Annotated in this window: 57 protein-coding genes and 1 pseudogene (2 of these 58 only partly in view); 25 read left to right on the top strand and 33 right to left on the bottom strand. The window is 62.8% G+C overall.

The genetic code is table 11. The features are described from left to right. The 5 genes from AACY31_RS17425 to AACY31_RS17405 all read left to right on the top strand — a co-directional run. A protein-coding gene (locus AACY31_RS17425; protein ID WP_339480944.1) for an ATP-NAD kinase family protein crosses the window boundary here: on the top strand, nt 1–714 show its 3' portion. It extends 360 nt beyond the left edge of the window; only the last 714 of its 1074 coding nucleotides appear in the window; its start codon lies beyond the left edge, outside the window; the stop codon is at nt 712–714. A 2-nt stretch (nt 715–716) separates the two neighbouring features. Further along, complete coding sequence (locus AACY31_RS17420) at nt 717–1694, top strand: thiamine pyrophosphate-dependent dehydrogenase E1 component subunit alpha (RefSeq protein ID WP_339480942.1); 978 nt, start codon at nt 717–719, stop codon at nt 1692–1694. 36 nt (nt 1695–1730) lie between these two features. Next, nucleotides 1731–2747 (top strand): alpha-ketoacid dehydrogenase subunit beta, encoded by a 1017-nt coding sequence (locus AACY31_RS17415; protein WP_339480940.1) that lies wholly within the window; start codon nt 1731–1733, stop codon nt 2745–2747. Further along, nucleotides 2747–3859 carry an acetoin dehydrogenase dihydrolipoyllysine-residue acetyltransferase subunit gene (locus AACY31_RS17410; protein ID WP_339480938.1) on the top strand — a complete coding sequence of 371 codons (1113 nt, stop codon included), beginning with the start codon at nt 2747–2749 and terminating at the stop codon, nt 3857–3859. The genes AACY31_RS17415 and AACY31_RS17410 overlap by 1 nt, the downstream gene beginning before the upstream one ends. An 84-nt stretch (nt 3860–3943) precedes the next feature. Further along, nucleotides 3944–5008, top strand: a complete 1065-nt coding sequence (locus tag AACY31_RS17405) for a 2,3-butanediol dehydrogenase (RefSeq protein ID WP_339480993.1) — start codon at nt 3944–3946, stop codon at nt 5006–5008. 69 nt (nt 5009–5077) lie between these two features. Here the strand turns inward: AACY31_RS17405 and AACY31_RS17400 are convergent, their stop codons facing one another. The 14 genes from AACY31_RS17400 to AACY31_RS17335 all read right to left on the bottom strand — a co-directional run bounded on the left by AACY31_RS17400 (nt 5078) and on the right by AACY31_RS17335 (nt 18892). Next, on the bottom strand, nt 5078–5632 hold the full coding sequence (locus AACY31_RS17400; protein WP_339480936.1) for a DinB family protein: 555 nt from the start codon (nt 5630–5632) through the stop codon (nt 5078–5080). 193 nt (nt 5633–5825) lie between these two features. Then, entirely contained in the window at nt 5826–6743 is a 918-nt protein-coding gene (locus tag AACY31_RS17395) for a dihydrodipicolinate synthase family protein (protein WP_339480934.1), read from the bottom strand. A gap of 292 nt (nt 6744–7035) precedes the next feature. Further along, nucleotides 7036–7758 (bottom strand): amino acid ABC transporter ATP-binding protein, encoded by a 723-nt coding sequence (locus AACY31_RS17390; protein WP_339504874.1) that lies wholly within the window; start codon nt 7756–7758, stop codon nt 7036–7038. Then, nucleotides 7751–8401 carry an amino acid ABC transporter permease gene (locus AACY31_RS17385; RefSeq protein ID WP_339480931.1) on the bottom strand — a complete coding sequence of 217 codons (651 nt, stop codon included), beginning with the start codon at nt 8399–8401 and terminating at the stop codon, nt 7751–7753. The genes AACY31_RS17390 and AACY31_RS17385 overlap by 8 nt, the downstream gene beginning before the upstream one ends. Before the next feature lie 12 nt (nt 8402–8413). Then, nucleotides 8414–9079: an amino acid ABC transporter permease gene (locus AACY31_RS17380; RefSeq protein WP_339480929.1), complete on the bottom strand. Its 666-nt coding sequence runs from the start codon at nt 9077–9079 to the stop codon at nt 8414–8416. After that, on the bottom strand, nt 9072–10850 hold the full coding sequence (gene lhpI / locus AACY31_RS17375; RefSeq protein ID WP_339504872.1) for a cis-3-hydroxy-L-proline dehydratase: 1779 nt from the start codon (nt 10848–10850) through the stop codon (nt 9072–9074). The genes AACY31_RS17380 and lhpI overlap by 8 nt, the downstream gene beginning before the upstream one ends. Nucleotides 10851–10860: 10 nt before the next feature. Then, nucleotides 10861–11691, bottom strand: a complete 831-nt coding sequence (locus AACY31_RS17370; RefSeq protein ID WP_339504870.1) for an ABC transporter substrate-binding protein — start codon at nt 11689–11691, stop codon at nt 10861–10863. A 234-nt stretch (nt 11692–11925) separates the two neighbouring features. Then, entirely contained in the window at nt 11926–12675 is a 750-nt protein-coding gene (locus AACY31_RS17365) for an AraC family transcriptional regulator (protein WP_339491959.1), read from the bottom strand. Between the two features lie 275 nt (nt 12676–12950). Then, nucleotides 12951–14207, bottom strand: coding sequence for an FAD/NAD(P)-binding oxidoreductase (locus tag AACY31_RS17360; protein ID WP_339504867.1), 1257 nt, complete (start codon nt 14205–14207; stop codon nt 12951–12953). Further along, complete coding sequence (locus AACY31_RS17355) at nt 14204–14440, bottom strand: 2Fe-2S iron-sulfur cluster-binding protein (protein WP_003202550.1); 237 nt, start codon at nt 14438–14440, stop codon at nt 14204–14206. The genes AACY31_RS17360 and AACY31_RS17355 overlap by 4 nt, the downstream gene beginning before the upstream one ends. A gap of 227 nt (nt 14441–14667) precedes the next feature. Beyond that, nucleotides 14668–15783, bottom strand: coding sequence for an NAD(P)/FAD-dependent oxidoreductase (locus AACY31_RS17350; protein ID WP_339504865.1), 1116 nt, complete (start codon nt 15781–15783; stop codon nt 14668–14670). Then, complete coding sequence (locus AACY31_RS17345) at nt 15780–16712, bottom strand: 4-hydroxyproline epimerase (protein WP_339491955.1); 933 nt, start codon at nt 16710–16712, stop codon at nt 15780–15782. Before AACY31_RS17345 ends, AACY31_RS17350 begins: the two co-directional genes overlap by 4 nt. A 112-nt stretch (nt 16713–16824) precedes the next feature. Beyond that, a complete protein-coding gene (locus AACY31_RS17340; protein WP_339480917.1) occupies nt 16825–17496 on the bottom strand; it encodes a GntR family transcriptional regulator in 672 nt (223 codons plus the stop codon). A 229-nt stretch (nt 17497–17725) separates the two neighbouring features. Next, nucleotides 17726–18892 carry an MFS transporter gene (locus AACY31_RS17335; protein WP_339480915.1) on the bottom strand — a complete coding sequence of 389 codons (1167 nt, stop codon included), beginning with the start codon at nt 18890–18892 and terminating at the stop codon, nt 17726–17728. 135 nt (nt 18893–19027) lie between these two features. On the opposite strand from AACY31_RS17335, the gene AACY31_RS17330 reads away from it, so the two are divergent. Then, on the top strand, nt 19028–20416 hold the full coding sequence (locus tag AACY31_RS17330; protein WP_339504862.1) for an aminotransferase-like domain-containing protein: 1389 nt from the start codon (nt 19028–19030) through the stop codon (nt 20414–20416). 533 nt (nt 20417–20949) lie between these two features. Beyond that, the gene (locus AACY31_RS17325) at nt 20950–23079 is read left to right on the top strand and encodes a TonB-dependent siderophore receptor (protein ID WP_339480911.1); all 2130 of its coding nucleotides are present in this window, start codon (nt 20950–20952) and stop codon (nt 23077–23079) included. Nucleotides 23080–23130: 51 nt separating this feature from the next. Here AACY31_RS17325 and AACY31_RS17320 read toward each other — a convergent pair whose 3' ends face one another. Further along, the gene (locus AACY31_RS17320; RefSeq protein ID WP_339480909.1) at nt 23131–23865 is read right to left on the bottom strand and encodes an SDR family NAD(P)-dependent oxidoreductase; all 735 of its coding nucleotides are present in this window, start codon (nt 23863–23865) and stop codon (nt 23131–23133) included. Between the two features lie 305 nt (nt 23866–24170). Continuing rightward, nucleotides 24171–24377, bottom strand: a complete 207-nt coding sequence (locus tag AACY31_RS17315) for a tautomerase family protein (RefSeq protein WP_003202537.1) — start codon at nt 24375–24377, stop codon at nt 24171–24173. A 128-nt stretch (nt 24378–24505) separates the two neighbouring features. On the opposite strand from AACY31_RS17315, the gene AACY31_RS17310 reads away from it, so the two are divergent. From AACY31_RS17310 to AACY31_RS17295, 4 genes are all read left to right on the top strand, one after another. After that, nucleotides 24506–25435 carry a LysR family transcriptional regulator gene (locus AACY31_RS17310; RefSeq protein ID WP_339480904.1) on the top strand — a complete coding sequence of 310 codons (930 nt, stop codon included), beginning with the start codon at nt 24506–24508 and terminating at the stop codon, nt 25433–25435. A gap of 128 nt (nt 25436–25563) precedes the next feature. After that, nucleotides 25564–26262: an AzlC family ABC transporter permease gene (locus tag AACY31_RS17305; RefSeq protein WP_339480992.1), complete on the top strand. Its 699-nt coding sequence runs from the start codon at nt 25564–25566 to the stop codon at nt 26260–26262. Further along, a complete protein-coding gene (locus tag AACY31_RS17300) occupies nt 26259–26570 on the top strand; it encodes an AzlD domain-containing protein (protein ID WP_339480902.1) in 312 nt (103 codons plus the stop codon). The genes AACY31_RS17305 and AACY31_RS17300 overlap by 4 nt, the downstream gene beginning before the upstream one ends. Continuing rightward, on the top strand, nt 26567–27406 hold the full coding sequence (locus AACY31_RS17295) for a helix-turn-helix transcriptional regulator (protein WP_339480900.1): 840 nt from the start codon (nt 26567–26569) through the stop codon (nt 27404–27406). Before AACY31_RS17300 ends, AACY31_RS17295 begins: the two co-directional genes overlap by 4 nt. Before the next feature lie 80 nt (nt 27407–27486). On the opposite strand, the gene AACY31_RS17290 is transcribed toward AACY31_RS17295, so the two are convergent. Next, nucleotides 27487–27921: a nuclear transport factor 2 family protein gene (locus AACY31_RS17290; RefSeq protein ID WP_339480991.1), complete on the bottom strand. Its 435-nt coding sequence runs from the start codon at nt 27919–27921 to the stop codon at nt 27487–27489. A gap of 332 nt (nt 27922–28253) precedes the next feature. Further along, nucleotides 28254–29150 carry a LysR substrate-binding domain-containing protein gene (locus AACY31_RS17285; protein ID WP_339480898.1) on the bottom strand — a complete coding sequence of 299 codons (897 nt, stop codon included), beginning with the start codon at nt 29148–29150 and terminating at the stop codon, nt 28254–28256. Nucleotides 29151–29328: 178 nt separating this feature from the next. Between AACY31_RS17285 and AACY31_RS17280 the strand changes: the two genes are divergently transcribed. Further along, nucleotides 29329–30603, top strand: coding sequence for a glucarate dehydratase family protein (locus tag AACY31_RS17280; RefSeq protein WP_339491949.1), 1275 nt, complete (start codon nt 29329–29331; stop codon nt 30601–30603). Between the two features lie 279 nt (nt 30604–30882). Continuing rightward, nucleotides 30883–32067 carry a porin gene (locus AACY31_RS17275; RefSeq protein ID WP_339480894.1) on the top strand — a complete coding sequence of 395 codons (1185 nt, stop codon included), beginning with the start codon at nt 30883–30885 and terminating at the stop codon, nt 32065–32067. Nucleotides 32068–32265: 198 nt separating this feature from the next. Here AACY31_RS17275 and AACY31_RS17270 read toward each other — a convergent pair whose 3' ends face one another. The 12 genes and pseudogenes from AACY31_RS17270 to AACY31_RS17215 form a co-directional block, all read right to left on the bottom strand. Further along, nucleotides 32266–33762, bottom strand: coding sequence for a cytochrome D1 domain-containing protein (locus AACY31_RS17270; RefSeq protein ID WP_339480892.1), 1497 nt, complete (start codon nt 33760–33762; stop codon nt 32266–32268). Then, a complete protein-coding gene (cobA, locus tag AACY31_RS17265) occupies nt 33759–34601 on the bottom strand; it encodes a uroporphyrinogen-III C-methyltransferase (RefSeq protein ID WP_339480889.1) in 843 nt (280 codons plus the stop codon). Before cobA ends, AACY31_RS17270 begins: the two co-directional genes overlap by 4 nt. 40 nt (nt 34602–34641) lie before the next feature. After that, nucleotides 34642–35820: a heme d1 biosynthesis radical SAM protein NirJ gene (gene nirJ / locus AACY31_RS17260; RefSeq protein WP_339480887.1), complete on the bottom strand. Its 1179-nt coding sequence runs from the start codon at nt 35818–35820 to the stop codon at nt 34642–34644. 152 nt (nt 35821–35972) lie between these two features. Continuing rightward, a pseudogene (ahbB, locus tag AACY31_RS17255) lies at nt 35973–36497 on the bottom strand (siroheme decarboxylase subunit beta); the annotation flags it as partial. Continuing rightward, nucleotides 36472–36915 (bottom strand): Lrp/AsnC family transcriptional regulator, encoded by a 444-nt coding sequence (locus tag AACY31_RS17250; protein WP_058546342.1) that lies wholly within the window; start codon nt 36913–36915, stop codon nt 36472–36474. The gene AACY31_RS17250 and the pseudogene ahbB (AACY31_RS17255), both read right to left, overlap by 26 nt. Then, nucleotides 36908–37420, bottom strand: coding sequence for a siroheme decarboxylase subunit beta (gene ahbB, locus AACY31_RS17245; protein WP_339480879.1), 513 nt, complete (start codon nt 37418–37420; stop codon nt 36908–36910). The genes AACY31_RS17250 and ahbB (AACY31_RS17245) overlap by 8 nt, the downstream gene beginning before the upstream one ends. Beyond that, nucleotides 37417–37875, bottom strand: a complete 459-nt coding sequence (locus tag AACY31_RS17240; RefSeq protein WP_339480878.1) for an Lrp/AsnC family transcriptional regulator — start codon at nt 37873–37875, stop codon at nt 37417–37419. Before AACY31_RS17240 ends, ahbB (AACY31_RS17245) begins: the two co-directional genes overlap by 4 nt. A gap of 2 nt (nt 37876–37877) precedes the next feature. Continuing rightward, nucleotides 37878–39056, bottom strand: coding sequence for a cytochrome D1 domain-containing protein (locus AACY31_RS17235; protein WP_339480876.1), 1179 nt, complete (start codon nt 39054–39056; stop codon nt 37878–37880). After that, nucleotides 39053–39382 (bottom strand): c-type cytochrome, encoded by a 330-nt coding sequence (locus AACY31_RS17230; RefSeq protein WP_339504860.1) that lies wholly within the window; start codon nt 39380–39382, stop codon nt 39053–39055. The genes AACY31_RS17235 and AACY31_RS17230 overlap by 4 nt, the downstream gene beginning before the upstream one ends. 213 nt (nt 39383–39595) lie before the next feature. After that, nucleotides 39596–39904: a c-type cytochrome gene (locus AACY31_RS17225; RefSeq protein WP_339480872.1), complete on the bottom strand. Its 309-nt coding sequence runs from the start codon at nt 39902–39904 to the stop codon at nt 39596–39598. 24 nt (nt 39905–39928) lie between these two features. Then, entirely contained in the window at nt 39929–41608 is a 1680-nt protein-coding gene (locus AACY31_RS17220) for a cytochrome D1 domain-containing protein (RefSeq protein WP_339480870.1), read from the bottom strand. Nucleotides 41609–41619: 11 nt separating this feature from the next. Then, complete coding sequence (locus AACY31_RS17215) at nt 41620–41808, bottom strand: hypothetical protein (protein ID WP_339480868.1); 189 nt, start codon at nt 41806–41808, stop codon at nt 41620–41622. A 67-nt stretch (nt 41809–41875) separates the two neighbouring features. On the opposite strand from AACY31_RS17215, the gene AACY31_RS17210 reads away from it, so the two are divergent. From AACY31_RS17210 to AACY31_RS17185, 6 genes are all read left to right on the top strand, one after another. Beyond that, complete coding sequence (locus AACY31_RS17210; protein WP_445261558.1) at nt 41876–42610, top strand: CbbQ/NirQ/NorQ/GpvN family protein; 735 nt, start codon at nt 41876–41878, stop codon at nt 42608–42610. Further along, nucleotides 42594–43178 carry a cytochrome c oxidase subunit 3 family protein gene (locus tag AACY31_RS17205; protein WP_339480864.1) on the top strand — a complete coding sequence of 195 codons (585 nt, stop codon included), beginning with the start codon at nt 42594–42596 and terminating at the stop codon, nt 43176–43178. The genes AACY31_RS17210 and AACY31_RS17205 overlap by 17 nt, the downstream gene beginning before the upstream one ends. Before the next feature lie 12 nt (nt 43179–43190). Beyond that, nucleotides 43191–43448, top strand: a complete 258-nt coding sequence (locus AACY31_RS17200) for a cytochrome C oxidase subunit IV family protein (RefSeq protein ID WP_339480862.1) — start codon at nt 43191–43193, stop codon at nt 43446–43448. Between the two features lie 228 nt (nt 43449–43676). Then, the gene (locus AACY31_RS17195) at nt 43677–44117 is read left to right on the top strand and encodes a c-type cytochrome (protein WP_339480860.1); all 441 of its coding nucleotides are present in this window, start codon (nt 43677–43679) and stop codon (nt 44115–44117) included. Between the two features lie 3 nt (nt 44118–44120). After that, on the top strand, nt 44121–45548 hold the full coding sequence (locus AACY31_RS17190) for a cbb3-type cytochrome c oxidase subunit I (protein ID WP_339480858.1): 1428 nt from the start codon (nt 44121–44123) through the stop codon (nt 45546–45548). A 153-nt stretch (nt 45549–45701) separates the two neighbouring features. Then, complete coding sequence (locus AACY31_RS17185) at nt 45702–47540, top strand: nitric oxide reductase activation protein NorD (RefSeq protein ID WP_339480855.1); 1839 nt, start codon at nt 45702–45704, stop codon at nt 47538–47540. A 4-nt stretch (nt 47541–47544) separates the two neighbouring features. Here the strand turns inward: AACY31_RS17185 and AACY31_RS17180 are convergent, their stop codons facing one another. After that, entirely contained in the window at nt 47545–47745 is a 201-nt protein-coding gene (locus AACY31_RS17180) for a protein DnrP (protein WP_339480854.1), read from the bottom strand. Next, a complete protein-coding gene (locus tag AACY31_RS17175) occupies nt 47742–48425 on the bottom strand; it encodes a Crp/Fnr family transcriptional regulator (RefSeq protein WP_339480852.1) in 684 nt (227 codons plus the stop codon). The genes AACY31_RS17180 and AACY31_RS17175 overlap by 4 nt, the downstream gene beginning before the upstream one ends. A 554-nt stretch (nt 48426–48979) precedes the next feature. On the opposite strand from AACY31_RS17175, the gene AACY31_RS17170 reads away from it, so the two are divergent. Together AACY31_RS17170 and AACY31_RS17165 are read left to right on the top strand one after the other, a co-directional pair. After that, nucleotides 48980–50170, top strand: coding sequence for an NnrS family protein (locus AACY31_RS17170; protein WP_339480850.1), 1191 nt, complete (start codon nt 48980–48982; stop codon nt 50168–50170). A 25-nt stretch (nt 50171–50195) separates the two neighbouring features. Continuing rightward, nucleotides 50196–50633 (top strand): hypothetical protein, encoded by a 438-nt coding sequence (locus tag AACY31_RS17165; RefSeq protein ID WP_339480848.1) that lies wholly within the window; start codon nt 50196–50198, stop codon nt 50631–50633. 76 nt (nt 50634–50709) lie between these two features. On the opposite strand, the gene ytfE is transcribed toward AACY31_RS17165, so the two are convergent. Beyond that, the gene (gene ytfE, locus AACY31_RS17160; protein ID WP_339480845.1) at nt 50710–51384 is read right to left on the bottom strand and encodes an iron-sulfur cluster repair protein YtfE; all 675 of its coding nucleotides are present in this window, start codon (nt 51382–51384) and stop codon (nt 50710–50712) included. 166 nt (nt 51385–51550) lie between these two features. Here ytfE and norR point away from each other — a divergent pair, with 166 nt between their 5' ends. The 4 genes from norR to AACY31_RS17140 form a co-directional block, all read left to right on the top strand. Further along, on the top strand, nt 51551–53083 hold the full coding sequence (norR, locus tag AACY31_RS17155; protein WP_339504858.1) for a nitric oxide reductase transcriptional regulator NorR: 1533 nt from the start codon (nt 51551–51553) through the stop codon (nt 53081–53083). Nucleotides 53084–53300: 217 nt separating this feature from the next. Next, a complete protein-coding gene (gene pdxH, locus AACY31_RS17150; RefSeq protein WP_339504856.1) occupies nt 53301–53948 on the top strand; it encodes a pyridoxamine 5'-phosphate oxidase in 648 nt (215 codons plus the stop codon). 88 nt (nt 53949–54036) lie between these two features. Next, entirely contained in the window at nt 54037–54591 is a 555-nt protein-coding gene (moaB, locus tag AACY31_RS17145; protein ID WP_122566488.1) for a molybdenum cofactor biosynthesis protein B, read from the top strand. Further along, a protein-coding gene (locus tag AACY31_RS17140; protein ID WP_339480989.1) for a molybdopterin molybdotransferase MoeA crosses the window boundary here: on the top strand, nt 54588–54868 show its start. The gene runs 955 nt beyond the window's last position; only the first 281 of its 1236 coding nucleotides appear in the window; it begins with the start codon at nt 54588–54590; the stop codon falls past the right edge of the window. The genes moaB and AACY31_RS17140 overlap by 4 nt, the downstream gene beginning before the upstream one ends.

Below are 54868 nucleotides of genomic sequence, written 5' to 3'. Positions count from 1 at the left end.
ACTCACAAGGCGGTGGCCGCCGAAGTGGGGGACATCCCGTTGCTGACGCTGTCCACCGGCACCAACAACGCCTTTCCCGAACTGCGCGAGGCCACCAGTGCCGGTTTGGCCGGAGGCTTGTACGCCAGTGGCCGGGTACCGGCCCAGATCGGCTTGCGCCGCAACAAACGCTTGTTGGTCTGCGATGCCGGACGTGGCTTGCGCGAAGTCGCCCTGGTGGACGTCGCCGTGTCGCCGCTGCGGTTTGTCGGCGCCCGGGCGATCAGTCGCGCACAGGACCTGGCCGAAGTCTTCGTGACCTTCGCCGAACCGCAATCCATTGGCCTGTCGGCGCTGTGCGGCTTGTGGTTTGCGGTGTCACGCCAGGCACCGGGTGGCGCCTGGATGCGCCTGGACCCGCAATCACCCGAAGCGCTGCTGGTGCCGCTTGCGCCAGGGCTGCTGCAAGGCTGTGGCGTGCTCGCCGCCGGGCCCCTGGAACCTGGCATCGCCCACGGCCTGTCCCTTTCCTGCGGCACCCTGGCCCTGGATGGCGAACGGGAAATCGAATTCAACGCGCAGGACCGGCCCACGGTCACCCTTGATGCCGGGGGGCCGCTGAGCATCGACGTCAACGCGGTGCTGGCCTACGCCGCGCAACACCGTTTGCTGGCCATCGGCCGCGAACACCCGCAACACCCTCTGAATCTTCAAGAAGACACCCCAGGAGAATAAAAATGTCGACACCGCTCACCCACGATCAACTGCTGCACGCCTACCAGGTGATGCGCACCATCCGCGCCTTTGAAGAGCGCCTGCACGTGGAATTCGCCACCGGCGAAATTCCCGGTTTCGTCCACCTGTATGCCGGCGAAGAAGCCTCGGCCGCCGGCGTCATGGCCCACCTGGGCGATGACGATTGCATCGCGTCCAACCACCGTGGTCACGGCCATTGCATCGCCAAGGGCGTGGATGTCTACGGGATGATGGCCGAGATCTACGGCAAGAAAACCGGTGTCTGCCAAGGCAAGGGCGGTTCGATGCACATCGCCGACTTCGAGAAGGGCATGCTCGGCGCCAATGGCATTGTCGGTGCCGGCGCGCCGCTGGTGGTGGGCGCCGCGCTGGCGGCCCGGCTCAAGGGCACCGACAGCGTCGCCGTGGTGTTTTTCGGCGACGGCGGCTCCAACGAGGGCGCGGTGTTCGAGGCCATGAACATGGCGTCGGTGTGGAACCTGCCGTGCCTGTTCATCGCCGAAAACAATGGCTACGCCGAAGCCACCGCCTCCAATTGGTCGGTGGCCTGCGATCACATCGCCGACCGCGCGGCCGGGTTCGGCATGCCCGGGGTGACGGTGGATGGCTTTGACTTCTTTGCTGTGCATGAGGCCGCCGGAGCCGCCGTCGAACGCGCCCGTGCCGGGGAAGGGCCGTCGCTGATCGAGGTCAAGCTGACCCGCTACTACGGCCACTTCGAGGGCGACGCCCAAACCTATCGGGCGCCCGACGAGGTCAAGCATTTTCGCGAGAACCAGGATTGCCTGATGCAGTTCCGTGAGCGCACCACCCGGGCCGGTTTACTCACCGCCGAGCAGTTGGACCAGATCGACAAGGACGTGGACATGCTGATTGAAAACGCCGTGTACAAGGCCAAATCCGATCCCAAGCCCTCCGCGGCGGACCTGCTGACCGACGTCTACGTCAGCTATCCCTGAACGCCCCCCTGAATAACAACAATAGAGACTTCCATCATGGCGAGAAAAATCAGCTATCAGCAGGCAATCAACGAGGCCCTGGCCCAGGAAATGCGCCGCGACACCAGCGTCTTCATCATGGGTGAGGACGTGGCCGGTGGTGCCGGCGCGCCCGGTGAAAACGACGCCTGGGGCGGCGTGCTCGGCGTTACCAAGGGGCTTTACGACCAGTTCCCCGGACGCGTGCTGGACACGCCGCTGTCGGAAATCGGTTATGTCGGCGCGGCGGTCGGAGCCGCCACCTGCGGCGTGCGTCCGGTGTGCGAACTGATGTTCGTCGACTTTGCCGGGTGTTGCCTGGACCAGATCCTCAACCAGGCGGCGAAATTTCGCTACATGTTCGGCGGCAAGGCCTCCACGCCCCTGGTGATCCGCACCATGGTCGGCGCCGGCCTGCGCGCCGCCGCCCAGCATTCGCAGATGCTCACGTCCTTGTGGACGCACATTCCGGGGCTCAAAGTGGTGTGCCCGTCATCGCCTTACGACGCCAAGGGCCTGCTGATCCAGGCGATCCGCGACAACGACCCGGTGATCTTCTGCGAGCACAAGTTGCTTTACAGCATGCAGGGCGAGGTGCCGGAAGAGCTCTATACCATTCCCTTTGGCGAGGCCAACTTCCTGCGCGACGGCAAGGACGTGACCCTGGTCTCGTACGGGCGCATGGTCAACACCGCGATGGACGCGGCGCGCAACCTGGCTGGGCGGGGCATCGACTGCGAGGTCATCGACCTGCGCACCACCAGCCCGCTGGACGAGGACAGCATCCTGGAAAGTGTCGAGAAGACCGGACGCCTGGTGGTGATCGACGAGGCCAACCCACGCTGTTCCATGGCCACCGATATTTCCGCGCTGGTGGCGCAGAAAGCCTTTGGCGCACTCAAGGCGCCGATTGAAATGGTCACCGCGCCGCACACCCCGGTGCCGTTTTCCGATGCCCTGGAAGACCTGTACATCCCTGACGCGGCGAAGATCGAACAAGCCGTGCTCAACGTGATCGAGTGGAGCAAGCGCTGATGAGCCAGATTCATACCCTGACCATGCCCAAGTGGGGCTTGTCGATGACCGAGGGCCGGGTCGATGCCTGGCTCAAGGAGGAGGGCCAGGCCATCACCAAGGGCGATGAAGTGATGGATGTAGAGACCGACAAAATCTCCAGCAGCGTCGAAGCGCCGTTTTCCGGAATCCTGCGCCGCCAGATTGCCCGCCAGGACGAAACCCTGGCGGTCGGCGCCTTGCTCGGGATTGTCGTCGACGGTGAAGCCAGCGATGCCGAGATCGATGCGGTCATTGAGCAGTTTCAGTCGACGTTCGTGCCCGGCGATGCGGCCGATGAAGACAGCGGGCCGAAACCGCAGAAAGTCGAGTTGGACGGCCGGGTGATCCGCTATTTCGAGCGGGGTGAGGGCGGCACACCACTGTTGCTGGTGCATGGTTTCGGCGGCGACCTGAACAACTGGCTCTTCAACCATGAGGCGTTGGCCGCCGGGCGTCGGGTGATTGCGCTGGATCTGCCGGGCCACGGCGAATCTTCGAAAAGCCTGCAACGCGGCGACCTGGAAGAACTGAGCGGCGTGGTGTTGGCCTTGCTCGATCATCTGGACATCAACGCTGTGCATCTGGTGGGGCATTCCATGGGGGGGGCGGTATCGCTGAATGTCGCACGCCTGATGCCGCAGCGGGTCCGGTCGCTGACCTTGATCGGCAGCGCTGGGCTGGGCGCGCAGATCAACGGCAGCTACCTGCAAGGTTTTGTCGAAGCGGCCAACCGCAACGCCCTCAAGCCGCAACTGGTGCAACTGTTTTCCAATGCCGAATTGGTCAACCGCCAGATGCTCGACGACATGCTCAAGTACAAGCGCCTGGAGGGCGTGGACGTGGCGCTGCTGCAACTGTCAGCGACGCTGTTCGCCGACGGCCGCCAACAGGTGGATTTGCGCGAGGTGGTGCAGACCGGCCACGTACCGACTCTGGTGATCTGGGGCAGCGATGACGCGATCATCCCGGCGGTCCACAGCGACGGGCTGAGTGCCCAGGTCGAGGTGCTGTCCGGCCAGGGCCACATGGTGCAGATGGAAGCGGCCGAGCAGGTCAACCGGCTGATCCTCGGGTTCATTGAGCAGCACTGATCAAGCGGACGGCGACATGCGTCGTCGTCCCTACAAACTTCTGGAGACAACGTTATGAACGTTTCAATCACGCCGACCCGCAGTATGCGCGCCGCCGTCTGGCATGGCCGCAACGATATCCGCGTCGAAGACGTGCCACTGCCGGTTTCGCCGCCCGCCGGTTGGGTGCAGATCCGCGTGCAATGGTGCGGCATCTGCGGCTCCGACCTGCATGAATACGTGGCCGGGCCGGTGTTCATCCCGGTGGACGCGCCACACCCGCTGACCGGGATCAAGGGCCAGTGCATCCTCGGCCATGAGTTCTGCGGCGAGATCGTCGAACTGGGCGCCGGCGTCGAAGGCTTCACTGTCGGTGAGCCAGTGGCGGCGGACGCCTGCCAGCACTGCGGCACCTGCTATTACTGCACCCACGGGCTCTACAACATTTGCGAGAACCTGGCCTTCACCGGGCTGATGAACAACGGTGCGTTCGCCGAACTGGTCAACGTCCCCGCCAACCTGCTTTACAAACTGCCCGCCGATTTCCCGGCCGAGGCCGGTGCGTTGATCGAGCCCTTGGCGGTGGGCATGCATGCGGTGAAAAAGGCCGGGAGCCTGCTGGGCCAGAACGTGGTGGTGGTCGGCGCCGGCACCATCGGCCTGTGCACCATCATGTGCGCCAAGGCCGCCGGAGCGGCCCAGGTGATTGCCTTGGAAATGTCCGGTGCGCGCAAGGCCAAGGCCCTGGAAGTCGGGGCCAGCCATGTGATCGACCCGAACGAATGCGACGCCCTGGCCGAAGTTCGGCGCCTGACCGCTGGCCTGGGGGCCGATGTCAGTTTCGAATGCATCGGTAACAAGCACACCGCGAAACTGGCCATCGACCTGATCCGCAAGGCGGGCAAGTGTGTGTTGGTGGGCATTTTCGAGGAACCGAGTGAGTTCAACTTCTTTGAGCTGGTCTCCACGGAGAAGCAAGTGCTGGGCGCGCTGGCCTACAACGGTGAGTTCGCCGATGTGATTGCCTTCATCGCCGACGGACGCCTGGACATCTCCCCACTGGTGACCGGACGCATCCAGCTGGAGCAGATTGTCGGCCAGGGCTTCGAGGAGTTGGTCAATAACAAGGAGCACAACGTGAAAATCATTGTGTCTCCCGCACGGATCTGAGAGCGCCTGATGTGGGCGATTGGCGATGGCCGGCAGCGGCCATCGCATTTTTTCGGCCAGGGGAGACGTTCAGTCCGGCCGATAGTCTTGCCAGACGGTCCTTTCGTTGAGTTGCAGTTGCTGCTCTTCTTCCTGCCGAAACGTACGGTCGCAGTCGAGGAAGAACTCATCGAGCTGCGGTGGCTTGATGCTGGCGCCACTGAGCATCGAGTGCACCTGGCCGCGGTGATGGACCTGATGTTCGAACAGGTGCAACAGCAGCCGGTCGATTCGTTCGCGCACCACACCGTCGACACGCACCAGCTCCACGGAGCGGGCGAGGTTTTTCTCCCGCAGGGCTTGGCAGAACGCCACCAGCCGTTGATCGGTTTGGGTTTGGCTTTGCTTCAGTTGGGCAAAGGCCAGGGTTTCAGAAAAGTCCTTTATCTGCCCGTCGCGGTCGCCTTCCAGGGCGCAGAGGTAATAGCGGTCCACTTCCAGGATGTGGCAAAGCGTGGCTTGTATGGACGGGAAGAACCCCGTACGCGGCGCGTCGTATTCGGCCTTGCTCAATTGCGCGCAGGCGCTGAGCAGCCTGTGGTTGGCCCATTGATTGTTCAGGGCCTGGGCCAGGAAATAGTTCATGGGAAGCCTCGTCAATACTCTGTGGGAGCGAGCCTGCTCGCGATTGAGTCGGCACATCCAGCATAGCCGGCTCAGGCAGACCGCTATCGCGAGCAGGCTCGCCACAGGTTGAGTCGCATGGGTTCACTCTTGTGTATTCACCACAAAACCCTTTGGGAGCGGACTTCATCTGCCTTGCGGGTTAGGTCGGACCTTAAAGCCCTACCTCCGGCAACACCGGCCGATTGGCCATGGCCTTGGCCATGATCTGCTCCACATACACCCGGTCCGCTTCCGGCAGCGCCAGACGGGGTGGGCGGGTGAGGGCGCTGCCACGGCCGGCGATGGCTTCGCACAGCTTGATGCATTGCACCAGGTCGGCGCGGGCGTCCAGGTGCAGGATCGGCATCAGCCATTCATAGATCGGCAGCGCTTCGGCGAAGCGTCCGGCGCGGGCCAGACGGAAAATGGTCTCACCTTCCTGCGGGAACACATTGGACATGCCCGAGACCCAACCTTCGGCCCCCACGGCGAGGCTTTCCAGCACTACGTCATCGAGGCCTGCGAACAACACAAAACGGTCGCCGACTTCGTTGCGCACGTCGATGAAGCGCCGGGTGTCACCGGAGGAATCCTTGAAACACACCACGTTGTCGCAATCGGCCAGGGAAATCAGGATGTCTGGTGTCACGTCATTCTTGTAGATCGGCGGGTTGTTGTAGACCATCAACGGCACGTCGGCATGCCGGGCCACGTAGCGGAAATGCTCGGCGGTCTCGAATGGCTTGGAGCCATAGACCAGCGCCGGCATCAACATCACCCCGTCGACGCCGACCTTGCGCACCGCGTTGGCCACCTTGGCGGCTTGCACGCTGGTGAATTCGGCCACGCCGCAGATCACCGGCACGCGGCCACGGGAAGCGTCTACCGCGACTTCGGTCACGGCGATCTTTTCCTCGGCGCTTAAGGAAGTGTTTTCCCCCACCGAGCCGCAGACCACCAGGCCGGAAACACCGTCACGAATGACGTTGGAAATCACTTGGTGGGTTTTTTCCAGGTTGATGGAAAAGTCATCGTTGAATTGGGTGGTGACGGCAGGGAAGACGCCGCTCCAGTTGATGCGTTTGCTCATGGGTTATCTCCGGTTTTGATAGTGCTTTTGTGGCGAGGAAGCCTGCTCCCGCTTTGCCTGTAGGAGCTGTGTAGGAGCTGTGTAGAAGCTGTCGAGTGCAACGAGGCTGCGACCACTTGAGTCTCAAGCGAAAGATCAAAAGATCGTCCGAACGCGGCCCGAGCCTTCGCCAGCGCCTACAGAGCCCAGCGCGAGCAAGCTCGCTCCCACAGGGTTTTGTGGTGGACACATGGATTGGGCTGTGTACACAAAACCAATGTGGGAGTGAGCTTGCTCGCGATGAGGCCATCGGCTATTTCACCGACTTGAGGAACGCCGCCGTCTGCGGCTGCACCGGATTGCCAATCACCTGGTCCGGCGGCCCGATCTCATGGACTTGGCCATTGCAAAAAAACGCCACGCGGTCGGACACGTCTCGGGCGAAGCGGATTTCGTGGGTCACCAGCACCATGGTCATGCCGTCTTCGGCGAGCATGCGCATGGTGTCCAGCACTTCGCCCACCAGTTGCGGGTCGAGGGCCGAGGTGGCTTCGTCGAAGAGCATGTAGTCCGGCGACATCGCCAGCGCCCGGGCGATGGCCATGCGTTGCTGTTGGCCGCCGGAACGTTTGCCGGGGACGGCCTTGAGTTTGTCTCCCAGGCCCACATGCTCAAGCTGTTGCACCGCCAGCGCCTCGGCGTCCTGTTGGCTCTTGCCCAGCACCTTGCGCGGCGCCAGCATCACGTTTTCCAGCACGCTCAGGTGGGGGAAGGCGTTCCACTGCTGGAACACGATGCCGATCTTCTGCCGCAGGTGATTGAGGTCGGTGGCGCGGTCATGGACCTCGATGCCGTCCACGCGAATGCTGCCTTTCTGGATCGGTTCCAGGCCGTTGATGCACATCAGCAGGGTCGACTTGCCGGAGCCGGAACCGCCGATGATCGACACCACTTCGCCCTTGTCCACGGTCAGGCTCACACCCTTGACCACTTCCAGGTCACCGAAGGATTTGTGCACGTTTTCGATCTCAATCATTTTCCTGCCACCTTCTCTCCAGACGTGCGCCAAGGCGGGCGACCACCAGGCTCATGACGTAGTAAATGAGGCCCGCGATGCACAGCACCAGCAGGGGTTCCTGAATGCGCGTGACGATGGTTTGCGATGCCCGCAACAATTCGACGATGCCGATCCACATCACCAGCGCGGTGTCTTTCATCACGCCCAGCACCAGGTTCAGCCAGCCGGGAAAGGCCACCCGTGTGGCAACTGGCAGGACGATGAACCGCAGGTCCTGCACATAGCTCAGGCCCAGCGACCGACTGGCCCGGCGGGTGCTCAACGGCACCGCGAGCACACCACTGCGGACGATTTCGGTGAAGTAAGCGGCGGCATAGACGCCAAGGACGATGCAGCCGACGGCGAAGGCGCTGAGGTTCAGCCCGACGATGCTCTTGAGGGCGTTGAACAGCACGAACTGGATCAGCAGTGGCACGCTGCGAAAGGCATCTAATACCCAGGCCAGGGGCAGGCTGGCCCGCGGTAACAACGCCCGCAACAGGCCGAACAGCAGACCGGCCAGGGTGCCCAGCAGGATCGACCATACGGTCAGTTGCAGCGTGACCCAGGCCCCCTCGAGCAAATACAGCAGGTCGTTAACGCTGAGGCTTGTTGAAAACATGACGCACCCTCCTCAATAACGAAACAAGCGCCAGGAAAACAGCCGGGCCAACCCGACGATCAGCTTGGCGATCAGGTAATACAGCACCGCCGCGAGGGCGAAGTATTCGAAGGTGCGGAAGGTCTTGACGTTGTATTCCTGGGTGACACCGGTGAGGTCGTTGTTCAGACCGACGACCACCCCCAGGGACGTCATCAGCACCGCCCAGACCATCTGGTTGGTCAACGGGTAGAACACGATGCGCAACAGTTGCGGGACGATGATCATCCGGTACGCCTGGAAGGCGCTCATTCCCAAGGAGCGGGCGGCGCGCATTTGCGTACCGGGCACGGCCTTGAGGCCGCCACGAAAGTTTTCCGCCAGGTAGCCGGCGTTGTTGAAGGTGATTCCGGCCAGCAAGGCCAGCCAGGAACTGACGTGCAGCCCGAGGGAGCCGAGGCCGAAGTAGAGGATGTAGATCTGGAACAGCGAGGGCGTGTTGCGGGCGATGGACACCCAGCCATCGCCTACGCCCCGCAGCACGCGATTCGGGGTCTGGCGCATGACCGTCAGCACCAGGGCGATCAGCACACCGAAAATCATCGACAGCGCGGCGGTCTCGAACGTCACCCAGGCCCCGGCGAGCATGTCAGGCAGGGCGCGCAAGGCCGGGCGCCATTGGAAGCTGTAGTCAAACATAAGTCGGGCTCCCGGTGCGGGCGGTGGGTTGCAGCCATGTCGGCGGCCGGCCGCGAGTCGTGGCGGTGCACGCGGCCTCGACGCAATCGGCGAGGGCAGCAAAGTGCACCCCACGCCCGACCAGACCCGGTGCGTAGTGGGCGTATTTACCGGAGTTGGTCATCAGCGTGGTGGCGTGGGGCGGGATCACCGGTTCGCCCAACATGCACCAGCAAGTGTCGGTCACCAGCACCGCCCCGAAAGTCTCGATGGTAGCCAGATACCCGGCTTTACGGGCCTGCTCCAGCACTGTCCGGCCGCAGGTGATCGTCAGCACCACATACGGATGCTTGACCCGGCCCACGCACAAGGCCGCGAGGGCGGCGAATTCGCTGAGGGAGAAATGCGGGTTACCCAGGGACACCACGTCCACCCAGTTGTCCCGTGCACTGTTGAGCTCACGCCAACTGGCAAGCAGGCCGGCGGTATCGACGCTTTCCTGCGGCAAGGTGACGTCCTTCTCCAGGACATCGGCCGGGTCGAGGGCTTCCGGCGTTACCCCGGCGATGTGGAACAACGGCGCGGCGCTGGTGGTGGCGAACGCGGCACCAAAGGCTTTGAGGTCGTCCAGGGTGGGCGCGGCGTGTTCCAGCCCACGTATCAGCGGGATGCGCCGGCCCGCCAGGCTACCGATGTGATAGCCCAGCAGTGGATAGAAACTGTCATCCACCTGACCCAGCGCCGGCACGTCGACGATCAGCCGGGCCTTGCGCGGGTCGTCGAGATGGCAGCCGGTCAACGGTGCCCGTCCGCACAGGGCGATGCAGATGTCGAGGAAGTCCGGGTACTTCTGCGTGCGCGCGCCCAGCACGCTGTTGGCGTAGACCACCGCGTTGGACTCGGCCCAGACGATCTGTTCGCCGGCCTTGGGCGCGGTGTCCAGCAGGTAGGGGGCGCAGGTGAAGCTCAGTTGAGCGCCCATCGCCATGTAGGCATCGCCCAGGGCACTGGCCGGCTCGCCCAGGGCCGGATCGACGCCCAGTTCCCGCCAGCGACGCTGGTCCACGGAGATGGAATTGAGGGTGGTGGGCACACGTACCTTCGCCCCCCACTGCACCAGTTGTTCGGCAAAGCGCAGGCTGGCCGGGCCGGTGTAGATACAGCCGTCGATGTGGGCCTGGGTCACGTCCAGCAGTTGCGTGGCGCCCTGGATATCGGCCATGCGCAGCACGATTTGCATTGCCACTTGGGCGGCCTTGCCGTGGCTGCCGTCGAGCAACGCCCGGTCCTGTTCGCTCAGTTCCAGGGTCGAGGATGTGGGCGGCTGAAGCGTCGTGTCAGCACCTTGCCAACCGTCGTTTGGGGGGTGGCCAAACAGTGTCAGGACGTCGCCTTCCAGGCGCACGAAACCCTGGCCGCGCAGCCCATTGAAGGCCTCGTGCCCCACGCACACCACCGGCAGCGAGCGCTGGAAAATCACCTGCGCCACCAGCACGCCGAGGGTCAGGATTTCATCGGCTTCGGCGAGCACCAGGGCCGCGGGTGCATGGCCGTTGCTGATCAGTTCCATCAAGACGCTGCTGCCGGTGCAGGAGCCGCGCCCGCTGGGAATGGCCAACACACGCCCGGCCAGGCGCTGGCCACTCAAGGGATGGTGGCGGTCGATGACCTCGCCGCTGGCCGGATCGACCCCGCCCCAGAAACTCAGCCCCACCTCGGCGAACAGCAGGGCGCCCTGGGCGGCACCTTCCACCAGGCTGCGGCCTTTCACACGGACAGGCGTGTTTGGCATGCGCCGATCCTCAGTAATAGACCTGGGGAACGGTCAGGTTGGCCGGCGCAATGTCGGTGCCGACCCATTTGACGAACAGTTCGTTGTAGCGGCCGGTGCGCACCTGCTGGTTGACGAACAGGTTGAGGTAGTTGAGCAGACCGTATTCGCTACGCTTGGCACCGAGGGACACGTAGTCGATGACGTAGGGCGCGTCACCGGCGATCTTCAGGCCCTTGTACTTGCCCGACTTGAGGGTCGCGGCGGCCACGGTGTTGGTCGCCACGGTGGCATCGATGTGCCCTTGGGCGACCGCCAGCAAGGTGTCGTTCTGCGATTGGTAGGCGCGGAAGCTGCCGCTACCCCAACGCTTCTGGTCCTTCTCCAGGGCGATGGCTTCGTAGGTGCTGCTGGTGTTGCCCAGGGCTTTGCCCTTGAGGTCGGCGTAGCTGTTGATGCCGGTGTTGTCGCGGGTCAGCACGACCATCTGGAAGGCGAAGTAGGGCACGGTCAAGCCCACGGTCTTGGCCCGCTCCAAGGTGTCAGACGTGGAGGCGACGATGACATCGGCGCGGCCGGACAGCAGCGCGGGGATTCGGTCGGAGAACGGGGTTTCCACCACTTGGGCATCTACACCGAGGACCTTCGCCAGATCGTTGCAATAGTCCACGTCGAAGCCCGCCGGTTTGTTGCTTTCGTCGCGAAAACCCATCGGGGGGAAGTCCAGCGTCACGGCGCAACGCAGCTTGCCCGAGCCGATGATCTCATCGAGCTTGTCGGCGTGGGCGTGGGCGTGGGCGTGGGCGATGAAAAGCGGGCTGAGGACAATGCTGAGGGCGACCGCCAATGCAGGTTTTTTCATAAATGCCTCGCTGTCGAATAAATGCGGTGAAATATCGCATTAAGGATTTCGTATACGATATTAGATAAGCAATCGGCGTGCCTGTTTCTGGCAGAGCCGCAGCAATGCCACCGCAGGGCTGGCCTAGAGGCTTTCATGCCGGGCGCTAACAAGCAGGGCAAGGAGATGGTGCTGGGGCGGCGTGTTACAGATGGGAGCAACCACGGGGCCCGACGCCCCATCAGGGAACAAGGATCAGCGTCGTTTTACGCGATATTGGCTGGGAGACAGGCTGGTCAGGGCCCGGAACTGGCGGCTGAAGGCGCTGTGGTCGGTGTAACCGCAGCGCAGGGCGATCTCGGTGATTGGCAGGTCGTTGTCGAGTAACAGTCGCGAGGCTTCCTCCAGTCGTGCCTTGTGAATCATCTGCCGCGGCGTGAGTTGGAAGATGCGTTTGCAGTGCCGCTCCAATTGCGCCACCGACAATTCGGCAATGGCGGTCAGCTCGGCAAGGCTGATGGGGCGGGCGAAGTGGTGCTTGATGTGGGCGTCCACCGCCGCCAGTTTTTGGAACGCCGGATGGCTTGATTGCGGCAGTTGCAGGTCGCGGGAAATGCCGGCCAGGCCGACGATCTGGCCATTTGGATCGTGCAGGGCGAGCTTGTGAGTCAGGCACCATACGGGCTGGTTACCGTAATACAAATGCAGTTCGAGCTGGTCGGCCAACTCCCGCCCGCTGGCCAGCACCCGACGATCCTGTTCGGTGTACAGCGGGCCGAAGCGCTCGGGGAACACCTGGTCGGCGCTGAGGCCGAGCAGGTCGGCGCTGTGTTTGAAACCGCAGCGCCGGGCCAGGGTCTGGTTGACGAAGGCGTAGCGGGCCTGCTTGTCCTTGATGAAAAACACCACGTCCGCGAGGGTGTCCAGCAGCGGGGCGATGGGCTGCAGGCTGCGCAGCAGGGTGTCGAGGTCGCAGGGGGCTAAGGACGTGAGTGAGGGGTACATGGCCGGCGTTGTCTTTTTTGTGGGAGCGATGGCGCAGTGTCAGTCGAAAATGTAGTGCCTGTCACGCCGCCATCGCGAGCAGGCTCGCTCCCACAGGGTTCCGGCGTGTTCACAGATCTGGGGGTTATGGCAATCCCCTGTGGGAGCCGAGCTTGCTCGCGATGACGGCGGCACAGGCAGCATCTCTACCAACTGACCCACCGCTATCGCGAGCAAGCTCAGCTCCCACAGGGGATTTGTGGTGAGTACAGGTCAGAGTGGGATGTGTGTCGGGTTCAGGTGGGAGGGGTTTCTTCCAGGTTCAGCAAGGTTTCGATCCGCGCCGGGCTGAAGGGTGGGCGAGGTGTGGGCGGTGTCCAGCCGAACAGGTGTTCCAGGGCGGCGCCGCACACTCGGCCCTGGCAGGCGCCCATGCCGCAGCGGCTTGCCAGTTTTGCTTCGCGCCAGTTTTCGTGGCCGACCAGTTCGCCATACGGCACGTCTTCGCAGCGGCAGACCAAGGTGTCAGCCGTGGCCAGGGTCTTGAGCCGTGGATCGAGGGCAAAGGCCTTGTTCAATGCCCGGGCGAAACCCTGCCAGCGTGCCCGGCGCGGCCACAGTCGCTGGGCGGCTGCGCTATTGCCGACGGCGGCATGGCCGGCGATGGCGCCTTCCACCAGCGCCAGTTCGCTGCCACCAAAACCGGTGCATTCGCCTGCCGCGTAATGTTCATGGCGAGTGGTTGCTTGCCAGGCGTCAATCGCCAGCGCCTGGTCTTTAACCGCGCAGCCCAGGGCCTGGCCTAATTGGGTATTGGGAATGAGCCCAAAGCCGCAGGCGAGCCGGTCGCAGGCCAATTCAATCGTCTTGCCTTGCTGATGCAAGCGCACGCCCTCCAGCCGTTCCCGACCGAGCGCTTCCACCACATGGGTGTCGGTGCGGTACTGCCGGTCGAACAGACTGAACGATTGGAAAAGCTTCCCCGGCCAGCGCGGCAGTTGTGCGGCGAAGCCGGCGACAGCGGTGCGACTGGCCTGCTCGGCGATGCGCAACACCTGTGCGCCTTGATGCTTCGCGGTGGCGGCGCTGGCCAACAGCAAGGGGCCGCTGCCGGCGATGACCAGCCGTTCGCCGCGCACCGGCACGCCGCCCTTGATCAGCGCCTGCAAGCCGCCAGCACCGGTCACGCCGGGGAGTGTCCAGCCGGGAAACGGCAGCAGCCGTTCGCGGGCACCGGTGCAGAGAATCAAGCGCTCGTAGCTGATCTGCCAGCCGCGCTCGGCATCTTCGACCAGCAAGGTTTTATCCGCCGCGCAGGCGATCACGCGGGTGCCGGCATGGCAACGTACGTTGGCGCAGGTTTGCAGTTGCGCGCGCAGGTGTCGGGCGGCGCTCGGCAGGTTGGCCTGGGGGCCGTCGCGCCAGATCTGCCCGCCGGGCAGTGGGTTATCGTCCAGCAGCACGATGCGCGCGCCGCTGCCGGCTGCGGCGAGGGCGGCGGCCATGCCAGCGGGGCCGGCGCCAATGATCAGCAGGTCGGTGGTTTCGTTCATGGTCGGGTCTGCACCTGCATGCCGTCATGGCACAGGGTCTGGCAGGCCAGGCGTCGACGGCCGTCGATCAGCACCCGGCATTCCTGGCAGATGCCCATGCCGCATAAGGGCGCACGGCGCTGGCCGCTGACCGAGGTGCGACTGCACCCATCCGCGCCCAACGCCAATGCTGCCGCGACGCTGGTGCCGTTGGCAACCGAGAGTGGGCGGCCGTCCAAAAACAAGTCAGGCATGGGGACAATCCTCCTTGGCTAAGCGGATGCCTTGAGCACACCCAGAACCTGTGGCGAGGGAGCAAGCTCGCGCCGGGCCTGTAGGCGCTGCCGAGCGGAGCGAGGCTGCGATCTTTTCCCTGATAGCTCGAATCTCAAGCGAAAGATCAAAAGAACGCAGCCTTCGGCAGCTCCTACGGTGCCCAGCGCGAGCTTGCTCCCTCGCCACAGGGGAAGTGTATCGGGCTTCAGGCATGGGCCGGTTCTCCCAAAAAACGCTGCGGCAGATAAGGCAGCGCGGCCAGAGGTGAGGTTTCGTCGAACAGCTGCGCGACCAGCAGGTCGGCCGTTGCCGGCGCTGTTGTCACGCCCAGGCCTTCGTGACCCACCGCCAGCCACAGTCCCTGGCGCTGTGGGTGTTGGCCCACCAGCGGCAAGCCGTCGGGGCTTGCTGCACGAAAACCGGTCCAGGCCCTGATGCCGTTCAGAGGCGCCAACCCTGGCACGTATTCGACGGCGCGCTTGAGCATCTTCGCCAGCATCCAGCCTTCCACCTGCGGATCGACGGTGCCGAACTGCCGCGAGGCGCCGATGAACAATTGCCCTGTCGGGCGCGGCTGGATATTGCACGCCACCGACGGTCCGCTGGCGTTATGGGCGCTGGTGACGTAGCCCAGTTCCACCAGGGTGTGGGTGACAGTGGCGGGGTAGCGATCGGTGATCAGCAGGTGGCCCTTCTTCGGCACGATCGGCAGTTCGGGGCACAATTCAGTGGCCTGGATGCCATTGGCGAGGACCACCGCTTCAGCGCTCAACCAGCGACCGTCGTCAAGGCGCACGCGATGACCGTCGACTTCGCTGACCTGCGCCCGTTGCTGGCGAATGTTGGGCGCGTCCAGCATCCAGCGAGCGGCCGCCGGGGCGTAGAGGATGCCATCGCCCTTGATCAGCAGCCCACCTTCCAGCCCCGGGCGCAGCTCGGGTTCTCGCTGACGCAGGGTGGCATGGCCGATCAATTCACAGGCTTCGCCATGGGCCAGCAGGTTCAGGTATTTGCTATGGGCCACCGCCATTTCTTCGGCATTGGCCGCCAACCACAAGGTGCCGTTGTTGCGCCAGGCGCAGCCGTCGGGCAGGGCTGGGGCCAGCTCGCGCCAGCGCTGCAGGGAATATTGACTCAGGGCCAGCTCCGCGGGGTTGTCATCGAGCACCAGCAGGTGCCCCATGCCGGCCGCCGTGGCGCCGTGCCAACCGGCGTCCAGCACCAACACGTTGACGTTGCGTCGGGCCAGCGCCTGGGCACAGGCCGCACCGATGATGCCCGCGCCAATGATGATCACATCGGCGACATGGCCCTCGCTCACGGACGAATGCCCCAGGCGAACGGGTCATCGGCTTCAATGATCAGTGTGGTTTCGGCACTGATGTAGGCTCGGCCACGGATGGTCGGCACGATGCGCTCGCCCGAACGCTCGTAGGAACCCTCGAACTCGCTGCCAATGACACTGGCCTGGCGCCAGATCTGCCCGGGTTGCAGTTTTCCATCGGCCGCCAGGCACGCCAGTTTGGCGCTGGTGCCGGTGCCACACGGGGAGCGGTCATAGGCCTTGCCCGGGCAGAGCACGAAGCTGCGGCTGTCGGCTTGCGGGGCGTCGGCAAACAGTTCGATGTGGTCGATCAGGCCGCCGTCCTCGCCGCGAAAACCTTGCTGCTCCAAGGCTTGCTGCACGGCGTAGGTGTAGGCGGTCAACGCGTCGAGGTTATCGCCGGCCACGCGTTGGCCATGTTCGGCGACCAGGAAAAACCAATTGCCGCCCCAGGCCACGTCGCCCACCACCGGGCCGATGCCGGGCACCTCCAGGGCCAGGGCCTTGCGGTAACGGTAGGCCGGCACGTTGCGCACGCTGACCGAGCGGTCTTCGTGCAAGGTTGCTTGTACCGTGCCCACCGGGGTTTCGATGCTGTGCACGCCGGGGCCGATCCGGCCCAGGTGGGCCAGTGACGCCACCAGGCCGATGGTGCCGTGGCCGCACATGCCCAGGTAGCCGCTGTTATTGAAAAAGATCACGCCGGCACAGGCGCTGGGGTCCACCGGCTCACAGAGCAGCGCCCCCACCAGCACATCGCTGCCCCGGGGTTCGAGCACGCAGGCGCTGCGCCACGCGTCGTGTTCCGTGGCCAGGCGTTGCTTGCGCTCGGCCATGCTACCCGGGCCCAGGTCAGGAAAACCGTCGGTGACCAGTCGGGTCGGTTCGCCGCCGGTATGGGAATCGATCACGGTGATGCGTTTCATGGGAGGGCCACGTCCGTTCAGATGAGTGACGGCAAGCGTGGCCCGCGCCGGGGGGCGACGGCTTGATGGATTTATCTGTCGTCGATGACGAAATCAGCACAGTGCCAACCGATCAATGGCTTGAAGGCAGGAACTTGAACAAGGTTTCGCAGACGCCGGCGATGTGTTCGTCCAGCAGCTTCACCGCACGCTCGACGTCGCCGGTGCGACAGGCCTTGATGATTTCCCGGTGCTCGTGATCGGCGCGTTCCTTGCCCGCCGACAAGCTCATCTGCATGCGCAAGTAGCGCTCCAGCTTGTCGTGGACCGAGCGGATCAGACTCACCATGAAGGGCCGTTGCGCCGGTTCGTAGAGGCAGGCATGCAACTGCCAGTTCAGTTCGGCCCAGCGCCCTACGTCATCTTCACCGACGAACTCCTGGCAGATGCCTTCGGCGCGGGCGAAGGTGTCCTCGGTCATGTTGGGGATCGCCAAGCGCAGCACTTTGTCTTCCAGGAGCATGCGCACCTCGAACATCTGCGCCAGCTCCGCCTCGGAAATGCGCGTCACCATCGCCCCGCGATTGCGCTGGAACATCACCAGGCCCTCGGCCTCCAGGCGTTTGAGGGCTTCGCGCACGGGGATCTTGCTGACGTTGAACTGCCGGGCGATGTCATCCTGGCGAATGGGCTCGTCCTCGGCAAAGTGGCCGGCCACGATGGCGTCGCGCAGGTGGCGGGTGATGATTTCCGAGGTGGAAGGGGTGTTGCCCAGGTCAGGCAGGTTGAACTTGGATAAAGTCACGGCGGCGGGTCGTTCGGCTTAGGTGGGGATATGGTATACGACTTTACCGGGCGCGGTGTTCCGGGAAGGCGCTGCGTAGGAGCTGGCGAAGCCTGCGATCTTTTGATCTTTCGATCTTTCGCTTGAGATTCAAGTGTATTGGGAAAGATCGCAGCCTCGTTGCACTCGGCAGCTCCTACACAGCTCCTACACGCAGCTCTTACACAGCTTCTTGGCAAAGGGGTTGTGTTCAGCCGTGGGACAGGTGGCTCACATAAGCCTCGGTCCGGACGATGCGCCATCCGGTAACAGACGCCCCCGCCAGCAGCGCCAGGCCGAAGACGATCAATGCCACGTCAGCGCCGAAATGATCGGCCAATAACCCGGTCACCACCACCGGGATGCTGAACCCGACATAGGCGAACAGGAAGAACCCGGCGCTGACCCGGGCCTTTTCCGTGTCGGCCATGGCCGTGACGGCTGACAACCCGCCCAGGTACAGGAAACCGTAGCAAGCGCTGCTGGCGCCCAGTGCTCCGAGCAACACGGCGAGCAGGGAGCCGGCGCTCGCGCCCCAGGCCAGCAGCGCGTAGCTCGCGGGCAGGATCAACAACCCCAAGCCCGTCGCCCTGGCCGGTTGCATGCGCCGACCCCAGGGCTGGAAGAGCAAGCCGCAACTGATGACCGTGAAGGTCGACAGGCCAGACCAACGCTGCAAGTCGTGGGTCGCCAGCACCGACGGCAATATGGCGATGACCAGGCCCGAGGTCGCCCAGGCCAGCAGCATGGAAAAACTGTAGGGCAGGCTGCCCGTGGGAAACAACGGCAGGCGCAGCAAGGGCGCGCTTTTGATTTTCAGCGCTGGGTCCGGTAGCCGCCAGACTACGACGATCGCGATGGCAGCCAACATCAGCTGCAACCAGAAGCTGCCGGGTGTGGCGCTGTGATGGACGAACAGGAACAGACTGGTCAACGCCGCGCCCAGACCAAAGCCCAGGGAGGTGCTGGCGGTGACCCGGTTGGCCGGCGAGCGGGGATCGCGGGTTGCCATGAGCTCGGCCATGTAAGCGGTCGAGGTGGCTGAGGCCAGACCTGTGCCGACCCCCATCATCAGGCGCGCCACACCCAGTGCCTCCAGGCTTGGCCAGAGCAGCGTCACCAGCGTCGCCAGCATCGACAGCCCGAGGGCGACCAGGATCAACGGTTTGCGTCCCACCCGGTCGGCCAGCCCGCCGAACGCCAGCAGGACCGGCAGTACGCCCAGCACATAACCGGAAAACGCCACCGCCGTGGCGCCGGCCCCGTAGCCGGACAACTGCGCGTAGGTGGTGTACAGCGGCGCCTGCAGGTTGACCGCAAGGGTGATCAGGCAGAGGCCGAAAGCCAGCCCCCAGGAATGTCGATGCTGTGGGTTCAAGCGTGTTCCTTAAGGGGGGTATGAAGTCCCGGGGACTATCACTTGTGGGTACAACGCAAACAAGGAACAGACCCAGGCCATTTATGCTTAACTGTTCGCTCAAAATTCGAGAACACTTAGCCAAGAGTGCCAGCCGTGGACCTGAAGATTGATCGTAACGTTGCCGAGCCCGTGATCCGGCAGCTCGTGACGCACCTCATGGGCTGGATCAACGCTCATGGCATTCGCCCCGGCGCGCGCATGCCGTCGATTCGGCAACTGGCCCGGGACAACAGCCTGAGCTTGTCGAGCGTGATCAAGGCCTACGACCAACTGGTCGCCAGTGGGGTGCTGGAGTCCCGGCACGGCGCGGGCTTTTTTGTCGCGCAGCAGTTGGCCCAGCCGGTGGAACCTGCACCTGAAGCGGATAACGCACCGTGGCGGCTGTTCGACAATGAATCGACGCAGCTCAAGCTCGGTTGCGGCTGGCTGCCCGATGCCTGGCGCGACGACACCGAGCTGGGCCAGGCGATCCGCCAAGTGGTGCGCAGCGACAACCACGCGTTGTTCAACTACAGCACCCCGTTGGGCTCGCCTCATCTGCGCCTGCACCTTCAAAAACGCCTGGGCCTGATCGATATTCACGTCGACCCGGCGCAAATCATCACCACCCAAGGTGCCAGCCAGGGCCTCGATCTGCTGGTGCGAACCCTGCTCAAGCCCGGCGACCTGGTGCTGGTGGAAAGCCCTGGCTATTACAACCTGTTCAATCTGCTGAAACTGCATGGGGTCCAGACCGTGGCGGTGCCAAGAACCGCGCAAGGCCCGGACATCGCCCGCCTGGAACAGCTTCTCGGTGAGCATAAGCCCTCGTATTTCTTCATCAACAGCATGTACCACAACCCCACTGGCACCAGCCTGGCGCCGAGTGTGGCCTATCGTCTGCTGCAACTGGCAACCGCCCATGACGTTCGCCTCATCGAGGACGACATCTACGCCGATTTCCAGAACGGTTCGACCTCACGCCTGGCTTCTCTGGATGCCCTGGACCGGGTGATCTACCTGGCGAGTTTTTCCAAGACGTTGTCCAGTTCGCTGCGCATCGGTTACGTGGTTGCCCATCCCGAGATCATCCAGCGCCTGGCCGAAGTCAAGATGATTACCGGCATCGGTTGTTCGCTGCTGGCGGAAAACGTGGTGGCGACGTTGCTGGCCAACGGTGCTTATCGCAAGCTGATCCAGCGCTTGCGCCAGCGCCTGAACAAGCAGATGGCGAGCACGCTGCGCCAATTGAATCCGGCCCACTGGGAGGTATTTGCCGAGCCGATGGGGGGCCTGTTCGTCTGGGCCAGGCCGCGGTGGCTGGCGGCACAACGGGTGCAGCAGATCGCCCGGGAGCTGCAAATCCAACTGTCCCAAGGCTCGACGTTCCTGCCCCAGGGCGAGGCGTGCGACTGGTTGCGGTTGAACGTGGCTTATACCCAGGATCATCGTGCGCAGGTGTTCTTCCAGCGGGTGGAGCAGGAGTCGATTGTGGCGGCTTAGTCAGCTTTTGGGTGAATGCTTTAGTCCGCTATCGCGAGCAAGCTCGCTCCCACATTGGATCTTCAGCGGGTATAAACCTTGTGGTTGGCCCCGGCCCCCTGTGGGAGCGAGCTTGCTCGCGATAGCGGCCTGGCATTCAACATTGATGCAAACTGACCCGACGCCATCGCGAGCAGGCTCGCTCCCACATTGGATCTTCAGTGGGTATAAACCTTGTGGTTGGCCCCGGGCCCCTGTGGGAGCGAGCTTGCTCGCGCGATGGCGGCCTGGCATTCAACATTGATGCAAACTGACCCGACGCCATCGCGAGCAGACTCGCTCCCACATTGGATCTTCAGTGGGTATAAACCTTGTGGTTGGCCCCGGGCCCCTGTGGGAGCGAGCTTGCTCGCGATGGCGGACTGACCGGTCACAAAAAACATCGGTGCTAATGGGAATAGATATCAAACGACAATGAGTTACTGTATCTTTCACGACACATTTTTGTCAGCCTCCCGATGTGGGTGGCTTGTTTCCATTAGGATTGTGCATCGATGCGTCGGATTCTCGTTTCACTGTGTGTGCTCCAGGCTTATTCCATTCCCACCTGGGCCGAAGAGCCAATCCCTGCCAAGCCGGCCTCCCTTGAGTTGCAAGCCACGGATATCGTCGGCGCTGCCGATTATGAATCAGCACAGGGCCCGGTGAAGGGCTATCACGCCACCCGTTCGGCCAGTGCCACCCGTACCGACACGGCGATCCATGAAACCCCGCAATCCATTTCCGTGGTGTCTCGCGACGTGGTCGAAGACCTCGGCGCCACGCGCCTGCAGGACGCCCTCGATTACGCCGGCGGGGTCGGCCGGGGCAACAACTTCGGCGGCCAGGGCCTGACCACCTTCACCGTACGCGGTTTCACCACCGGAGAGTTCTACCGCAACGGCTTCCCGATCAACCGTGGTTACCCGAACATGCCGGACGCCAACACCATCGAGCGGCTGGAAGTCCTGCGCGGCCCGGCCACCATGCTTTATGGCCGTGGCGACCCGGGCGGTACCTTCAACGTGGTGTCCAAGCAGCCGTTGGCCGAGCGCACAGTGACCCTGGGCAGCCAGGTCAGCGACCAGGGGATGCGTCGCGGTACGCTGGACGCCTCCGGTCCATTGGACGAGGAAGGGCGTCTGGCTTATCGCCTGAACGTGATCGGCGAGGGCGGCGACACATTCCGCGACCACGTCGAGACCGAGCGTTACGGCATTGCGCCGGTGGTGACCTGGCAGGTCAACGACACCACGCGCCTGACCTTCGAAGGCGATTTCATGCGCAACAACGCGCCGCTGGACCGTGGCTTGACCCATTACGCCGGCCAGCGCGGCACCGCGTCGCGCGATACGTTCTTCGGCGAAAAAGACGTCGGTAAGCTGCACAACGACAATAACATGCTGCAGGTGCGTTTCGAGCACATGCTCAACGACGACTGGACCCTGGCCGGCGGTACCCAATGGCTCGACGGCACCCTGCAGGGCAACGCGGTGGAAGGCAACGGCATCGCCGCCGATGGGCGCACCCTGGGGCGTAACTTCAACTACCGCAAGCTGGAATGGACCGACCACGACACCCAACTCAACCTCACCGGGCATTTTTCCACTGGCGGGTTCGAGCACACGTTGTTGACGGGCATCGAGTATGAAGACTACGACTATAAGTCCATCATCCAGCGCTCCGCCCCGGGTACTGGTGTCTACCCGATCGATATCTTCGACCCGGTGTATGGCCAGCCACGCCCGGCCTTGACGCGCACGCCCACAAATGACGAGGAAAACCTCAAGACGTTTGGTGTGTTCGTGCAGGATCAGGTGGCGCTGACTGAGCGCTTGAAGTTGTTGGGCGGGGCGCGTTTCGAGCGGTTCGAGCATAAGTACAAGACGTTCGTCACCGACACTGGAAACTGGAACGTGAGCGACAGTGCCGTGACCCCGCGGCTGGGAATGATCTACGACTTGACCGACACCGTGGCGGTGTATGCCAATACCGCCCGTTCGTTCAAACCTAACACTGGTCGCAGCAGTGCAGGGGGTGGGTTCAAACCGGAAGAGGGCAAATCCTACGAAATAGGCGTCAAATGGGAAGCGCTGGATCGCCAGTTGAGTGTCGATGCTGCGGTGTACCAGATCGAAAAACGCAACGTACTGACCCCCGACCCATTGGACCAGGACTTCAAAGTGGCCGCCGGCGAAGTGCGCAGCCGTGGTTTTGACTTGAACGTGGCGGGCAACCTGACGCCACAATGGCGCGTGATCGGTGGCTACGCCTATGTGGATGCCGAAGTGACCAAGGACAACAGCATCCCGTCCGGCACCCGCCTGCTCAACGTGCCCAAGAACGCCTTCAGCCTGTTGAACGTGTACGAATTCCAGGACGGTGGCCTCAAGGGGCTCGGCCTGGGCTTAGGCGCCAAGTACGTCGATGAGCGGGCCGGCAATACCGCGGCCAGCACCTTTACCATGGACAGCTACACCGTCGTGGACCTGCTCGGTTACTACAAGGTCAACGAGCGGATCCGCCTCAACCTGGACCTGAAGAATCTGTTCGACGCCGACTACGAAGAAGGTGCATTCGGTGGCGTCTACGCCTACCCAGGCGCCCCGCGAACCGTGCAGGCCGGCATCTCCTACACGCTCTGAGTTCCGCGCTTCATGAAAACCCCGAAGGTTCTGCCTTCGGGGTTTTTCTTTTTACCACTTGCCTGTGCTCATCCCGCCGTCCACCGGCAGTATCGCGCCCGTCGTGAAATCAGCACCCGCCAGGTACAACACGGCCTCGGCAATTTCCTCGACGGTGCCCACGCGACCGGCTGGGGCCAGGTTGTCGAGGAAGTCGCGGTGCGCGGGGTCATGCATGGGCGTGTCGATGATGCCGGGGGCAACGGCGTTGACCTTGATGTTGTGGGGTGACAGTTCCAGGGCCAGGGCGCGGGTCATCTGGTTGACGCCGCCCTTGATCAACACCGGCAGTGCTGCCGGCACCTGGATGTTCGGCTGCAGGGCCACGGCGGCCGAAATGTTGATGATGAAGCCTTGCTGGCGCCCGATCATGTGCGCGGCAGCGGCCTGGCTGGCGTAGACCAGACCCTTGAGGTTGGTGTCCAGCAGCGCGTCCAGGTCTTGGGGGCTGTATTCGACAAAGGGTTTTGGCAGGAAGAAACCGGCGTTGTTCACCAGCCCGTCAACGGCGCCAAACGCCTTGACGGCTTGAGTGATGAGGGCGGTTGAAGTGGCCGGGTCCGCGATGTCGCCGGCCACGCCGATGAAACCGGCCGGGTGGCCGAGCTGGGTGGCGGCAGCCTCCAGGCCGGACGGGGAGCGGGCATTGCCCACCACGTTATAACCCCGACCCAGGAACGCCTTGACCAAACCCAGGCCGATCCCGCTGGAAGCGCCGGTAATGATGACGGTTTTGTTGAGACTCATGATTGACTCCTGATCACATTGAGTTGAACCGGTGCGCCTGTGTTGGCGGTGGTTGAGCTCAGGGTATTGATGCGCCAGGGTTTGATAAATAAGGCTTCTGGTACTTGAGTTGATACGTCATGTAATTAATTTGAAAAGCCTAGAAATCCCTGTGGGAGCGAGCCTGCTCGCGATAGCGTCAGGCCAGTCAGTATTGATATTGACTGACACACCGCTATCGCGAGCAGGCTCGCTCCCACAGGGTTGGCGGGTTGGCAGGCAGAAAAAAGCCCAGTCAATCGGACCGGGCTCGCAAAGGTGGGGCCTTACTCCTTGGGAAGACTTCGATACTGCGTCGTCGTCATCCCCGCATATCCCCAATTATCCGTGTCGACTTCTTCGATCACGATATGGGTCAAATGCGGGTCCTTGCCCAGTACGCGCTGGAGGGTTTCGGTGATTTCGGAAATCACCTGGGCTTTCTGTTCACGGGTGACACCGTCACGGGTAATTCGCACGTTGACGAAAGGCATGTTGCACTCCTGTTGCTGGGAAAGTGCGCAGGAAGATTCCCGCGCCATGAAGGGGCCACTGTATTTATACGCCGCAGACTGATAAACAGGCCTTTGGAAACTTCAGTTGATACGCGGTGTAATGAATCATGAAGCGTCATTTCGAAGACCTGCAGTTGGGCAGCATAGAACTGTTCTGCCTGGCGGCAGAGGCGGGCAGCTTCACGGCGGCGGCGCAGTTGGCGGGGGTTACCCCGGCGGCGGTGAGCCGTTCGATCTTTCGCCTGGAAGAGCGCCTGGGCTCACGGCTTTTCGTGCGCACCACCCGCAGCATTCGCCTGACCGAAGCGGGCAAGACCTATTTCGAGCAATGCCGCCAGGCGTTAACGCAACTGGTCGAGGCGCAGCAGGAAATGATGGGCGCGCAATCGGTGCCGTCCGGGCGACTGCGCATCAGCCTGCCCACCACCTACGGCCATCACCGCATCCTGCCCTTGCTGCCGGTCTTCCGGGCGCTGTACCCGCAAGTGACTGTGGACCTGCACCTGAGCAATCGAAACATCGATTTCGTCGCCGAAGGGTATGACCTCGCCATCCGGGTGCGGGCCCAGCCGGACTCTTCGATGATCGCCCGGCTGCTGGAAGACGCCCCATTGGTAGTAGTCGCGTCTCCTGACTATCTGCGCAAGGCCGGCACGCCGCAGGTCCTTGAAGACCTGGACGACCACGAGTGCATCCAGTTCGAATTGCCCAGCAGCGGGCGGCGGATTTCCTGGTTGTTCAAGGTCGAGGGCAAAGAAAAGGAGGTGTTCGGCGAAGGGGGTTATTGCTGTTCGGACGATGTGCTTGGTGGCGTGACGTTGGCCAGGCATGGTGCTGGACTGTTTCAGACCTACAGCTTCATCGTCGAGCAAGAACTGGCCAACGGCAGTTTGGTGGAAGTACTCCAGCCTTATGCGGGGCGCTCGCGGCCGTTCACCTTGCTGTACCCCCATGGCCGCTACGTGCCGCAACGGGTACGTGCCTTCGTGGACTTTCTCTTGCAGTACCGGGCGCAATGGGCCGGGGATCAGTTATAGGCGCAAGGGCGTCTTGCTGACGAACAAGGCCAGGCACTCGTCGCGCCCTGATGAGCAAGATCGTTCAAGACAGTCTGGCTCGGTGTCTGAGACCTTTGCCTGCCCAGTCACTGAGTTGTGAAAACCAGATGATACGTTGTCCATCACCTTTGCAAGCATTCAGCCAGGGCGCCATTGCAGTGCTCCCTCTCTCGATTGCTTGCGCCCCTTGGGGGCTTCTCGTCGGGTCAATGGCCATTGATGCAGATCTGAGCCCCCTGCAGAGCCAGGGATTCTCAATCATCGTGTTCGCCGGTGCCGCGCAGTTGGTGGCGATCGGCATGTTGAAGAGCGGGGCGAGCCTGTTCTCTATCCTGATGACGACGTTGCTGCTCACCTCGCAGCACCTTTTGTACGGGATGCACATGCGTCCTACGCTGTCGGCCCTGTCGTCACGCTGGCGCCTGACCTTGGGGTTTTTATTGACGGATGAGTTTTTCGCCCTTAACAGCCAACGCGATCCTGGAGCCTTCGATCGCTGGTACGCATTGGGCGTCGGGCTGACGTTTTATCTCGCCTGGAACCTATTCACACTGGCGGGTATTGTCATGGGCCATAAGGTTCCTGGGTTAGAGGCTCTGGGACTGGAGTTTTCAATTGCTGCGACTTTCATCGCCCTGGTTACTCCGTTGGTGCGGACGGTTCCAATTGCAGTCTGTGTTGGCGTAGCGCTGTTTTGCTCGGTGTTTTTGAGTTACTGGCGGTATGAATCCGCCCTGGTTGTGTCGGGTATAGCCGGCATGGCTGCAGGTTTTTTCTGTAAACGTTGCAGGCAGGAAAAACGATGATTTTTGCAGTGATCGTCGGTATGGGGCTGATCGTGTTCCTCAATCGTTATGTTTTCCTGGAACCGCGGCTGCCTTTCAAGCTGGGCCCTGGCACCAGAGACTTTCTCGGTTTCGCCGTCCCGGGAATGCTGACCGCCATTTGTGGGCCGATTATCTTCTTGCCCGGGCATACCCTCGGGCTCAGTATCAGCAATCCTTATTTGCTGGGTGGTCTGTGTGCCGTTGGCTTGATGGTGTTGACTCGTAACGTACTGACTAGCGTGTTGCTCAGCATGGGTTGTTTCTATTTTTTCAGGTGGTGGCCATGAGTCAGGGGATCGCCAGTGCGGTGGAGAAAACGCGGTTTTGGCAAGCCTCAAGCCTGGGAGGCGTGGAGCTGCTTCGCGCGCAATATCTTCAGCAGCGTTTTACTCCGCATGTTCATGAAGGTTATGTATTTACGGTAATCGAATCCGGTGCCCAGCGTTTTCGTCATCGAGGCAGTGAGCATATCGCGCCCATCGGCAGCATGGTGCTGATCAATCCGGATGAGCTGCACACCGGCGCTACCGCGCATCGGCAAGGATGGCGCTACCGTGGGTTCTATCCGACCCTGGAACATCTCGCCGGAATTCTTGAAGAGCTAGAGCTGGTCCTGTGTGGTTCTCCCAGATTTTCCACCAGTGTGCTGTACGATCCGCAAGTGTCGTTCGCGTTCAGCCATGTCCACCGATTGGCCGAGCAGGGCGCCTGTGCATTACAGCAACAAACAGCCTGGCGCGAGGTTGCGTTGATGCTGTTCCAGCGCCACGCCCGCGTGGGCAGCGCGGTGATGCCGGGCAAGGAACCGCTGGTGGTGACCCAGGCTCAGGACCTGCTATTGAGTCGGCTGAGCAACCCTCCATCCCTGGTGGAGCTGGCGGCAAGTGTCAATCTTTCACCCTTTTATTTTGCCCGGGTGTTTCGTCAGGCGACCGGGGTCCCGCCCCATAGTTGGGTCATGCAAAAGCGTCTGGCCCAGGCCGCGATCCTGTTGCGACAAGGTTGGTTGCCTATCGATGTAGCATTGCAGTTGGGCTTTTCCGACCAGAGTCATCTGACGCGTCGGTTCAAGCAGGCTTATGGCATCGGACCGGGGGCGTATCGCTCGGCGTTTCTGGGGTAGTTGAAGGGGCGGGGTTAGCCAGGGAGTCCCTGCGGCGAGGGCCAGGCTCGCCACAGGGTACGTCTTAGGTCAGTCGACGATCAGAACCGAAACGCCTGACGACCGATCAGCAGCCACTTGCCATCCTTCTGTTTCTGCCAGATCTGGAAGTTTTCGATTTCTGTCGGCACCACTTCAGTGCCCTTGAGCGCCTGCGCCGAGAAGTGGTTGCGCACCAGCGCCACATCACCGGACAAGGTGATTTTCTGGTTCTGCATTTCCAGCGTCTTGAACGCGCTCTTGCCTGTTTCAATGTCGGCGATGAAAGCTTTCTTGTCCTGGATGTTGCCGCTGGAGTGACCATAGGTCAGGTTCTCGGCGGCCAGTGCCTGGAGCTGGGGAATGTCTTTGTGCAGCATGGCTTGGGTCAAGTGATCGACCGCCTGGGCCACCTCTTGCTCGGGCGATGTAGCGACTGCCGCTGCGTAGCCGCTGAACAGGCACAAGAAGCTGATGACCAATGTCGCTTTTTTCATGGGAATTTCCTTGTTGTTGTAGGTATCAGGAACGCGAGCCATTATTGTCTCGTCGGTCATCGTACAACTACTCGGAGAGAACTGGAATAGGTCGCTGGCAAGGGGGCGAGGGAGCCCGCTCCAGCTGGTGTGCAGGCGTTGTGCCGGAGCTGTGTAGGAGCTATGTAGGAGCTGTCGAGTGCAACGAGGCTGCGATCTTTCCCCAGACACTTGAGTCCCAGGCGAAAGATCAAGATCAAAAGATCGCAGCCTTCGGCAGCCCCTACACAAGTCCAGCGAGAACAGCGCCCTCGCCACAGGTTTCACATGCCGCAGCTTCGGCGAGAGTGCCTTCAGAATCCCTCCCGAACCGCCCCCCGAATCCCCTCCAGCAACATGGTAAACGCCGGGTTGTCGTTGTCCTCGCGCCACACCAGGTGCAACTCGCTCTGCACCCCTTCGCCCAGGTCGATCTCGCGAAACACCACCTGCTTGAACACCACGCTGGTGGCGCAACGCGGCACCAGCGCCAGGCCCATGCCGGCGTTGACCAGCGCCAGGATCGTCAGCGACGACCCCAGCCATTGCACGAATTGCGGCGCGACCTGCGCCGAGCGCAGCATGCCGGTGAGCAGTTCGTTGAAGGGCGGGTAGGCGGCGTGGGCGTACATGAGGAACGGTTGGCCGTCCAGATCCTGCACGCTCACGGTCTCGGCGCTGGCCAGCGGATGTCCGGCAGGCACCGCCAGTACGAAGGGCTCGCGCACCAGGCATTCGGTGGCGTAGCCGGGTTCCAGCAGGGGCGAGCGGACGATGCCCAGGTCGATACGCCGGGCGCGCAGGGCTTCGTGTTGTTGGTAAGTGTTCATCTCTGCCAGGACGATTTTGACCTGGGGCTGTTTCAGCCGGGCCTCGGCGATCACCTTTGGCAAGAATTCGTAGACCGCACTGCCGACGAAGCTGATGGTCACCGAACCGATGTCGCCCTGGGCAAAGCGCCGGGCCGCCACGGCAGCTTGTTGCGCCTGTTCCAACAGGTTCTGTGCTTCGATGAAAAACGCCCGGCCGGCGGCGGTGAGTGCCACGCTGCGGGTGCTGCGGGTGAACAGCTCGACGCCCAGGTGGTGCTCCAGCAATTGGATCTGCCGGCTCAGCGGTGGCTGGGTCATGTTCAGGCGTTCGGCGGCGCGACGGAAGTTGAGTTCGGTCGCCACGGTGGTGAAGCAGCGTAGCTGGGCCAGTTCAAACATTGATTCAATCCAGGTATCAATCAAGTGCCAAGTTAGATTAGACGGGAACAATCCGCCGTGTCCATCATCGTCCCGTTCCCTACAAAGACAATGATCGGGAGGCACCCTTGAAAAACCTATTGGACGCTATGCCTGACAGCCCCCTGGCGCTGAACCCTGGCCCATCGGGAGCCGCTGTATGAAGATCAAACGCGTCACCGTCACCCCCATTGCTTTTCGCGATCCACCTTTGCTCAACGCCAGCGGCATCCATGAGCCGTTCGCGTTGCGTTCGATCATCGAGATCGAGAGCGACAACGGTTACATCGGCCTGGGGGAGAGCTACGGCGATGCACCGGCCTTGGCAATCCAGCAGCAATTGCAGAGCCAGTTGATCGGCCTGGATCCGTTCAACCTCAATCAGTTGCGGGCCATCGTTCAGGCGACCGTCGCCGCGCAGAAACCGGCCAGCGTCGCCGGTGCCGAACTGGCGCCGGGTTCCCATGCGAGCAAGGCGGTGAGCAACGCCTATTCGGCGTTCGAAGTGGCCTGCCTGGATTTGCAGGCCCACTACCTGAACGTGCCGCTGGTGGACCTGCTGGGCGGCGCGATTCGCGACGAGATTCCGTTCAGCGCGTACCTGTTTTTCAAGTACGCCGAGCACATCGATTCGCCGTACCCGCCCGACAGTTGGGGCGAGGCGCTCGACGAACAACAGATCGTTGCCCAGGCCCGGCGGATGATCCAGGACTATGGCTTCAAAAGCATCAAACTCAAGGCCGGCACTCTCGATCCGGAGCATGAAGTCGCCTGCATCAAGGCTCTGAAGCAGGCGTTTCCCGGCTACCCGTTGCGCATCGATCCCAATGGCAATTGGTCCCTGGAAACCTCGATTCGCATGGCCGAGTTGCTGGGGGATGACCTGCAGTATTACGAAGACCCGACGCCAGGCCTGGAGGGCATGGCCGAGCTGCACCAACGCACGGGGTTGCCGCTGGCGACCAATATGGTGGTCACCGATTTCGATGAGTTCCGCCGCAGCGTGGCGCTGGACAGCGTGCAGATCGTGTTGGCCGACCATCATTACTGGGGCGGCCTGCGCGACACGCAGGCCTTGGCGAAAATGTGCAGCACCTTCGGCCTGGGCGTGTCGATGCATTCGAACTCGCACCTGGGCATCAGCCTCATGGCCATGGCCCACGTGGCGGCCGCAGTGCCGAACCTGGACTACGCCTGTGACACCCATTACCCGTGGCAGGAGCCGGATGAGGAGGTGATCAAGGGCGGCAAGCTGCCGATTGTCGACGGTTGCGTGAAGATCACCCGGGCGCCGGGCCTGGGCTTGGCGCTGGACCGGGATCAACTGGGCAAGCTGCATGAGCAGTTCCTCAGTTGCGGCATCCGCCAGCGCGACGATGTGCGGCAGATGCAGCGTTACCGGCCGGGCTGGAAGACTGTCAAACCGCGGTTCTGATACACCGCAGAGAGGCCTGCTGCGCAGGCCTTGCTCCCACAGATAACCCTCTTAGCCACAAGTCGGTGGCACTCGGCACCAACCCTACATCCCCCAGGCCGCCCTGCGGCCCACACCCAAAGTACCGCCCCCGTCGGCATCGCAGTCTTACGCCCAAACTGCCGCGCCGGGCCGGCGCTTCCAAAGCAGCCGCCAATTGCCTCCAAGGCAGCGTATGACGCGCCCGGGCACCTTTCGATAATCGCCTCCGACATCCCGTCCCCTGTTGCGGAGCGCGCCATGCACAACAATAAAAATACCCGCCAACGTTTTTTGCCTGCGGTCATCGTAGGTGTTTCGAGCCTGGGCTTGATGCCTTGGGCCAGCGCCGAAATCATGCTGTACGACAAGGACCAGACCACCTTTTCCACCGACGGCTACATCAATGCCTTTTACGTCAACAGCGACGTTGACCGCGCGGGTGAGCAGTACGACCGTCGGCAGGCGCGGGTCAAGATGGGCTTCTTGCCCAACTACCTGGGCTTCAACATGGGCAAGCAGGTCGATGACCTCAAGCTCGGCGCCCGGGCCTCGTTCTGGGTGACCATCAACGACAGTGAAACCAATGGCACCGACACCGCCATCGACGTGCGCCAGTTCTACGGCACCGTGGCCAACCCGGAGTGGGGCGAGGTGCTGATCGGCAAGGACTTCGGCCTGTTTGCCCGCTCTAACATCCTGCTGGACGAACTGCTCGCCGGTTATGGCCAGGTCAGCGACACCCTGGGGTTGGTGGACGGTGGTGGCGTCTCGTTCGGCAACATCGGCAGCGGTTATCCGTACCCGTTCCCGACCTCGCAGATCACCTACCGCACGCCGGTGATGGAGGGCTTGCGCGTGGCGGTGGGGATCATGGACCCGGTGGACACCAACGACAACAGCGCCACGGGCAAGGCCTATCAGGAAAACCCGCGCACCGAGAGCGAGATCACCTACCAGTTCGACCTGGGCGGGGCGAAGATCTACAGTTGGCTCAACGGCAGTTACCAGACCTCGGACAACACCGATGCCACCGTCGAGTCGGTCACGTCCAAGGGCCTGGGGTATGGCGTGCAGGCCAAGATGGGCGGGTTGTCGCTGACCGGCTCGGGGTTCCAGGCCAAGGGCATCAACCCGTTCTTCACCAACAACGCCGGTGAAGCCACCCTGCGCAATGTCGACAGCAAGGGCTACCTGTTGCAGGGCTCCTACAAGCTGGGCAAGAACCGCCTGGCGTTGTCCTACGGCAAGACCGATGACGACGGCAACGGCGTGGTGGGCAGTGGCGCCGATTACGAAACCCGTGGCATCGCGTTGTTCCACGACATCAACGACAACCTCAAGCTCGTGGCCGAGTACAACCAGTTCGAAATCAACGGCCACGATACCAGCGCCCAGAACGAAGACACCGACACCTTTGCGGTGGGGGCGGTGCTCACCTGGTAACGTCGCACCGCCCCGTTGGGCTCTGTAGGAGCTGGCGAAGCCTGCGATCTTTTGATCTTGATCTTTTCGCTCTCGACTCAATTGTCTGGGACAAGATCGCAGCCTCGTTGCACTCGACAGCTGCTACGGTACGGTACACCGTTGCAGTTTCTGGTGGCGGGAAAGCTTGCTTTCGGGGCTGCGCATCAGCCCCCTTTTTTAATGTGACGTCCCCTCGGCGAACTCGATCTTGTTGCCGACGTTGTACTTGCCCGAAGGCTTGTTCATGGGCAGGCGCTTGATTTCCTTGAGGGTGTTGCTGTCGTAGACGATCAGCGCGCCATCGGTATCCCAGATGCTCAGCAGCAGGTAGCGGCCGTCGCGCGTGAATTCGACGTGGGCGGCGGTTTTGCCGGGCATGGGCCGCAGGGTGTGGGCGATTTCCAGGGTCTGTTTGTCGATCAGGTGGATGGCATCGTTGTCCGGGCCGAAGAACACGTCGGTCCAGGCGTAGCGGGAGTTGGCGTGGCTGCGCAGGAAGAAACCCGGCCCGAGCGTGGGGATCTGCTTGATGACTTTCCAGGTGTCGAAGTCGATCACCGAAATCAGCCCCTTGCTGATGTTGGGCGTGGCGAACACCCAGTGCCCATTGCGTTTCCAATAGGTCCCCGAGCCCAGGTGCGGCATGCCCGGCAGCGCGATGTCGGTGACGATCCGCCCCGTGTCGAGGTCGATCACCTGGCCGCCCTGGGCCTTGCGCGAGGTGGCGAGCAATTGCCGGTAATCGGGCGAGAAGGAAAAATCATCAAGGTAATCCTCGGCCTTGATACGCCTGGGCACAAAGTCCGGATTCGGTCCGGTGGACAGCTCCCAGACCTCCTTCACATCTTTCAAGGCCACGATGAAACTGTTGCGCGGCGGCGCGGTATAGACCGCACTGACCCGCGACGCCTGGCCGTCCAGTCCCACCGTTGCCATAGTCTTGACCAATGACAGGTCGCGGGCATCCAGCACCACCAGACTGCCGGGCAGGGTGTTGCCCACCAGCACCCAGCGGCCATCCTTGCTCACCGCCAGGTTGCGGGTATTGAGCCCGGCCCGCACCTCGGCGATGAGTGTGAGGTTGTGCAGGTCATACAGGCTGATCCAGCCGTCCCGGGAGGCGAAATAGACGAAGCGTCCGTCCGGCGAAAACTTCGGTCCGCCATGCACCGCAAAGTGTGAGGCGAAGCGCGCCAGGACGTCGAAGCGATCCCCATCGACGATGTCGATGTGATGATCGCCAGCTTCCACTACCACGAACAGGTTCAGCGGGTCGGCGTTATGCTGGGGTTTATCAGGCAGGTTGGCGACATCCGCCAGCAGGCGATGGCTACGGCGCGTGTCGTCCTCGCTCCAGGTCGGTTCGACAGCGGGTGGACGCTGGAGATAGTGGGTCAAGCCATCGATCTGCGCAGGCTCCAGCACCGTATCGAACGCTGCCATCTGGCTGGCCGGGCGGCCATTTTCGATCACCTGGCGGATTTCGTCGGGCTTGATCCGACTCAGGCTCTGGGGTAACAGCGCCGGCCCGGCGCCGCCGATGCGATTCACCCCGTGGCATTGTTGGCAGTGTTGCTGGTAGTTCTGTTCGGCCAACGCCAGGTCCGGTTCAGGCGCCGTGGCGCCGTGGACGGCACCGATCCACAGCAATGGGGCCAGCCAACCGATTCTCATGAGGCCACCCTCGCGATAGCCGGCTGGAGCGGTGGGGCTGGGTGCAGGCGGGCCGGATGCTCCAGTACCTGATGGGCAAACAAACCGACTACCTTGCCGATCACCGTCAAGGTCGGCAGGCCTTCGGCGCATGCCAGCGCCATCTCCGGCAATTGCTGGAGGGTGCCGCGCAGGACCTGCTGGTCGGGGCGCGTGCCGTTGCTGATCAGCGCCGCCGGCGTATCCGCCGCCAGGCCTGCCGCGATCAGCCGCGTGGCGATGGTGCCGAGGTTCGACAAGCCCATGTAGAACACCAGGGTCTGGCTGTCATCCGCCAGGCTTTGCCAGGGCAGGTTCAAGTCGCCTTCGCGTTGCAAATGACCGGTGATGAAGCGACAGGAATTGACCAGATCGCGATGGGTCAGGGGAATGCCGGCATAGGTGCTGCAACCGGCCGCGGCGGTGATGCCTGGCACGACTTGGCAATCGATACCGCGGGCCAGCAGATACTCCAGCTCTTCGGCGCCGCGACCGAAGATGAACGGATCACCGCCCTTGAGCCGCACCACCCGTTGTCCCAGGTTGGCCAGGTCGGCCAGCAGTTCGTTGATCTGTGGCTGGGGCAGGCTGTGGCAACCGGCGGCCTTGCCGACGTAGTGCCGGGCGCAGGTCAGCGGGATCAGGCTGAGCAATTGGGGGCTGATCAAGCGGTCGTAGACCACCGCGTCGGCCTGCATCAACAGGCTCCAGGCACGCAATGTCAGCAGGCCCGGGTCACCAGGGCCAGCGCCGACCAGGGCGACTTCACCCGGTCTGAAGGGCGATTGCAGGGCAGCGGGCAAAACGATGGAGGCAGGCATGGGACTTCCTTGGTTCGGTATCAGGTTCGCCGTCGGTTGATCAGGCGCAAGGCATCGCAACGCTGGGGATCGCGTGCAAGCCGATTTCTTCGTCGTTGAGGTGGCAGCCGGGGTCCTGGCCCCACAGATCGCCGTCGGCCCAGGCCCGGGTGCGGGTATTGCCGTTGCAGATCGCCAGCCAGCGGCATTGCCCGCAGCGCCCGCCCACGGCCCGTGGGTGTTCGCGCAGCTTCAGCAGCAGGGCATCGGGGCGATCGAGCCAGAGTGTCTTGAATGGCGTCTGGCGGACATTGCCCACCGAGTGCTGCCACCAGTACGTATCGGGGTGGACCTCGCCGGTATTGTCGATGTTGGCGATGCCGCTGCCCGACGCGTTGCCGCCCCAGGCCCGCAGCATCTGCTCCAGTGCCGCGTAATGTTGGGGCAGGCGCCGGGATACCCATTGCAGCAACAGGATCGCGTCGGCGTCGTTGTTGCCACTGACGAAATCACTGTCGCGGCCCTGTTCGATGTCGCGCCAGGCCCGCTCGAAGATCAGGGTCATGGCCTCGCGGCTCATCTGCTGATGGGCATCGAGCTTGCGACTGCGCTTGCCCCGGCCGCTGTAGTTGAGGTGCGACAGGTAGAATTTCTGTACGTCGTACTCATTCATCAAGTCCAGCAAGCGCGGTAGCTGGGCATGGTTTTGCTGGGTGAGGGTGGTGCGCAATCCGACCCGGATGCCTTGCTCGCGGCAAAGCCGGATGGCCGCCATGGAGCTGGCGAAGCTGCCCTTGAGCTGACGGAATTCATCGTGGGTCGCTTCCAGGCCATCGATGCTGATGCCCACGTAATCGAAGTTCGCCGCCGCAATCTGTTGGATATTGGAAGCGTCGATCAGGGTGCCGTTGGTGGACAACGCGAGGAAAAACCCTTTGTCGCGAGCATAGGCACTGAGTTGGAACAGGTCCTCGCGCAGCAGCGGTTCGCCGCCGGACAGGATCAACACGCGCACGCCGGCATCGTGCAGGTTGTCGATGACCTGGAGCGCCGCCGGGGTGTCCAGCTCATCGCGAAACACGCTGTCGGCCGACGTTGCATAGCAGTGTTTGCAGGTCAGGTTGCAACGCCGGAGCAGGTTCCAGATCACCACTGGCGGACGGCTGCTGCCCGGTGGCGCGACACGTGGGGCGGGGCAATGCCCGGCCAGGGCTCGCAGGTAATGGCTGATCCTCAACATAAGGCGCTCCTTCGGTTGGCGTGCGGGTTCAGCGCGGCTTATCCCAACTTGGTGGGAGAAAGGCTTGGTGGGAGCAAGGCTTGCCCGCGATGACGCGGATGCGGTCCTTCAGGAACCGACGCACCTGTTTCGCGGCCAAGCTTTACCCCGACAGGCGTCAGGCGCAGGCCGGTTTTTTTCAGGATGCGGCTGCTCACCAGCATGTCGTCGTCGGCGCAGGCGGCCCCCAACAGATAGCGCAGGTGTTCGCGGTAGCTGTCGATTTCTTCGCGGCTGCGGCCATGGACCATGGCGAACAGGTTGTAGCGCCAGTCGGGCCGGCGCGGGCGCCGGTAGCAGTGGCTGACAAAGGGCTGCGCCCCCAGCAGGGCGCCGAGACGTGATATGTCGGCGTCGGCCACGTCCCACACCGTCATGCCGTTGTGGCGGTAGCCCAGGCGATAGTGATTGGGCACGGCGGCGATGCGGCGGATCGCCCCTTCGGCCTGCAGGCGCTTGAGCAGGTCGAGGGTGGATTCCACGCTCAGTTCCAGTTGTTCGGCCAGCCAGGCCCAGGGATCTTCGAGCAAGGGCAGGCCGGCCTGGGTCAGTTCCACCAGGCGCAGTGCCAAGGGTGTTTCATCCAGCCGTGGCGGCGCTTGCCACACAGACTCAGACGGGGAAATACAGGCCGACATGGTAGGTCTCCTCTTTGGGCAGGTTCAGCGGCACCAGGCCGGTCAGGTGTTCGATGCGCAGCAGGGTGTCGTTGATCGCCTGTTCGCTGGGGCAGGCGAGCACGAACCACATGTTCCAGGTGTGCTCGCGGCGGTAGTTGTGGGCGACCTCGGGCATGTCCGCGAGCAGCTCGGCGATGGGCTCGAAGCGCGGCTCGGGCACCGCCAGCGCCGCCAGGGTGAACGCACCGCCCAGGCGATCGATGTCGAACATCGGGCCGAAACGGGTGAGTACGCCGTCGTTGAGCAGCTCATGCAGGCGGTCGAGCAATTCGCTACTGCTGCTGTCCAGCTCCTGGGCCAGGGCTTGCCAAGGGTGACGCACCAGCGGCAGGCCCAGTTGCAGGCGATTGATCAGGCGGCGGTCCAGGTCATCCATCGACACGGGCTCCGGCCGGTGCGGCGAAACGTCCGCCGCATTGCTTGAACAGGTGTGTGCTGAACAGCAACTGGTGGGGCAGGTCGTCCAGCAGATGCTCTTCAAGCAGCGCCTGGACATGGGCTTCGACACGGTCACGCTGGCGACCGTGGATCATGCAGAACAGGTTGTATTGCCACTGGGGCAGGCGCCTGGGGCGTTGGTAGCAAAGGCTGATGCCCGGGGTTTGCCCGAGGCGACGCCCGACTTCATCGACCAAGGCGTCCGGCACGTCCAGCACCAGCATGGCGTTGGCGGCAAACCCCAAGGCACGATGGTTGACCACAAGGCCGACACGGCGGAACAGCCCCTGTTCATGCCAATGCTGTACCTGTTCGAGCACCTGTTGCTCGCTGGCCTCGATCTGCTCGGCCAGGGCCTGGAAGGGGCGCGATGTCAGCGGCAAGCCGGTTTCCAGCAAACGGCGCAGTGCCAGTGACTGTTGTTCGCTCAGGGTGCTTTTCATGGGGTGGCCTCCAGGGCAAAGCCCAGGTCGATGCGGTAGGCGGTCAGCATGGGCAGGTCCAGTGGCGTGAGACCGGTGTCGCTCTCCAGTTCCTGGAGGATGTTTTCCAGGTGGGCACGGTTGGGGCCGGTCAGCACGAACCACAGGTTGTAGCGATGTTCGCGGGCATAGTTGTGATTGACTTCCGGGTATTGGCTGATGCGTGCGGCCACCTGGTGCAAGCGATCTTCGGGCACGGCGAGGGCGGCCAGGGTGCTGGCCCCGGCCCGGGTGTGTTCGAACACCGGGCCGACCCGCGACAAGGTCCCGGCCACTTGCAGATGCTGCAAGCAGTCGATGACCTGGGCTTCGCTGCAGCCCAAGGTCTGGGCCATGGCCCGATAGGGCTCGGCGCACAACGGCAGGCCATGCTGAAATTGATCGATCAGGCGTCGCGCCAGTGAGCTGGAGGTCATGGTCAGTACCCCGGCTTGTGTGCGCGACTGCTGAAGAAAATGCCGCTGGGGCTCAGGGCCGGCAGGCTGCCCAGGGGTTCAAGCCGATACGGGTTCCAGACCTGTACTTCGCCACCGTCCCGGGCGGACAACCACAACTGGTCACCCCGTGCGGTGAACTCCATGTGCAGCACCGCCGGGCCTGGCCGCAGGTCGGCGACGATGGCGTGGGTCTGGGTGTCGATGACCTGGACGCGGTCGTTGTCCGGATAGGCGAAGTTGACCCACAACTGCCGGCCATCCGGTCGCGCCGTGACGAACACCGGTTGGCCGGCCACGGCGATGGCGTCGGTCTGCTGCCAATCCTGGGCGTTCATCACCAACACCTGGTGATGCCCGACGGCAGGCACGAAGGCTTGCTGGTCGGCCAGGGCCCAGCCCTCCAGATGCGGCATCTTGTACACCGGGAGCCGCGCCTGGCCGCGCCCGTAATGGCCCAGTACCCGTTTCACCCCGCGCTCGGGGTGCCAGAGATCGAGTTGGGCCATGCCGTCTTCACCGAACAGCCCAGCCATGTAATAACGCCCGTCCGGGGTGATCAGTGCGTCATAGGGTTGCTGGCCGATGGCGGTGAAGCGTTCGATGCGCGGGGTGAGGCCGAGGCTGAAGTCGGCGGTCCAGATCTCGCCGGTGTCGAACAGGCTGAACACGAAGCGCTGTCCCGGCGCGTCCACCAAGCCGACCACCCGTGAGCGCTTTTGGCTACCGGGCAACGGCGTGGCCGGGATGTCGGCGACCTGTTCCAGGGTCTGGGCATCGAACACCTTGACGCCGCCGGGCTCGTAGTTGGAGACGGCAATCAGCTTGCCGTCCTGGCTGATCGCACCGCCGATGCTGTTGCCGCCCTGGATGATGCGCCGCTCGATGCGCGTGCTCAGCAGGTCGACTTTGCTCAGGCCACCATCGCGGCCGAACACATAGGCGTAGCGCTGGTCGCGGGAGAACACCACCGAGGCGTGGGACAAGTCGCCCAGGCCTTCGACGCGGCCCAGGGCGGTGCGGGTGTCGCTTTCAATGATTTGCAGGCTGCCGGTGGCGCGTTCCACCACCACGCCCAAATCGCCGGTGCCGCGCAACGGTGTCTGGGCGCAACCGCAGAGCAGCAGGGCGATGGTGGTGGACGAGAGGAAAGAACGGATCATGAGGCGGGTTTTCCTTGAAGGAGCCGGTCCACCAGCCAGCGAATGTCGTCGGGTGCAAGCAACGGTGCCCAACCGGGCATGGCGCTGCCGGGCCGTCCGAGGGTGACGGTGGCGATGAGGCTGTCGCGGGATCTTCCGGCCAGGGCTTCCTGGGTCAGGGGCGGGCCGAGGCCGCCGGTCATGTACAGGCCGTGGCAGGCACCACAATCCTGGTCCAGCAGGTGTTGCAGTTGGGCCTGGCGCTGGCTGTCGGGAGCGGCCAGCACGCAGGAGGAGAAAACAAAGAGGAGGGTGGCTATCGCGGTGCTAAAGCGGTGTCGTTCCATGACGTCCTCCTGAATGAAAGGGTGCTGCCTTTGTGGCGTGGCGCTATGTAGGCGCTATGTAGAGCTGCGTAGAAGCTGCGTAGGAGCTGTCGAGTGCAACGAGGCTGCGATCTTGTCCCTGACAGTTGAATCTCAAGCGAAAGATCAAGATCAAAAGATCGCAGGCTTCGCCAGCTCCTACAGTGCCCAGCGGGAGCAAGCTCCCTTGGGTGGTTATTTAAGGGTCAAGACCCACGCAGCCAGGATCTTGGCTTCCTCTTCCGTCACGGGGTTGGCCGGCATCGGCATCGGTCCCCAGTTGCCTTGCGTTCCTTCCTTGATGTGCTTGGCGAGTAAATCCTCTGCTCCGGCGACGCCGGCGTTTTTCGCCGCGACCTCCTTGAGCGCCGGGCCCACCAGCTTGGTATCGATGGAATGGCAGGCCGCGCAGGGCTTGCTCTTGAACAGCGTCGGGCCGTCCTGGGCCAACGCCGGCAGGCTGTAGGCGGCAGTCAAGGCCAAGGCAATCAGAATAGGCTTCATGGTTTTTCCTCTTATTGATGGGGCTCAATAGATGTCGTGTTGGGTGTTGTAGACGTTGAATTTTCCGGTGGGGGTGATCAGGCGTTTGTCCTTGATCACGTTCTTGACCTTGAGGGTCTTGTCGTCGATCACCACCAGCGCCGACTCATCTTCCTGGCCACTCCAGACCGAGAACCAGACCTCGTCGCCGGCCTTGTTGTATTCCGGTTGCACCACACGCATCGCGCCTTTCTTGATACCGGCGTACTCGGCAATCGGCAGCACGGTGTAGCCGGCGTCAAGCTTGTCGATGTTGAACACCGCCACCGACTGGCTGAGCTTGGCGTCGGGGCTGAGGGTGGTGTCGACATACAGGTGACGAGACGCAGGGTGCGTCTTGATGAACAGCGAGCCGCCACCCTGGCCCTGGAGCGAAGCGACCTGCTTCCAGGCGTATTGCGGGTGCTTGACCGGGTCGGTGCCGATCAGCGAAACCCCGGCATCTCCCAAGTGGCTGGTGGCCCAGACCGGTCCGTAGAGTGGATGGTTGAAGTTGGCGCCGCGTCCCGGGTGCGGAGTCTTGCCGACGTCGACAAGGGCGGTGAGCTTGCGTTCCTTGGAATCGATTACCGCGACCTTGTTGGAGTTGTTGGCGGCCGTCATGAAGTAGCGATGGCTGCTGTCCCAACCGCCGTCATGCAGGAACGGCGCGGCGTCGATGCTGGTGATGGTGAGGTTCTTGATGTCCTGGTAGTTGACCAGCATCACCTTGCCGGTTTCCTTGACGTTGACGATGAACTCCGGCCATTCGTGGGAGGCGATGATGGCCGCGACGCGAGGCTCGGGATGGTATTGCTGGGTGTCGACGGTCATGCCCCGGGTCGAGACGATCTGCTTGGGCTCCAGGGTCTCGCCGTCCATGATGGTGAACTGTGGCGGCCAGTACGAGCCGGCGATGGTGTATTTGTCTTCGTAGCCTTTGAACTTGGAGGTTTCCACCGAGCGGGCTTCGATGCCCACCTTGATTTCCGCGACTTTGGTCGGCTCTTTCGGCCACAGGTCGATCATGTCGATCTTGGCGTCCCGGCCGATCACCAGCAGGTAGCGCCCCGACGCCGAGATGCGTGAGATGTGTACCGCATAACCGGTGTCGATCAACTTGACGATCTTCTTGCTGTCGCCGTCGATCAGGGCAATCTTGCCGTCGTCGCGCAGGGTCACCGAGAACAGGTTCTGCAGGTTGAGGGTACTGATCTGCTTGGTGGGCCGGTCTTCAGGCTTGACCAGCAGTTTCCAGGTCTTGCGGGTTTCTGCCATGCCCCATTCCGGTGGCGTCGGTGGGGTGTGCTGGATGAACTTGGCCATCACCGTGATCTGGTCTTTGGTCAGGGCATTGGACGTGCCCCAGTTCGGCATGCCGGCGGCCGAGCCGTAGGTGATCAGCGCCTCCAGGTAGGCCTGGCCGCGCGATTGGGTGATGTCGGGTGTCAGTGGCTTGCCGGTGGCGCCTTTGCGAAGCACGCCGTGGCAGCCGGCGCAGCGCTGGAAATAGATTTCCTTGGCCGCGTCGAAGTCAGCCTGGCTCAGGTCAGGCGCGCCTTCGGTCTTGACCACGCGGGATTGCTCCGGCGCAGCGGTTTGGTCGGCGAAGACGTGGGGGGCGGCCAGCGCTGTACACAGCGCCGTGACCCGCAGGGCCCACGATTTTTTGTGGCTGATCAGCATTCCATTTCTCCTCAGGCGTGACCCGCGCTGCGCTGTAATTGACGTTCGGCGCGCAGGTTCTTGGTGCGGTACAAGGCTATGCCCAGGCCGGTGGTTGGTCGCTTGACGGCGATCAAGTTTGCCGGCCGCAGGCCTTGCCAGGTTGTCGCAGGGCACCGTAGCGTGGCCTGCAATCGTGTTGTCTGATCAGGCCTTGCCATGAACGCTATCCACACTGTGCCGCACCCCGATGAACCCTTTTATCAACCCCAGGACAACGAGCAGGCGATGTTCGAACAGGCCTGGCGTCACGGCATGCCGGTGCTGATCAAAGGCCCGACCGGCTGCGGCAAGACCCGTTTCGTCCAGCACATGGCCCACCGCCTGAAGCTGGCGCTGTACACCGTGGCCTGCCACGATGACTTGAGCGCGGCCGACCTGGTGGGCCGTCACCTGATCGGTGCCCAGGGCACCTGGTGGCAGGACGGGCCGTTGACCCGGGCCGTGCGCGAGGGCGGCATCTGCTATCTGGATGAGGTGGTCGAAGCGCGCCAGGACACGGCCGTGGTGTTGCACCCGTTGGCCGATGATCGCCGGCAGTTGTACCTGGAGCGCACTGGCGAAGTACTGCAGGCGCCGCCGTCCTTCATGCTCGTGGTGTCGTACAACCCCGGTTACCAGAACCTGCTCAAAGGCATGAAGCCCAGCACTCGCCAGCGTTTCGTGGCGATGCGCTTTGGCTATCCGGCGGTGGCCGATGAAGAGCGCATCGTCGTCCGCGAGGCTGGGGTTGATCTGGCCCTGGCGGTCCAAGTGGTGCGATTGGGGCAGGCGCTGCGCCGGCTCGATCAGCATGACCTGGAGGAAGTCGCCTCGACGCGCCTGCTGATCTTCGCCGCGCGCATGATCGGCTCCGGCATGGACCCACGCCAAGCCTGCCTGGCGTGCCTGGCCGAGCCGTTGAGTGACGATCCGCAGACCGTCGCTGCGTTGATGGATGTGGTCGATGTCCACTTTGGCTGAAACCGTTGCCGTGCCCCGGCGTTTGCCCGGGGACTTGGCGATGTGGTTTTTTATCCTCGCCGAGTTGTCGGTGTTCGCGCTGTTGATCCTGGCGTTCACCGCCGCCCAGGCGTTGTACCCGCAGACCTTCAGCGAAGGCCGGCAATTGCTGGACCGCTCCACCGGCCTGGCAATGACCCTCAGCTTGCTGACCGCCGGCCTGTTCGCCGCATTGGCCCAAGAGCAAGTCAGGCAGGACCGGCCGCGTCGAGGCGCGCTGTTGTTGTGTGTGGCGTTGTTGCTCGCCTGTGGCTATGTGGGGATCAAGCTTGCGGAGTACGCCCATCTGTTGGCGAGTGGCCTGGGGATGGAGCACAACACGTTCTTCACCTTGTACTGGATCCTCACCGCGTTTCATTTCCTCCATGTGCTGTTGGGTATGGTGATCCTCGCTTGGTTGGCCGAAGGGTGCCGGCGACGTCGCTATGGGGCGCAACGCAACAGTGGGCTGGAATCCGGCGTGCTGTATTGGCATATGGTCGATCTGGTCTGGGTGCTGCTGTTCCCGGTTGTCTACATCCTTGATTGAGCGGAGGTGCTCATGTCAGCTTCCCGTGTCTTGATCGCCTGCTGGATGACGCTGGCCGTGCTGAGCACCGGCACCGTTGCCCTCGGCCAGATCGCGGCTACCGGGCTGGTGTCCATCGCCATCCTGGTGGTTGCGGTAACCAAGGCCTGGCTGATCGTCGACGGCTTCATGGAACTGCGCCACGCGCCGCGATTGTGGCGGCGGTTGGTGTTGAGCTGGGCGGCGTTGCTGGCGACGGTGATCGGGCTGGTCATCTCGTTCTTGATCTGATCGTTCCCACGCTCTGCGTGGGAATGCATCCCGTGACGCTCTGCGTCATCTTCCTGAAGCGGAACGCGGAGCGTCCCTGGCGGCGTTCCCACGCAGGAGCGTGGGAACGATCGAAACTCATCTGCCCGGAACAACCCACCAAAACCATCGGAGATTCTTGATCGCCATCAAGCGGTTTCCGACCCCTCGCTTCCTAGAATGAACACGCCAAGCAATGAGGAAGCGACCATGTCAGATACCTTCACCAAAGGCATGGCCAGGAATATTTATTTCGGGGGAAGCATCTTCTTTTTCCTGATATTCCTGGCCTTGACCTACCACACGGAACAGACCTTTCCAGAACGCAGCAACCAGGCGCAATTGACGGAATCGGTGATACGCGGCAAGGGCGTCTGGGAGCGCAACAACTGCATCGGCTGCCATACCCTGCTGGGCGAGGGCGCGTACTTTGCGCCGGAGCTGGGCAATGTGGTCAACCGGCGCGGCGGCGAGGAAGCCTTCACACCGTTCCTGCAGGCCTGGATGAAAATGCAGCCGCTGAACGTTCCGGGTCGTCGGGCCATGCCGCAGTTCAACCTGAGCGAGCAGGAGGTCGACGACATCGCCGAATTCCTCAAGTGGAGCTCGAAGATCAATACCAATGGCTGGCCGCCAAACAAGGAGGGCTGAGAGATGAGCATGGCTAATCCGCATCTGAAATTCGCCTCGCAGGCCGTCGCCAAACCCTACTTCGTGTTTGCCCTGATGCTGTTCCTGGGGCAGGTGTTGTTCGGTTTGATCATGGGTTTGCAATACGTGGTCGGCGACTTCCTGTTCCCGCTGATCCCTTTCAACGTGGCCCGCATGGTCCACACCAACCTGCTGATCGTCTGGCTGCTGTTCGGCTTCATGGGCGCGGCGTATTACCTGATACCGGAGGAGGCCGACCGCGAACTGCACAGCCCGAAACTGGCGATCGTGCTGTTCTGGGTGTTCGCCGCTGCGGGTGTGGCGACGATCCTGGGTTACCTCGCGGTGCCTTATGCGACGCTGGCGAAGTTCACCGGCAACGACTTGCTACCGACCATGGGCCGCGAGTTCCTCGAGCAGCCGACCATCACCAAGATGGGGATCGTGGTGGTGTGCCTGGGGTTCCTCTACAACATCGGCATGACCCTGCTCAAAGGTCGCAAGACCACGGTCAGCATGGTGATGATGACCGGGCTGATCGGCCTGGCGGTGTTCTTCCTGTTCTCCTTCTACAACCCGGAAAACCTCGCTCGCGACAAGTACTACTGGTGGTGGGTGGTGCATCTTTGGGTGGAAGGCGTCTGGGAACTGATCATGGGTTCGATGCTCGCTTTCGTCCTGATCAAGATCACCGGTGTGGACCGCGAAGTGGTTGAAAAATGGCTCTACGTGATTATCGCCATGGCGCTGATCACCGGGATCATCGGCACCGGCCACCACTTCTTCTGGATCGGTGCGCCTGAGGTCTGGCTGTGGGTAGGCTCGATCTTCTCGGCGCTGGAACCGCTGCCGTTCCTGGCGATGGTGGTCTTCGCCTTCAGCATGGTGAAAAACCGTCGTCGGCAACACCCGAACCGCGCCGCCACGTTGTGGGCCAAGGGCACCACGGTCACCGCGTTCTTCGGCGCGGGCGTCTGGGGTTTCCTGCACACCCTGGCACCGGTCAACTACTACACCCACGGTTCGCAATTGACCGCGGCCCACGGCCACCTGGCTTTCTACGGTGCCTACGCGATGATCGTGATGACGCTGATCAGCTACGCCATGCCACGCTTGCGCGGCTTAGGTGAAGCGTCGGACGAACGTTCGCAGCGCCTGGAGATCTGGGGCTTCTGGTTGATGACCTTGTCGATGGTGATGATCACCTTGTTCCTCACCGCAGCCGGTGTTGTCCAGGTCTGGTTGCAACGCTGGATGACGGATGGCAGTGCCTTGCCGTTCATGGCCACGGTGGATCATTTGGAGCCGCTGTTCTGGGCACGACTGGTCAGCGGCGTCGGGTTCCTGGCCGGGTTGCTCTGCTACCTGTTCAGCTTCCGTCAACGTGGCCGTGCGGCCCTGCGTGCACCGGCGGCGGTGGTGCCTTCGTAGGCGCTGCCGAAGGCTGCGATCTTTTTCCGTAATGCTTGAGACTCAAGTGCCATGGGAAAGATCGCAGCCTCGCTTCGCTCGACGGCTCCTACGGGTGCAGTCCAGCGGAGCGGTGTGAGGTTTAGTGGATCGGGGTTGAAGAGGAAGATAACCATGGCATTCACGCTAGAGCTGGAAGAATGGGTCGGCAGTGTCTGGCACCGTTTTATCACCCGCCGGGCCAGTGCCGATTTTCCTGAGGCTCGGGTCGAGTTGGTTCCCCGGCAACGCTCGTTGCAGGTGCTGTTTCGCGCCACCGGGGGAGCGCCTCACCTGGGGGTGGAAGCGGTCAGCGATCGCGATCTGCTGTTGCGCCGCAACCTGTTGCAGCAGATCGCCGGCACCTGCAAGCAAGTGCCTCTGGCCTGTTGCGATGGCGATAACCTGCGGTTGCCGGCGAGCCTGGCGGCGTTTCCCGATGTCGGGCTCAACGAAGAGTTGTATCGTTGGCTCGCGTTGCTGGCCGCGCAGTCGGGGCCGATGAAACACTGGGGGCGGGATAATCAGCGCTGGACCCTGGCGGTGTTGAAACGCTACCCGGCGCTGCGCCCTCGCTACCGGCGACTGGTGGACGCGCACCTGTCCCTGCGCCCCGATCCGGCCACGCTCAACCCGGCCGAAGCCGCCTTGGAACGGGCGTTGTGCCAAGCCTTGCGCGAACCGGGCAGTGTTGAGCATTTTCCACGCAGCGAGCGGGCGGCCTGGCCGTTGCCGCTGTGGCTATACCCACCTCAACATTTGGCCAATCCCCAGGCCGCCAACCTTGAGGAGTCCGAGCAATACCTGGCGACACCTCCCGGTGAACAGCAGGGCGGACGCAAGCGCGCCGAGCGAATCGACGATGCCACCCGTGACGGTGGGTTGTTGATCGTGCGCCTGGAAAACCTCTTCAGTTGGACCGAGCACGTGGACCTGGATCGCTGGGCGGATGACAGCGAAGACCCGGACGCCGCTCGCGTCGCCGAGGACCTGGACCAATTGACCCTGTCGCGCACCCGCTTGCGCAAGGGCGGTGGCTTGAAACTGCACTTGGACCTGCCGCCGGCCGATGTGGATGACATCCCGTTGGGCGCAGGCATCCTGTTGCCGGAGTGGGACTACCGCAAGCAACGCTTGCAAGACGACTTCGTCAGCCTGCAAACCTTCATCCCTCGCGATTGCCAGCCCCAGCCGTTGCCCGCACGCCTGCGAAGCTCGGCCCAGCGCTTGCGTCGCCAGTTCGAACACTTGCGTAACGATCGTCAATGGTTGCGCCAGCAAACCCAAGGCTCGGAACTGGACCTGCAAGCCTGGCTGGACTTTCATGTCGAGCGCCAGCACGGGCAGTGCAGCGAACGCGGGCTGTTCATGGACCAGCGCCAGACTCGTCGCGACCTGGCTTGCCTGCTGCTGGCCGACCTGTCGATGTCCACCGATGCCCACCTCAATGACGAGCACCGGGTGATCGATGTGATTCGCGACAGCCTGTTGCTGTTCGGCGAAACCCTGTCGGTGCTGGGGGACGATTTTGCCTTGTACGGGTTCTCTTCCTTACGCCGCCAGCAGGTGCGCATGCATGAACTCAAGGCGTTCAACCAGCGTTATGACGACCACACTCGGGGACGGATCCAGGGACTCAAGCCCGGTTACTACACGCGCATGGGCGCGGCGATTCGCCAAGCTACACAGCGGTTGGCGGGCTGCAAGCGCCGGCGCAAGTTGTTGCTGCTGCTCAGTGACGGCAAGCCCAATGACCTGGACCTCTACGAGGGGCGCTACGGTGTGGAAGACACTCGCCAGGCGGTACTGGAAGCCCGGCGCCAAGGGCTGACGCCGTTCTGCATCACCATCGATCGCGAAGCGGGGGACTACCTGCCGTACATGTTCGGGGCCAACGGCTACACCTTGATTCGCCAGCCCGAGCAACTGCCGCTGCGTTTACCGCAGTTGTACCGGCAATTGACTCAGGACTGAGGGTTCAGGTGATGCTGCGAGGCAACCAGAAGAACATGACGATGCAGAAGATCGTCAAGCCGACACAAAACCAGGTGAAGCGCCGCAGCCGGCGCTCGCCGGCCATCGCCGCTTCGGCGGGCAGGGGCATGCCGCACTGGCGACACTCGGTCTCATTGGCAGGGTTGGCCTGTTGGCAATACAGGCAAGTGGGCTGCGCACTCATTCGAATTGCTCCAGGCGCAGGCGATCGAGAATGGCGATCTGGCGACCGTCCTGGGTGATGATTTTTTCATCGATTAGGCGGCGGATGATCCGCGAGAAAGTTTCCGGCTGGATCGACAAGTGCCCGGCGATCAACTGCTTGGCCATCGGCAGTTCGAACTGACTGTCCACGGTTTGCAGGCGCACCAGTTGCGTCAACAGGTAGCGCACCACCCGGTGAGTGGCGTTCTTCAGCGACAGGGTTTCAATCTCGTTGACCCGTTGGTGCAGGCGCACGCAGAGCTTGCCGAGCAGGGCGAAGGTCAGCCGGCTGTTGCTTTGCAGCAGACGCATGTAGGTGGCGTTGGACAGCCGATACACCTGGGTCGGGGCGACGGCTTCGGCGGACGCGACGTAGTTGGGTGTGTCCATCAGCATCATGGCTTCGGCGAAGGTCTGGCGCTCGCCGATCACCTCGAAGACTTTTTCCTGGCCATCCGGGGTCAGCCGGTAGATTTTCACGGCACCGGAAATCACGTAGTAAAACGCCTGCGCCGGCTCTCCCTGGCGGAACAACGGATCACCCCTGTCGATGTTCAGCAGTTGGCTGTTGCTCATCAATTCGTCGAGCTGTTCTTCGTTCAACGGCTCGAACAGGTGATGGCTGCGCAGAATCTGGTGATGGACGCGGTGGAGCACCATGGCATGGAATCCTTGTAATGGCGAAAGAGGTGTTCGGGGTCAGACCAGACTCAGGGACAGGCCGCTGGCCAGCGCCACGACGCAGGAGAGCAAGACGAACCAGGTAAGCGGCAGAACGACGGATTTCATGGAAGACCCCGACAAGAAAGGTGATGCCGTGCCTGAGCAAGAGACGGGCCATGCCGGCGGGCGTTGAATTGCGGCGCGCTGGCGCTGATATGGGTATAAATGACCCTGGTCTGGTAGGGTTAAAACAACCATGAAAGGGTAATAAATACCCCATTCAGCTACAGTCGTTATGCGCGGGAGGCGTTGTGGAAGCAAAGCTTGCTCGCGATGAACGAGAACGCGGGCCTGCTGTAGACCGCGGTGTCTTCATCGCGAGCAAGCTTTGCCCTCACAACGGCAAGCCCCTTGCAAGTGCCTGTTCGAGGCGGGAGGTTACCGATGAGCTGGCTTGATCTGAGACAAGGCCGGCCGGCGTCGATAGCCGATCATTCGAACCCTGATTTGTCGTACCTCGCTGGCGGTTCAGTGAGGCAAAGGAGTGGTGTATGCAAGTGCTTGACCGTCGCAAGGCCATGGCTATTTTGCCGTTGTGGCGCCTAGCGTTTCGGCCGTTCTTTTTGGCCGGGTGTGTATTGGCGCTGTTGGCTGTTCCCCTTTGGCTCGCGGCGTTCACCGGACGCTTGTCGGCCTGGCAGCCGGCCGGCGGCTGGTTGGCCTGGCACCGGCATGAACTGTTGTTCGGTTTTGGCCTGGCGATCATCGCCGGGTTCCTGCTGACGGCGGTGCAAACCTGGACCGGAGCTCCGGGCCTCAGCGGCAAGCGCTTGGCAACACTGGCACTGTTGTGGCTGGGCGCGCGGCTGGCCTGGCTGATGGATGCGCCCTGGCCGTTACTGACGCTGCTGGAGCTGGGTTTTGCCCTGGCGGTCGCGGCGTTGATGGGCGTGATGTTGTGGCGCGTGCGGCAGAAGCGCAATTACCCGATTGTGCTGGTATTGCTGCTGTTGGCCGCCGCCGATGCGTTATCCGTATACGGTCTGGTGCAGCACAACGAAGGCCTGCAGCGCCAGAGCGTGCTCACCGGCCTGTGGCTGGTGGCGGCGATGATGGGGTTGATCGGCGGTCGCGTGATTCCATTTTTTACCCAGCGCGGCCTCGGTCGGGTCGAGGGCGTTGCGCCTTGGCCGTGGCTTGATCGTCTGTTGCTGGCCGGGTCGGCGCTGGTGGCGTTGTTGTATGCCTTCGGTCCGGCGCTGACGGCCAGCGTCTGGGTCGGCCTGTTGTTCGCCGCGTTGGCGGTGGGCCACGGGATTCGACTGGTGCGCTGGCATGATCGGGATGTGTGGCGGGTGCCGCTGCTGTGGTCGTTGCACCTGGCCTACGCCTGGTTGGCGGTGGCCTGCCTGGGCATGGCGCTGTGGCACTTCGGCGTGCCGGTGAACCCGAGCCTGGCGGTGCACAGCCTGACCATCGGCGCCATGGCCGGGTTGATCCTGGCGATGATTGCCCGTGTCAGCCTGGGCCATACCGGGCGCGCCCTCGAGCCGCCAGCGGGCATGACCCTGGCGTTCATCCTGTTGAACCTAGCGTGCCTGAGCCGCGTGCTGTTGGTGCTGCTGTTGCCGTTGGCTGGGCTGTGGCTGGCGGCGCTGTGCTGGACGCTGGCGTTCGGTTTATACGCCTGGCGCTATGGGCCGATGCTGCTCAAGGCGCGGGTGGATGGGCATCCGGGATGAGCCGATTGGGCGGAGGGCGTCGATAATGTACGGAGTCTTGCTGGTTACGCATCTGTTGGCGGCCATTGCTTTCATTGGCACGCTGTTTTTCGAGGTCTTCATCTGGCACAGCGCCCGCCGGCCCTTGACCCAAGGCGTCAAGGACGCTGCCGACCAGGCCATCGCCCAGCGCTCGCGGCACGTGCTGCACAGCGTCGTGCTGGTGCTGTACGGCGCCGGCCTGGCCCTGGCCTGGCAGCATCGTGGGGCATTGAGCCAGCCGTTGAGCAACAGCTTTGGCCTGCTGCTGAGCCTGAAGATCCTGCTGGCGCTGAGCATCATCGGTCACTATTTGTGGCTGGCGTACTGGCTCAAGAGCGGTCGCCTGACGCCTTGCCGCGCTTGTGGGTTGCGCCGCAGTATCCTGGGGCACATGGTGCTGATCGTGGTGTTGGCCAAGGCGATGTTCTATTGGCAGTTTTGAGCCGCAGAGAACAACGCTGAACCCCTGTGGGAGCGAGCAAGCCCACTCCCACAGGGGTAATGGGCAATGTTTGAGATTAGTGGGCAGGTTTCATCGCATTGACGAACAACACATTGTTTTCCAGGTGGATGTGCTGCATCAGATCATCACGAAACTCCACCAGCCCCCGATACAGGGCGCGCCAGGTGTTGCAGGCGTCGGCGGGTGGGGTGATCTGGTCGGTCAGGGCGAGCATGGTTTCCAGGGCTTCACCGTGCTGGTCGTGTTCGTAGCGCAGCACCTGGATCGGCGCCGAGGCCCGTTCGCCAAGGCCTTGTTGCAGCATCGGGAACAGCACCTGTTCTTCCTTGAGCATGTGGCCTTCGAGTTCCTGGTACATGTCCTGCAGGTGATCGGCCAGTCCGTTGGGGCAACTGGGTCGCGCACCATGGACCTGCTCGACGCGCCGGGCCAGGCGGATCAGTTCCGGCAGCTGTTCGCGATGGCGCGCGTGGTAGCGCTCCAGGATGTGGGCAAGCAAGGTCGCCTGGGGTTCGTCGCGCCAGTCATGGCCCAGTTCCCCGGCGGCTTGCAGGGTGCGCAGGGCGTCGGCGATCAGCAGCGGGTTAAGGCCTTTGCCCAGCGCCGCTTCACGCAAGGACTTTTGCCCGCCGCAGCAGAAGTCGAGGTTGTAATGATGGAAGGTACGGGTCGCACCGGGAATGTCGCAGGCCAGTTGGCCGAGGCTTTGTTCCAGCAGATCGAGGCTCATTGGGTTTCCTTAGGGTTGAATGCCGGGAGGGACAGATAAGCGCTCTCTTTTTTTGCAGCCGGCGTGCCATATTCAACTGATTGAAAACAAAGCATTAAATTTTTGCCAGGGTGATTGTCACCCTGATTGTGAAGGGTCAAACGAACCCTGGAGGGTCATCACTACCATGCTGCGTGAAAGCCTGGCCGCCGACCTGATCGTCGAGCTGCCCAATGCGGTGCGATTGCAGCGCCTGGTGCAGACCCTGCGCGAATACTTCAACAGTGGCGCCGTGGGGCTGCTGCGCCTGGACGATGACAGTCTCAGACCCGTGGCCACCGTGGGCCTGGTCCACGAAGCACTGGGACGGCGCTTCGTGATTGCCCAGCACCCGCGTCTGGCGGCGATCATGGCCTCGCGCGAACCCACCTGGTTCGAGCCGGACAGCCGTCTGCCGGACCCTTACGACGGTTTGCTCGACAACCACGTCGGTGAACCGCTGCCGGTGCATGACTGCATGGGCGTGAGCCTGTACGTGGAAGGACGGCTCTGGGGTGCGATCACCCTGGATGCGTTGCACGCCGGCACCTTCGACAGCCGCGCCCGCGAGGAACTCAAGCGCTGTACGTTGCAGATCGAGGCCGCCGTGCGGGTCACCCGGCTCGAGCAGGAAAACCGTAGCCTGCGAGCATCGCGCAGCGACCAGACCGACCTGCGGCTACCCGCCGAAGAGGGCGAGATCCTCGGGCGCAGCGAGGGGTTGCAGCAGTTGCTCAACGAACTGGATGTGCTGGCGGACTCCGAACTGCCGGTGCTGTTGCTGGGCGAAACCGGAGTCGGCAAGGAGTTGTTCGCCCGGCGGCTGCATCGGCTGTCCCGACGAGGCAACAAGCCGTTGGTTCAGGTCAACTGCGCGGCGTTGCCGGAGTCCCTGGCCGAAAGCGAGTTGTTCGGCCACGTCAAAGGCGCATTCTCCGGGGCGACCACCGACCGTGCCGGGCGCTTCGACGCGGCCAATGGTGGCACGCTGTTCCTCGATGAGGTCGGTGAATTGCCGTTGAGCGTGCAGGCCAAGTTGCTGCGCACCCTGCAGAACGGCGAGATCCAGCGCCTGGGGGCGGACAAGCCGCTGCACGTTGATGTGCGGATCATCGCCGCCACCAACCGGCACCTGCCCGACAGCATTCGCGACGGGTTGTTTCGCGCCGACCTGTATCACCGGCTTTCGGTCTACCCGGTGCCGATCCCGCCGCTGCGCGAGCGCGGTCATGATGTATTGATGCTGGCCGGGCACTTTCTCGAACTGAACCGCACGCGGCTGGGCTTGCGTGGGTTGCGCCTGTCCCCGGCGGCTGAACAGGCGCTGCTGGCGTACAGCTGGCCGGGCAATGTGCGGGAACTGGAACACGTGATCAGCCGCGCGGCGTTGAAGCAACTGAGTCGTGGCGCCAGTCGCAGCCTGATCATGACCCTGGAACCGCAGGTGCTCGACCTCGACGTCAACGCCAGCACAGCCTCGACGCAAGCGCTGCCCGAACAGGCCCTGCAAGCGTTGGATGCGCGTGTGCAGCCCTTGAGCGAGGCTGTCGATGGTTGCCAGCGCCAGGCGATCCTCAAGGCCCTGGAACGCTGCGGGCAGAACTGGGCGGGGGCCGCGCGGCTGTTGGAGGTTGACCCGAGCAATCTGCATAAGCTGGCGCGGCGGTTGGGGCTTAAGTGAATCTTTGGCCACCTGTTCCTGAGTCATGCGCCGACTGTTGGAGCTGCCGAAGGCTGCGATCTTTTGATCTGTCGCTTGAGATTCAAGTGTCTGGGGAAAGATCGCAGCCTCGCTGCGCTCGGCAGCTCCTACAGGGGGGGGCACATTTGATGGGGGTCAAGGTGGACCCGCAGGGCCAGGCGCAGACTGGGGCAAACCCACAGTGGAGATATCTCTCATGCCCCTTTCCCTGGCCAAAATGCGCCGCCAGTACACCCTCGATGGCCTGGATGAAGCCCTGGCACCCGACGCCCCCATGGCGCTGTTCGCGCTCTGGATGCAACAGGCCCGCGACACCGAAAGCCCACCGGTGGAAGCCAACAGCATGGCCCTGGCGACGGTGGACGAGCAGGGCCGGCCTCACTGTCGGGTGTTGTTGCTCAAGGGCTTCGACGCCCAGGAGTTTTCTTTTTTTGGCAACTACGACAGCGCAAAGGGCCAGAACCTGGCGGCCAACCCCTGGGCGGCCATGACGTTTTTCTGGCCGGGGCTGGAGCGGCAAGTACGCATCGAAGGGCCGGTCCACAAACTCGATCCGGCGTTGTCGGATGCCTATTTTGAATCCCGTTCCGTCGCCAGTCGCCTGGGCGCCTGGGCGTCGCCACAAAGCCGGCCACTGGAGGACAGGGCCGCGCTGGAGACCTTGCTGGCGCAAACCGAAAAACGCTTTGCCGATCAACCCGTGCGGCGCCCCGGCCATTGGGGAGGCTATTGCCTGCGGCCCGAACGGATGGAGTTCTGGCAGGGCCGCGCCGACCGTTTGCACGATCGCCTCGACTACCGCCTGCAGGATGGCGCCTGGCAGCGTTGCCGCCTGGCACCTTGAGTGCCAAGGGAGGTACCTCCAACGAGGAATAGGCCCGGCAACGATTGCGGTTCAGGCTGGGCCATCTTTTCTGACAGGACGGCTGATCATGGCCCATCTGACGCAACGCCTCTTTCAACCGCTGAATATCGCGGTCCTCACCATCAGCGATACCCGCACCTTCGACACCGACACCTCGGGCCAAACCCTGGCGGACCTGTTGCAAACGGCCGGACACGTGCTCATCGACCGTGGGTTGGTGAAAGACGATATCTACCAGATCCGCGCCCAGGTCTCCCAATGGATCGCCGACCCCAAGGTGCAGGTGGTGTTGATGACCGGCGGCACCGGGTTCACCCCGCGCGACAACACTCCTCAGGCGGTGGCGCCACTGCTGGACAAGCAGGTGGACGGTTTCGGCGAGTTGTTCCGCCAGGTGTCGCTGGCGCAGATCGGCATGTCCACCCTGCAATCGCGCGCCTTGGCGGGCATGAGCAACGGGGTGCTGGTGTGCTGCTTGCCGGGTTCGCCGGGGGCGTGCCGGACCGGATGGGAGCAGATCCTGGCCGGGCAATTGGACAGCCGCACCGGCCCGTGCAATTTCACCCCGCACCTCAAACCCCAGGACGGCATCGCCCCAACGGCTTGCGAGACACGCTCGTGAACGGCCGGGTGTGCGACAGCGGCGTGTTGATGCCGGTGGATGAGGCGATCCGTCATCTGCTCGACCAGGCACCGCCGCCACCGCCCGTGCAACGGGTTGGCCTGGACCAGGCCCTGGCGCGTGTGCTGGCCACTGACATTGTGTGCCCGATGAACCTGCCGGCCTGGGACAACAGCGCGATGGATGGCTATGCCCTGCGGGCCGCTGACCTGCCGGGTGACGGCGGCGACCTGTTGTTGGGCGGGCGGATCGCCGCGGGTGACGAACCGGGCGAGCC

It is taken from the genome of Pseudomonas sp. RL_105y_Pfl2_101 (genome assembly GCF_963970585.1).
Classification (GTDB): domain Bacteria; phylum Pseudomonadota; class Gammaproteobacteria; order Pseudomonadales; family Pseudomonadaceae; genus Aquipseudomonas.
Note: the sequence above shows the minus strand (reverse complement) of the source record. Positions and strands in the feature narration are given on the sequence as shown.

What these genes read in the sequence shown, in the direction of transcription:
- AACY31_RS17415 (WP_339480940.1), top strand. Translation starts at nt 1,731, where the DNA reads ATGGCGAGAAAAATCAGCTATCAGCAGGCAATCAACGAGGCCCTGGCC.
- AACY31_RS17240 (WP_339480878.1), bottom strand. Translation starts at nt 37,875, where the DNA reads ATGACCTCCAGCTCACTGGCGCGACGCCTGATCGATCAATTTCAGCAT.
- AACY31_RS17215 (WP_339480868.1), bottom strand. Translation starts at nt 41,808, where the DNA reads ATGGCAAGGCCTGATCAGACAACACGATTGCAGGCCACGCTACGGTGC.
- AACY31_RS17195 (WP_339480860.1), top strand. Translation starts at nt 43,677, where the DNA reads ATGTCAGATACCTTCACCAAAGGCATGGCCAGGAATATTTATTTCGGG.
- AACY31_RS17390 (WP_339504874.1), bottom strand. Translation starts at nt 7,758, where the DNA reads ATGATTGAGATCGAAAACGTGCACAAATCCTTCGGTGACCTGGAAGTG.
- AACY31_RS17355 (WP_003202550.1), bottom strand. Translation starts at nt 14,440, where the DNA reads ATGCCTGACTTGTTTTTGGACGGCCGCCCACTCTCGGTTGCCAACGGC.
- cobA (WP_339480889.1), bottom strand. Translation starts at nt 34,601, where the DNA reads ATGCCTGCCTCCATCGTTTTGCCCGCTGCCCTGCAATCGCCCTTCAGA.
- AACY31_RS17230 (WP_339504860.1), bottom strand. Translation starts at nt 39,382, where the DNA reads ATGGAACGACACCGCTTTAGCACCGCGATAGCCACCCTCCTCTTTGTT.
- AACY31_RS17250 (WP_058546342.1), bottom strand. Translation starts at nt 36,915, where the DNA reads ATGGATGACCTGGACCGCCGCCTGATCAATCGCCTGCAACTGGGCCTG.
- AACY31_RS17220 (WP_339480870.1), bottom strand. Translation starts at nt 41,608, where the DNA reads ATGCTGATCAGCCACAAAAAATCGTGGGCCCTGCGGGTCACGGCGCTG.
- AACY31_RS17405 (WP_339480993.1), top strand. Translation starts at nt 3,944, where the DNA reads ATGCGCGCCGCCGTCTGGCATGGCCGCAACGATATCCGCGTCGAAGAC.
- AACY31_RS17295 (WP_339480900.1), top strand. Translation starts at nt 26,567, where the DNA reads ATGAGTCAGGGGATCGCCAGTGCGGTGGAGAAAACGCGGTTTTGGCAA.
- AACY31_RS17370 (WP_339504870.1), bottom strand. Translation starts at nt 11,691, where the DNA reads ATGAAAAAACCTGCATTGGCGGTCGCCCTCAGCATTGTCCTCAGCCCG.
- AACY31_RS17190 (WP_339480858.1), top strand. Translation starts at nt 44,121, where the DNA reads ATGAGCATGGCTAATCCGCATCTGAAATTCGCCTCGCAGGCCGTCGCC.
- AACY31_RS17310 (WP_339480904.1), top strand. Translation starts at nt 24,506, where the DNA reads ATGAAGCGTCATTTCGAAGACCTGCAGTTGGGCAGCATAGAACTGTTC.
- AACY31_RS17275 (WP_339480894.1), top strand. Translation starts at nt 30,883, where the DNA reads ATGCACAACAATAAAAATACCCGCCAACGTTTTTTGCCTGCGGTCATC.
- ahbB (WP_339480879.1), bottom strand. Translation starts at nt 37,420, where the DNA reads ATGAAAAGCACCCTGAGCGAACAACAGTCACTGGCACTGCGCCGTTTG.
- AACY31_RS17170 (WP_339480850.1), top strand. Translation starts at nt 48,980, where the DNA reads ATGCAAGTGCTTGACCGTCGCAAGGCCATGGCTATTTTGCCGTTGTGG.
- AACY31_RS17345 (WP_339491955.1), bottom strand. Translation starts at nt 16,712, where the DNA reads ATGAAACGCATCACCGTGATCGATTCCCATACCGGCGGCGAACCGACC.
- AACY31_RS17360 (WP_339504867.1), bottom strand. Translation starts at nt 14,207, where the DNA reads ATGAACGAAACCACCGACCTGCTGATCATTGGCGCCGGCCCCGCTGGC.
- AACY31_RS17395 (WP_339480934.1), bottom strand. Translation starts at nt 6,743, where the DNA reads ATGAGCAAACGCATCAACTGGAGCGGCGTCTTCCCTGCCGTCACCACC.
- nirJ (WP_339480887.1), bottom strand. Translation starts at nt 35,820, where the DNA reads ATGTTGAGGATCAGCCATTACCTGCGAGCCCTGGCCGGGCATTGCCCC.
- AACY31_RS17380 (WP_339480929.1), bottom strand. Translation starts at nt 9,079, where the DNA reads ATGTTTGACTACAGCTTCCAATGGCGCCCGGCCTTGCGCGCCCTGCCT.
- AACY31_RS17320 (WP_339480909.1), bottom strand. Translation starts at nt 23,865, where the DNA reads ATGAGTCTCAACAAAACCGTCATCATTACCGGCGCTTCCAGCGGGATC.
- AACY31_RS17400 (WP_339480936.1), bottom strand. Translation starts at nt 5,632, where the DNA reads ATGAACTATTTCCTGGCCCAGGCCCTGAACAATCAATGGGCCAACCAC.
- AACY31_RS17210 (WP_445261558.1), top strand. Translation starts at nt 41,876, where the DNA reads ATGTTCGAACAGGCCTGGCGTCACGGCATGCCGGTGCTGATCAAAGGC.
- ytfE (WP_339480845.1), bottom strand. Translation starts at nt 51,384, where the DNA reads ATGAGCCTCGATCTGCTGGAACAAAGCCTCGGCCAACTGGCCTGCGAC.
- AACY31_RS17325 (WP_339480911.1), top strand. Translation starts at nt 20,950, where the DNA reads ATGCGTCGGATTCTCGTTTCACTGTGTGTGCTCCAGGCTTATTCCATT.
- AACY31_RS17180 (WP_339480854.1), bottom strand. Translation starts at nt 47,745, where the DNA reads ATGAGTGCGCAGCCCACTTGCCTGTATTGCCAACAGGCCAACCCTGCC.
- AACY31_RS17235 (WP_339480876.1), bottom strand. Translation starts at nt 39,056, where the DNA reads ATGATCCGTTCTTTCCTCTCGTCCACCACCATCGCCCTGCTGCTCTGC.
- AACY31_RS17280 (WP_339491949.1), top strand. Translation starts at nt 29,329, where the DNA reads ATGAAGATCAAACGCGTCACCGTCACCCCCATTGCTTTTCGCGATCCA.
- AACY31_RS17420 (WP_339480942.1), top strand. Translation starts at nt 717, where the DNA reads ATGTCGACACCGCTCACCCACGATCAACTGCTGCACGCCTACCAGGTG.
- AACY31_RS17205 (WP_339480864.1), top strand. Translation starts at nt 42,594, where the DNA reads ATGTCCACTTTGGCTGAAACCGTTGCCGTGCCCCGGCGTTTGCCCGGG.
- AACY31_RS17285 (WP_339480898.1), bottom strand. Translation starts at nt 29,150, where the DNA reads ATGTTTGAACTGGCCCAGCTACGCTGCTTCACCACCGTGGCGACCGAA.
- lhpI (WP_339504872.1), bottom strand. Translation starts at nt 10,850, where the DNA reads ATGCCAAACACGCCTGTCCGTGTGAAAGGCCGCAGCCTGGTGGAAGGT.
- AACY31_RS17290 (WP_339480991.1), bottom strand. Translation starts at nt 27,921, where the DNA reads ATGAAAAAAGCGACATTGGTCATCAGCTTCTTGTGCCTGTTCAGCGGC.
- moaB (WP_122566488.1), top strand. Translation starts at nt 54,037, where the DNA reads ATGGCCCATCTGACGCAACGCCTCTTTCAACCGCTGAATATCGCGGTC.
- AACY31_RS17410 (WP_339480938.1), top strand. Translation starts at nt 2,747, where the DNA reads ATGAGCCAGATTCATACCCTGACCATGCCCAAGTGGGGCTTGTCGATG.
- AACY31_RS17185 (WP_339480855.1), top strand. Translation starts at nt 45,702, where the DNA reads ATGGCATTCACGCTAGAGCTGGAAGAATGGGTCGGCAGTGTCTGGCAC.
- AACY31_RS17200 (WP_339480862.1), top strand. Translation starts at nt 43,191, where the DNA reads ATGTCAGCTTCCCGTGTCTTGATCGCCTGCTGGATGACGCTGGCCGTG.
- AACY31_RS17165 (WP_339480848.1), top strand. Translation starts at nt 50,196, where the DNA reads ATGTACGGAGTCTTGCTGGTTACGCATCTGTTGGCGGCCATTGCTTTC.
- norR (WP_339504858.1), top strand. Translation starts at nt 51,551, where the DNA reads ATGCTGCGTGAAAGCCTGGCCGCCGACCTGATCGTCGAGCTGCCCAAT.
- AACY31_RS17365 (WP_339491959.1), bottom strand. Translation starts at nt 12,675, where the DNA reads ATGTACCCCTCACTCACGTCCTTAGCCCCCTGCGACCTCGACACCCTG.
- AACY31_RS17315 (WP_003202537.1), bottom strand. Translation starts at nt 24,377, where the DNA reads ATGCCTTTCGTCAACGTGCGAATTACCCGTGACGGTGTCACCCGTGAA.
- AACY31_RS17270 (WP_339480892.1), bottom strand. Translation starts at nt 33,762, where the DNA reads ATGAGAATCGGTTGGCTGGCCCCATTGCTGTGGATCGGTGCCGTCCAC.
- AACY31_RS17300 (WP_339480902.1), top strand. Translation starts at nt 26,259, where the DNA reads ATGATTTTTGCAGTGATCGTCGGTATGGGGCTGATCGTGTTCCTCAAT.
- AACY31_RS17225 (WP_339480872.1), bottom strand. Translation starts at nt 39,904, where the DNA reads ATGAAGCCTATTCTGATTGCCTTGGCCTTGACTGCCGCCTACAGCCTG.
- pdxH (WP_339504856.1), top strand. Translation starts at nt 53,301, where the DNA reads ATGCCCCTTTCCCTGGCCAAAATGCGCCGCCAGTACACCCTCGATGGC.
- AACY31_RS17175 (WP_339480852.1), bottom strand. Translation starts at nt 48,425, where the DNA reads ATGGTGCTCCACCGCGTCCATCACCAGATTCTGCGCAGCCATCACCTG.
- AACY31_RS17385 (WP_339480931.1), bottom strand. Translation starts at nt 8,401, where the DNA reads ATGTTTTCAACAAGCCTCAGCGTTAACGACCTGCTGTATTTGCTCGAG.
- AACY31_RS17305 (WP_339480992.1), top strand. Translation starts at nt 25,564, where the DNA reads ATGATACGTTGTCCATCACCTTTGCAAGCATTCAGCCAGGGCGCCATT.